We start from the raw sequence: 57,671 nt of genomic DNA, 5'->3' as shown, positions 1-57,671 counted from the left end.
ATGAAGAAGGATATCCGGATTTTGAAGCCTTTAAAGAAGCCGTAAGCGAGAGGACTGCAGCCTTCATAGTTGCGAATCCGGAAGACACGGGAGTTTACAACCCAAGAGTAAAAGAATTTACAGCGCTGGTTCATAAGGTCGGCGGACTTTGCGGCTATGACCAGGCTAATGCCAATGGTTTGTTGGGAGTCACCAGAGCGTCGGCGGCAGGCTTCGACATGTGCTTCTTCAACCTCCACAAGACCTTCTCCACGCCTCATGGCTGCGGCGGTCCTGCAGTGGGTGCCACCGGTGTTACCAAGAAGCTGGAGAAATATTTGCCCGGCCCCTTGATAGATTATGACGGAGAGAAATATTTCTTGAATTATGATATAACAAATAATCCTTACAGCATAGGAAAGGTAAGGATGTTCAACGGAGTAGCCCAGGTCATAATGAAGGCTTACGCATGGATAATGTCTTTGGGAGCTGAAGGATTATATGAGGTTGCAAAGATAGCAGTATTGAACAACAACTATATGTTCAAGAAGCTTATGGAAATCGAATGCGTAGATGCTCCTTATATCAAAGGCAAGCAGAGAATAGAGCAGGTAAGATATACTTTGGAGAAAATGACAAAGGATACAGGCATAACCTCCGGAGATATACAGAGGAGAATGATGGATTTCGGAATGCATTACTGGACCAGCCATCATCCATACTATGTTCCTGAGCCGGCAACTCTGGAGCCCACAGAGACCCCGTCCAAAGAGGATCTGGACGAATACATTGAGACACTGAAGCATGTCTTCAGGGAAGCCTATGAAAATCCTGAAATAATAAAGACAGCTCCCCACAGAAGCGTATGCCATCAGGTTGATGAATCAGGCATGGATGACCCTGCTAAATGGGCTATAACCTGGAGAGCTTATTTAAAGAAATATAAATAATTAGAACTCAGGATTCAGAACTCAGAGCTCAGAGCTCAGGAGATTAGGGTATTCCTTACGGGTCATAAGGGGACGGGAAACACGGAAAGACACGGAATATTGCACGGATTAACACGGAGAGGGCATTATATTAAAGCAGATATAGGCGGTATGTACTGAGAATATTTTGTTTGCTTTGTTAACGGTTCTTAGCGAAGAGCGAACATTGACATGCGAAGCACATATATGATTAGAGCAGCTGTCATTGTTATGAAAGACCGGCTTTCTTGTCATCCTGAGGGCTGCGCCCGAAGGATCTAATTTGAGATTCTTCGAGCTGTGCTCTCAGAATGACCAGATATGTTTTCGCTTATCGTGGTGCGGATAACGCGTAGTAATTCCGAGCGTGAGCGAAGAATCTAGATCCTTCGGTCGTTCCTCCATTAGAACGATATATAATGTCTTTAATTGCCGTATATATGGTTGCTATAAATTTTATATGTATTAGTACGATCAGCTTATTATTTTTCTTGTAATATCTGGGCAGAACAACATGATATACTTTCCGTGTAAATCCATGAATAATTCAGTGCCAATCCGTGTTCTCCGTCTCCCTTTAGCGAAATGCGAATTTAAACGGAGGGAGAAGATGAAAAAGCTAGGCTTGATAATAAATCCCATAGCAGGCATGGGAGGCAGTGTAGGGCTTAAAGGCACGGATGGAGTCTTGGATAAGGCACTGGAATTAGGAGCCGTGCCCCGATCTCCCCAAAGAGGCAAAAAGGCTCTGGAGGAACTCTTGCAGATAAAAGATGAGATAGAAATTCTCACATGCAGCGGCAGCATGGGTGAATCTGAGGCATTGGAGCTGGGATTTAACACCAGGCTGGTGTGCATAGAGAGCGGTAGCCGCACCTCGTCTGCAGATACATTGGCAGCAGCCAAAAGCATGCTGGATGAAGGTGCTGATTTGATTCTTTTTGCAGGAGGGGACGGTACAGCAAGAGATATATACAAGGCAGTGGGAGATAAGGCTGTGGTAGTAGGTATTCCAGCAGGCGTGAAGATTCACTCTCCTATATATGCACAAACTCCTGCTAAGGCCGGTGAACTGGCAAGATTGTATCTTACGGAAAAGATAACAAAGGTACAAGAAGCAGAGGTTCTTGATATAAATGAGGATGCATATAGGGCAGGAAAAGTCACCACAAGCCTCTATGGATATCTGAAAATACCCTTTGAAAAGAAGTATGTGCAAAACAGAAAAGCCGGTACTCCCATGAGCCAGCAGGCATCTCAGAATGCCATAGCATTAGATATAATTGATAATATGGAAGCCGGAGTATACTATATTATCGGACCTGGCACCACTACAAGACCTGTCATGGAGAATCTTAAACTGCCTTATACTCTTCTGGGAGTAGATGTGGTATTAAACAAAGGAGTATTTGCTCTGGATGTAGCAGAAAAACAGCTAGTGGATATAACGAGCAACAATAAGTGCAAGTTGATCATTACTCCTATTGGAGGTCAAGGCTATTTATTCGGCAGGGGCAATCAGCAACTGAGCTATAGAGTGCTAAAAGCAATAGGCAAAGAGAATATAATTGTTGCAGCTACTAAAGAAAAGCTTAGTGAGCTTAGGGGCAATCCTTTTCTGGTAGATACAGGAGACGAGAAAACTGATAATATGCTCAGCGGCTATATAGGAGTAATAACTGGCTATAGAGAAAAGACAATATATAAGGTAAAGGTTTAAAAGATCCCGGACTTGATTCCGGGATCTTTTACGTTTTTTGGGGGATTAGCTTTGTAAGAAGCAAGCAAATAACTGCATGGCTAAAGCATGAAGGAATATAAATGAGCAATAAAAAATATAAGGGAAGGTTTTTTGATAATTTTATGATAATATTTGATCCAAGGGAGTATGGAAAGGTAAGACATAAACTAATAGATGTGCTCTTCATTGCTGTTGCTGCAAGCTTATGTGGTTGCAACGACTGGATTGGCATGGAGATATGGACTCTTGAAAGAGAGAATTGGCTTAGAAAATATCTTGAACTTCCTAATGGTGTACCATCATGGTATACCATTGAAATAGTACTTGATGTGATAGATCCAAAGCAGTTCGAAAAGTGCTTTACTGCATGGATGAAGGAAATAGCAAACGTCCAAGAAGGTACGGTAGTTGCGATTGATGGTAAGACCATGTGCGGAGCCAAAGAAAAAGGTAACGCGAAAAGTAATATTCATATAGTAAGTGCATGGTGTAGTAGTGATAAACTTGTTTTAGGACAGGTAAAGACAGATGAAAAGAGTAATGAGATTACAGCAATACCAGAGTTATTGGATATGTTGTTTATCAAGGGCTGTATAGTAACGACCGATGCAATGGGATGCCAAAAAGATATTGCAAAGAAAATAGTAGATGATAAAAAAGCAGACTATGTGCTTGCACTTAAGGGTAATCATCCACTGTTATATCAAGAAGTTGAAGAATACTTCGCTGATGCAGAGGCAGAAAACTTTAAGAATAAGAAAATAGACGAATATAGAACCATAGAAAAGGGACATGGATGTATAGAAGAAAGAATATATTATTTCTCTAGGGATATCAACTGGATGGATGCAAAAGATGATTGGAGAAAGCTCAAGGGGATAGGTATGGTAATTCGCAGATGCGAAAGAGACGGAGTTAAGACAGAAGAAAGGGCGTATCATATAGCCAGTGTTAAAACAGCAGCAGATTACGCAAGGGGTGTGAGGCTTCACTGGGGTGTTGAAAGTATGCACTGGAGCTTAGATGTAACTTTTAGAGAAGACGAAAATAGAACAAGAAAAGGATGTGCGCCTCAAAATCTTGCATTACTGAAAAGGCTTGCTTTAAACATGGTAAAAAGGGATCATGATAAATATCCGAAAAGAAGCTTGCGTGGTAAAAGGTTCACATGTTCACTGAATACAGACTATCTTGATTATATACTATCAATAAATCTCAAATAAAGAGAAACAGATATTGCATGATGCTGGGCGTCACCTTTTGCAGGAACATCCGGTTGAATTGATATAAAGCCATATAAAGGAAAGGGGATAATCCAGGCAATTAATTTACCAACTCATAGCAAGTATAGGAGTATATTCCTAAATGAGTTGGCTTAGCAAAATTCGCAGCGGCAAAGAAACACTTTTTAAAAACTCTATTGTAAGAGTTTTGGAAGGAAATGTATTCATGCTTTTGCCGTGCAAATAACTGCCATCATTATTGACAATTCCTAAGGATGGATTTATTATAAAATAATATAGTGATAATTTTTTCTTATTACTATGTTATTTTATTAGCATTGAATGAAGTCTCGTTCAATTTAAGAAGTATGACATAAATATGTATAATAGGGAAGGAGTCTATTTATGAGTGTTAATCCAATTATTTCACCAAATGCACCGGCCGCAATAGGACCATACTCACATGCTACCGTAGCCGGAGGCTTTATTTTTGTTTCAGGGCAGCTGCCAATTAATCCATCAACAAATAGTATTTCTGATGATATAAAGGAGCAAACAAGACAATCCTTATCCAACTGCATAAAGATAATTAATGATTGCGGATCAGCTATAGAGGATGTAACAAAAGCAACTATTTATATTAAGGACATGAATCAATTTGCTGCAATAAATGAAGTGTATGCAGAATTCTTCTCTAGTCATAAGCCTGCAAGAGTATGCGTTGAAGTGGCAAGATTGCCTAAGGATGTTCTTGTGGAAATTGATATGATTGCGTATAAGGAAAATTAATTACTTCCATATCAAAATATAACATTAGAGAAACTGTAAAAAAACTCCTTTCTGGTTTTATTGCTGCCAGAAAGGAGTTAACTTTTTCATTTACCCACAGAATTATTTACATTACCACTGGCTGAATAATGAGCCAAAGCCTCCTGTATGTATAAAACATACTTCACCATTTACTCTTGATTTTCTTATCATATCAAACATACCTACAAGAGCCTTGCTATTATAAACATTCTCTATAAATATACCCTCCATCTTAGGAAAATCAAGTACAAGCTGTTCGCTTTCTATTGTATTTCTTCCCCAGCCTTTTCCGCTGTAATCATCTATAATGCTGCAGCTTTCTTCAAGCTTGTAATTAAAAGGTATTTGCGTTATTTCTTCAACTTCTTTAATTATATTTCTTATATGATTTGATAAAGTATCCTTATCATATTCAACACTAATAATGTTTATCTTGAATGGAAATCCCAGGATAGCATTTCCATATATTAAGCCGGCGGCAACACCGCCATTTCCTCCGGGCGCAAATATCTCATTTATTCGGAAACCTAGTTCTTTACACTGTTTGAATATCTCATATATGGCATTAACATATCCTAATGCACCATAGCCTGTAGAACCTCCATTCATAATTATATATGGGCGTTTTCCTTCTTTCTCAAGTTTAACGAATAACTCATCAACATATTTAGTTCTTTCGTTTTCACTAACCTCTCCTATATAATGTGCATCAACGTCGAGAATTTTGTTTAGTAGCAAATTCCCTTCAAACTTATCCGGTTTTTCCCCGCTATGAACTAAAATACAATTCAGCTTCAACTTGCTGCAGGCACAAGCTGCAAGTGTGCACAGATTTGACTGCAACGGGCCTGATGCTATAATAACATTTGAATCCTGCCTGACTGCATCTCCCAATATATACTCCAGGCTCCTGGTCTTGTTGCCTCCGGGTCCTAACCCGGTAATATCATCTCTTTTAATATATATAGGCTTATAATTTAAAAAGCCTTCTGCATTTGTCATTCTGTATAGTGGTGTAGGAAATATTCCAAGCTCCAATTTGTTTATACATTTATTCCATGAATGTAATTCTTCCATATTTTAACCTTCTCTGCCTTTCAAGTTTACATGATTAGTCCAAATACTATATATAATACAAGGGATATAGCTCCGCTAAGCAAAGCATAGGGAATTTGTGTTTTAAAATGGGAATATAAATCTGTTCCTGCTGACATAGAGGATAATATAGTAGTATCTGAAAGCGGTGAGCAATGGTCTCCGAATATGCCTCCTGAGACTACAGCACCAATTGAAATCAAAATATTCGAATTCATCGAAACTGCCATTGGTATGGCTATAGGCATCATTATTGCAAATGTTCCCCAGCTTGTGCCTGTGCTGAATCCCATAATTGAACCAATTATAAATACTATAGCAGGGCCAAATGCACCGCTTATCTTTCCTTCAACTAAGCTTGCCAGGTATTTGCCCGTACCCAGAGAAGATATGGCATTTCCTATTGTAAATGCCAATACTAGCAGCATAACAAGAGAAAGCATATTTCCTATTCCTTTAGTGACAAATGTGTTAAACTGCTTAGTTGTCATTATATTTTCCTTTTTATAGTACATAAACATAACAATCAATGTAATTATTATGGAATATAATATGGAGGTGGTGCCATCACCTTTTGAAATATTACCGCTTCCCGTTATAAGTAATCCAACGAAAGTAACTCCCACAAGTACTAATAAAGGTATAAGCATATAATTTTTGTTTGGCTTTATATTTTCTAATTTTTCGTCTTCTGACAAATCGTCTGACATTAAAGGAGTTACACCATCATCATAAAGCTTTCCTGTTTTAATGACCCTTTCTTCTGCTTTTTTCATGGGTCCCCAATCCTTTTCAGTTACTATATAGAAAAGGACAAACAAAATGGAGACTACTGAATATAACTGGAAGGGCAGACTCTTAATCAGGAGTTCCATAGGATCTCCTGATATAATACCCGATGCTATCTGCGTACCTATTAATCCCATCAGCATTGCACCCCACGAATTCAAGGGAATTATTGCATTGATTGGTGCAGAGGTTGAGTCGCATATATAGGCCAGTTTTTCTCTTGATACTTTGTATTTATCGGTGATTGGTCTGGTAACTACACCTGTAAACATAATACTCAACAATCCGTCAATAAATATAATTATACCGATAAGGTATCCAAGGAGCATGGCCTGTTTTTTATTCTTAATTTTCTTGTTTTGTTCAGTTAAATACTCAACGAAGCCGTCAACACCTCCTGATGCTGTTGCCAAAATTACAAAAGCACCCATTAGAGATGTGAATATAAAAATTTTTAGATTTCCTACGCTTGCAGCTACACTTAAGATTCCATCCACTGTACTGGTGACTGCATGAAAAACATTCCAATTGCATAGCAGTAAATTTCCGGTGAGAATTCCCAAAAGCAAAGCTAATGAAACCTTTTTATATAATACTGCAATTGTCATAGCAATTATTGGTGGTATTACACTTAAAAATCCAAACTCCATAAATTTTCCTCCTTTAATAGATTGATTAGATTTACTGATCAAATTCATTCAACTCTATAGTAATCATATCACCTCCAAATCATAATTTATCCGATAGCTTAGCGCCGCTAATTAATATAAGCGGCGCTAAGCTATCGGGTACACTCCACCTGAGCCTATAAGAATACCGTTAATAAAAATTGCCTTGCTCAGAAGCTTATATGTGCAAAATATATGCCAATCATTACATATGATAAAAGGATAATTGGTAAACAGGGTAAATGTTAAGCTTTTTATCCTGTTTACCAATTAATTGCTTGAGTACTTTCATAAATAGCTTACTTAGTATATCTAAGAAAGGGATGCAAAGGGTTAGAAATTAGCCCAAAATACCCCTTTGCAAATATACATGAAGCGATTTGCGCTAGAATAAGTGCCAGGCACGACGTTTAGACTGATATTGAATTAGGGACATCCTTCTGATATTATAGTATTAGCATAGTATCAGGAGGTTTTTTTAATAGGTAGGCCGTGGAGAGAAGAGTATAAGGGTGGTATTTATCATGTGATTGCGCGGGGTAACAACAAGAAATACATATTCAAGGAAAGCATTGATAAAGGGTATTTCATCAAGCAGCTAAAAGAGTCAATAGAGGGAATGAACTACCGAATATTCGGATATATCTTGATGGACAATCACTATCATATTCTGATACAGACAATGGATAAGAAACTGCAGGAGATAATGCATCAGATTAATAACAAATACAGCAAGTATTTCAATGCTAAGTATAAAAGAGTAGGACATGTATTCCAAGGCAGGTACAAGGCGATTCTTGTGCAGGATGAGAGATATTTGATATGGGTATTGAGATATATACATCAGAATCCGGTACAAGCGGGTATATGTCAGACAGTCAGCGAATACAAATGGAGCAGTGACATTTTTTACAGAAGGGGAATAAAAGGCTTTGTAAACGTGGTAAATTAGTAAAAGCAGGCTCAATGAAAAGAAGGCTGACACAATACAAGCTGGAATATGCAAGAGCGGCATTAGCATTGAAATATACATATAAGGAAATCGCACATAACATCAACATAACAGAAAGATCAATAAAAGACATGATCTATAAAAATGAGAGTAAAAGTGAATAACCATCTAAACGTCGTGCCTGGCACTTACTTTCCCGCATAGAACTGGAACATCTTCGAGGATTGCTATATGAACAAAAATAAATACGTCGACTATATGTAGTCAACGATAAGAATACCGTAGTTCCGGGGCTTCCAGCCCCGTGATCAAGAGATTCATAAAGGAGGTGAATTAAAATGATAACGCTTGTATTTTTACTATTACTAGGTTTAACATTTTTTCTTACATTGGTAATGAGGATATTAGGATATCTATATAAATTAGAGATTAGTATACCTGAAGTTATCAGATACAATGCTTCATATGTTTGGCTTGCTTTGATTGTAATAATAGGAGTACTGGGAGGCAAGTCATTTAATATTGCTTTACCAAGTACTGCTCTTGATATTGGATTAAAAGGGTGGTTCTATATTTTACTAGTATTCTCATTGTTTTGTATTTATTCAAGTTACGATATACCAAAAACATCAGAACAATTCATCAAATTTTCTATAATTTTTCCAATTGGGGAAGAAATTTTATTTAGGGGGATTATACAATCTTTAACTACAAATCTTCTAAAATTGCATAACCGATATATCATACTTCCTCTTTTTGGAAGCATTCCTATTGTGGCTTGTATATCTGCTATTTGTTTTGGAATTACACATTTTCAATATCACAATTTTAAAATTAACAAACTTTCATTGAAACAAGTACTATTTGCTTTTGTTTTTGGAATCTTTGCGGGGAATATTGTAGAGGTTACAGGATCAATTTTATATCCTGTACTTTTCCACATTGCCGGAAACACAGGTACTATACTATAGTATATGAAAAGTACATAAAGAAAAGTATAAGTAGTGTTAAATCCTAAGTTTGACGTACCATTTATTTTAAACTATTTCAATATTAGTATTTTGACCATATACCATGTTAGTAGGTGTTCAGTAAATTGAATTAAATTGGGTAAGAACACCAAAAATGTGGCAGCAACAAGTACAGCATTGCGCAATTAACGCTTAATAAAAAACATGCTTTTCAATTTTCTATTTTTAGTGCATAATAGTATCATACATACTTCAGATAAGGTGATATTACAATGCGAAATAAAACAGTTGATACTATTCCTGTTCTAACAGAGCAGATGTATATAATTTTAAATTCATTTTCCAGCAGCCGTTCCCTTCCTTCCAGTCTGGTAAAGCGTTCCAAGATTATATTATTGGCTTCCCAGGGGACTACCAATCTAGAAATTGCAGAAATTATCGACTTGCATTATACCAATGTAGCCACCTGGCGTAACCGTTTCCTTCACCGTCTCCCTGTTCTTCGAGAAATTGAAATCTCCACACCAGAAAATTTACAGGGAGAGATTATAAAAATTCTGACGGATGAAAAGCGTCCTGGTGCTTCACACAAGTTTACACCGGAACAAATCATGAAAATCATAGATCTTGCCTGTAAAAATCCCCGGGAGCTCGGATATGAAGTCAGCTAGTGGAGTCTGACACTTTTGGTAAAGGAAATCAAAAAACAGGGAATTGCTGACGAAATTTCAGAGAAATCCGTCAGTCGTTTTTTAAAAATGAGGTAAATTTATGCCCTCATAAAATCCGATACTAGCTGCATTCTTCGGATAAAGAAGAAAACCCGGAATTATTTGCCACAAAAGTTAATGAAATCTGTGAACTATATCTATCCTCACAAGCATTGGAACAAACAGGAACCCATGCTGTTTCTACGGATGAAATGACTGGAGTTCAGGCATTAGAGCGCAAGTATCCGGATAAACTGTCGTTGCCGGGGATGTGTGCAAAAGCAGAATTCGAATATATCCGCCATGGAACTACCAGTCTGATTGGATTCTTTGATGTTGCGAAAGGAACACTTTATGCGCCTTATCTAGATGAAACAAGGACAGAAGAAGATTTCTGCAATGCGGTTCGTTCCACGATTGAAACAGACCCGGAAGGGGAGTGGGTCTTTGTTTGTGATGGATTAACCACTCATAAATCAGAGTCACTGGTAAAACTTGTTGCAGAGGTCTGTGACCTAAAAACACCACTTGGTGTAAAGGGAAAGTGCGGTATTCTGCAGAACAAAAAAACCAGGGAAGAATTCCTTCATGACCCAGAACACAGGATACGGTTCGCGTATACTCCAAAACACAGTTCATGGATGAATCAGATTGAAATATGGTTTGGAATAACAAATCGTAAACTTTTAAAGCGAAGCAGTTACTCTTCAGTAGCTGAACTCAAAGAAAGCATCCTGCGATTCATTGAACAATATAACCTGACTGCTCACCCTTTTAAGTGGACATATAAAGGGATTCCTTTAGCCATTTAATTAAGTGTTAATTATGCAGAGCTTGTACTAGTAGTAAAACAATTCTTTAATTCTTTGACTTATAATATCTTCTTCAAGTGGTCTTTCGTAAGCATATTTTTTAGAAGGAAACCATTTGCAAGTATTTTTAATTTCAACTAGAAACTCAGCATACTTTAAGGAAGCAACAACAGGGTCGATAACAGGTATATTTAATTTCTGTTGTAATTCCTCATAATGACCTACCTCTAGAGTACAACCTAAAACAATAACGTCAGCAAGATCATTTGTAATTGCCTCTAGTGCTTTTTTCTCAATCAATTCTGAAATGACAGAATTGTTAGCCATATCATTAACTTTATAACCTAGAGACTGAATAGAAGTTATTTTACCCTCTATACCTTTTGTTTTTATTACCTCAATACATTTTGGAATATGTTTTTCTCTTCCAACTATTATACTGATGCTCTCTCCTAAAGTTTTAGCAATAATTAATGATGCTTCTGCAACTCCCACTACGATCATTTTAGTAAGCATTTCTTTTGCAACATCAAGACCAGGATCAAAGAAACACCCAATTATAGCTGCATCATAACCCTTTCCTTCTAGATCTAATAGTAGATGTATCAAATCTGGTATAATTAATGCTTCATAGTATCTATACTCGAGGTTATCAGGACCTCTTTTTAGACAAAAAAAATCTACATTATTACCTTGATCTACAAATCTCTCCAATTCATTTTTTATGAAGTAGTAGGCACCCTTCGGACCAACTGGATCAATATATGCTATCCTCACTAAACTAGCTCCTTTCTAATAAAAATTATAAGTAATTTGAAAAGCATTTTTATTATTAAAGTTGATTCTATCGCAAAAAATAGTTAACATAATCGAGTTATTTGTACATTGAAAACTTCACAAACCATTGAAAACGCTGGATTTTAGGTCGATTTTATGGTATACTGTAATTGAAAATACAGCCATACTTTACAAATGAAGGAGACCTACCAATGTTTAGAGAAAACCACAATCATAATCAGCAATCCTTGTTAGACAGTACCCAATGGATGAATCCCAGGATCCGTGAAAAGCTCAAAAAATCATGGGCTCCTATCTTTATGGTCAACTATGCATTGGGAATAAAAACCCTTGGTGATCTTAACCTTGCAGAGCCGACGCTGAACCACTTCCAGGAGCGTGTTTACCAATACTGCATAGAGAATCCGGAGAAGGAAGACTTGCTCTTCGGTCAATTTATTCGTCTCTTGGAGTCCTTTGCTGCCCATGCAGGCATCTCTCTGGAACAGCAGAGAACAGACACCACCCTTTTCATGAGTAATATAAAAAAGGCAGGAAGAATGTCTTTGACCTACGATGTGCTGGTAAAAGCAGTGAAAGCTATACCAGAAGCCAAACGGACGGAAGCCTTATCCCAGGTGCTGGAACACTACTTTCAAGACGGATACCCTTTATCGCTCAAAGGCTCAGAAAGCAGATAGCAAGCTCACACAATTGTTGAATCTTTGCCGTGAAGCCCTTGACCTGCTAAACGATCTACCGGAAATGCAGTCCTCAGAAGAGGTACGTATCACCAAGCGATTCATTGAAGAACAAGCTAAAGTAGATGCAGAGACCGGAAAACTTATTGCCAAGCCAAAGAAGGAGATTTCCTCTGGTTCACTCCAATCTGCCTATGATGAAGATGCCACCTATCGGATAAAGGGAGATGTCCGGCAAAGTGGGTATGTGTTGGAACTTAGTGAAACCTGATGCACCGACATGTATGTGGATGGAGGGTTCCATTCCCCCGATGTGCACACCACTGCTCAAGAAAATGGTATCCGAATACACCTTATCAATATGAGCGGAACCACACCTAGCAAAAAGCTATCAGCTACCGCCTTTGAGATAGATTCAGAAACCTATATCATCAGCAAATGTCCCATGGGTTATGTTCCTACGCGAGCCAGGGTAAGCAACAGCCAAACTTCTGCCCACTTTCCGCATCAAGCCTGTGCTGGCTACGAACTTCGGGACAAATGCTATAGCAAAACTCAAGGAAAGGACAATGTGGTCCGTATTCCTGTGAAAGCTGTCAAAGCAGGCATAGAGCGAATGAGCATGAAAGTGGAACAAAAAGAAAACACAAGCCTGTGTGCCAGCATCGAAGGCAGCAATTCCGCATTGAAAAGAACCGGATTACAAAAACTTACTGTACGTGGCAAAATTAAAAGCAGAATGGTTTGCGGTATCATGGTTACAGGACAAAATATTAAGAGGTTCATCAAATTCATGCAGGGAGGGTACAAGACAAAAATCACAAATTTATCGCTATACGGAACTCCTGCGCCCATTTTGAGATAAAGAAGTTGATAAACAGGGTAAAATAATCGCTACATGGCTTCAAATGAGTCATAATTGAAGAGATTCGTGAAATTTGCCTCTTTGGATTTCTTTAAAATGGTCTTTTGTGAAGTTGTCAAGGTTCAGTTTATTATAAATTTTATTTTATTGCGGTACAATCAATCTTTATAAATACATTTTATATAAAAGTTATCAATAAAATTTATAAAAATTATAATTATTAGATGAAAATATTGTATAAATTTAAAATGTATACTTAAACGGTAACTTGCAATTTAGACAAAAACAATAATTATGATATAGTTTAAGAGAAATTAATTTATGTATTGAGGGTGATTTTATGCAGGATGTAAGGTCAATTTTAGGGTTATCAATATTTGAGAATGCAACAATTATTGCAGGTAAAAATGGATTAAGTAGAAAAATAAATAGGGTAAGCTTTACCGATTGTCCTATTAGAACAGATGGAATGGGAGAGAGAGTAATATTACCTGGTGATTTTTTTATTGGTAGTTTATACATATTTAAAGACAATCTTGATGAGTTATCGAATAATATTAAATTCTACATTCGGTATGGTGCTGTGGGGATATGTGTTATTGATGAATACTTTACCATATTACCAAAGGATATCATTAAATATGCAGATGCAAATGATTTTGTTATTTTTATTGTAGACCGCGAAACACCTTATGCAGACATCATCAATCAAATCACTAAATTAATAATGGTAGACCAATATGATCAAATTATGGAGATGAAAATTGATAGTTTGATTCATGATAAACTAAATAATCTTGAAGCTATTAATGTATCAAAATCAATATTAGAATATAATTTTAAAAAGTATTATGTATTATATTCCTCCGATACATTTAAAAGTAATAATAAACGAGAGATATTTAGAACTATGATAAACAAAAATAGCAAAAAATTATTTATAAGGTATAAATTAGGATTTTTTCTTATTGTGGAAACATCTGATGATAAAAAATATGAGCAATTAAATGACATTATTGACAATATTAAAGGTTATCATAATGAAGTACATATTGGTATTAGTGGGATTTTCAATGAAATAGAATCATTAAAGGATGCTTTTAGACAATCAATCACATCATGGGATTTTTCAAATTCAACCAATACGCATATTGTTTATTATAATAAGCTTAGTCTATATAAGATACTATATTTAATAAAGGATACAGTAGAGTATAAATCAATATTTTCAGAACTTATAGGTCCTATTATTGAATATGATGAAAAATACAATACAAATATTTTGGATACTTTAATTACATATGTAGAATGTGATGGCGATTATAGAAAAACTTCAAAAGCACTATTTCAACATGAAAATACTGTTAGATATAGAATTCAAAAAGCTAAATCAATCTTAAGTTTAGAAGAGCGAAATTTAGAATTTTTAGAATGTATATGCCTTATTGAAAAGATGTACAAGCTTTCATCTGATAAATAGTTTCAAGAGTAGTGTAATAATAATAAAATTATAACTTCCTAATTATAAATTTTACAAATAATTAATTTCTTCTAAATGTTATGATAATTTCAGGATATCTTAATATAAGTTCCATAGAAAACGTTTAAGATTACAATTAGGAGGAAAAAGTATGACAAAATTATATGAATTTGAACTAGGTAAAGCTACAGATATACTAATGGGAGATATGTTTAAGTTAAAAGAAGGAGAAACTATCATAATTACTGCTGATACAGAATCAAATGAAAACGTTGTAAACGCAGCAGCTAGAAGTGCTTATAGCTGCGGTGCTAAACCCATGGTAATATGGACTGCGACACCTAATGGAGTTGGGAAAGCAGCGGATCCAATGTTACCTGTTGAAGCTTTAAGTGCAGCTTTATGTAATGCAGATGCTTGGGTAGAATTTAACAATCAATGGTTATTATATTCCACACCTTTTGAAAATGCAATGGCGAATAATAAGAAGCTTAGATATTTAAACCTTGTAGGAATGGATGAAGATTTACTTATTAGAATTATAGGAAAAACAGACATAGATAAGCTAAGAGTATTTATGTCTAGGGTTACTGAAATGACACATAAAGCAAAAAATGTAAAGGTAACAACACCTGCAGGAACTCAAATTGAATTTGAAAACGAGCCTTCTAGAAAAATTTATTGTGATGTAGGGGATGCTTCAGTACCAGGGATGGCTTTCCTTCCAGGACAAATTTGCTGGTTCCCTAAATTTGAAACTATTAATGGAACAATTGTATTTGATGGTTCCCTAACACCGCCATGTGGATTATTAAGTGAACCAGTTCATGTAGAAATAAAAGATGGTGTAGCAGTAGGGTTTAAAGGTGGTAGACAAGCTGAAGAATTTAAAAGTTGGATAGAAAACTTTGATGATCCTAACATGTTTAGACCTGTCCATATAAGTTATGGCTTTGGACCAAATGTGAAACTAACAGGAAATATTGTTGAGGATGAACGTGTATGGGGTTGTACTCAGTGGGGATTTGGCTATTTAAGTCCAATGGATGCACCACCAGAAGGAATACCTGCAAAATCACATTGTGATGGTATTTGTTTAAATTCAAGTGTTTGGTTAGATGGGAAACAAATCTTGAATGAAGGGAAAATTATTGATGAAGAGCTAATGGTATTAGCTCATGCACTTGGAAAATAGTAGATAAATTAGTTGATTGTTAACACGAGTAAAGTAGGATTGAATTAAATCTTCCTACTTTACTAACTCCTGTTTTATAAGATGTCAATATTGTACTGGGAGGTATTATATTTATGAGTAATTTTATAGATAACTTAACAGATTTTTTAGATAGAGGAGAAGATTACCCTAGAGAACCCGTTCCACAAGCTGCCAGAAAACCTTGGCAATCAATTGCAATGGTTTGGACAGGTATTTATATAAGTATGGCGGCAATACTTGATGGATTAGCTATTATAGGGGGACTTTCATTTAAAAATAGTTTAATTGCACTATTTACAGGGTTTGTAATTTTCATAGCTTTGACAGCGTTACAAGGGAGTATAGGGACAGAAACTGGATTATCAACATATATAGTTGCAAAGCAAAGTTTTGGTTTAAATGGGTCGCACGTTGTTTCAATTATTTCATTTATAGTTAATTTTGGATGGTATGCTATAAATGTAAGAGCATTATCGGAAAGCGTTGTCATAATATTAGGAAAAGGAAATGTTAACGTAATTAGTTTTATTTTAGGTGTAATAATGATGATAACTGCAACTGTTGGATATAAAGGCATAGAAATGCTAAGTACGCCAACTGTAATATATACGTTTTTATTTATGGTTGTAAGCACAGTTAGAGTTTTTTTACATGAGCATATTGTTCTTTCTGAAGTTATATCTAGAGCTCCTTTGGGTGAGAGTATGAATTTAGCTACTGGAATCTCAATTTTAGTAGGTGCTATGGCAGCAGGAGCAGTAAATGCACCAGATGTAATGCGTTTTTCGAGAAAAACTAGTGACAATTTTAAAGGCTTATATCTGATAGGAATGCCTCTGGCTATAATTCAACCAATAACGGCTATTTTTCTAGGGCTTTTTGTTGGCTCATCCGATTTTCCTACTGTTATGATGTCAATAGGAGGTTTTTGGGGACTATTAATGATTATATTGGGAGCATGGACAAGTAATGATAACGCATTATACTCCGCTTCTCTAGCTCTATCAGAAATATTCCCTAAAGTTAAAAGATGGAAATTGGCAATCGGGTTAGGAGTTGGAGCATCTGGATTAGCTTCTTTAATTAATTTAGGAATGTATACTAATATGATGCTTTTGATGGGATCCTTTTTAGTCCCAATACTAGGTATAACTATTTCTGACTTCTTTGTATTACCAAAGTTCAATCTTGAAAGAGGATTATCTTTAAAGCATAATGAAAAGGCTAATAATGCTGCTATCATAACTTGGATAGTAGGCGGAATCTTTGAAGCTGGATTAGATTTTGGATATATCCAAAGTCCGTTAGGATTACCAAGTGTTGTTGCAACTATGATTCTTTCATTAGTATTGTATTTAATCATTATGAAAATAAAATATAGAAGACAAATAACAGCAGTACAATAGTAAAAATAGAAGGATGATAATAATGGGAGATTTAAAAGAAAAAATAAATTGTTATAAAAATGATATTGTTAAAAATTTATGTGAATTTGTTAGAATTGAGAGTATAGAGTCTAATCTTGAAAAAGATATGCCATTTGGGAAAAATGTTAATGATGCATTAAATTATATGTTAAATTTATCAAACAAACTGGGATTTAGAAGTAAGAATCTTGACAATTATGTTGGATATTGTGAATATGGTATTGGTGAAGAATTGATAGGAATTCTTGGGCATATCGATGTAGTAGAAGCTTCAAATGGATGGAAATATCCACCATTTGAAGCACAAATGCACGACGGAAAGATATATGGAAGAGGAACCATTGATGATAAAGGTCCACTATTAGCTTGTATGTATGCATTATATCTATTAAAAGAATCAAATATAAATATTAACAAACGTGTTAGAATTATATTTGGTACCAATGAGGAAACAGGTTGGAAAGGAATAAAACACTATGTTAAAGAAGAAGAGATTCCTTCATATTCATTTACACCAGATGCCAATTTCCCAGTAATACATGGTGAGAAAGGAATCTTGGGTTTCCATTTAGAAAAAGAGTTCAATGAACAAAGTAAGTATATAAAGAATATTAAAGGTGGCATATCAGCAAATGTTGTTCCTAGTGATTGTAAAGCAATATTATATAATACGGAGACAACAATAAGAAATATAGAAGAAAAGATTCATAACTATAAAAATATAAGTTATAATATTGAGGATAATGAGATTGAATTAATAAGCACAGGTAAGTCTTCACATTCAAGTCAACCTGAACTTGGAGAAAATGCTATAAGTAATTTGTTAAGATTTTTAATGGAGATTACCGATTTTGATGACGAATTAGGCAATTTCATCAATTGCTATTCTGATACCATTGGATTTGATTATAATGGCAATTTAATTTTTGGAGATATGTCTGATGATATTTCAGGAAAACTTACTTTTAATTTAGGGAAAATTGAGTTTACAGATAATAAGATTAAATTGACATATGACATAAGATACCCAATATCTTATAATTATGATGACATTTATAAAAAGCTAAAAGAGAGTTCAATTAAGCTAGGATATAATTACTCCGAATTTGAACACTTTACTCCAATTTATATTGATAAAAATTCTAAATTGATAAAAACTTTAATGTCCGTATATTCTAGTCATACGGGTGATAATGTCTCAGAACCTCTAATTATTGGAGGAGGAACTTATGCAAAGGCTTTTGAGAATTGTGTTGCTTTTGGACCTGTATTTCCAAATGAAGAAGAATTAGCTCATGGACCTAATGAGTTTATATCTATTGACAGATTACTAGAACTAGTAGAAATATATACTAAGACAATAGAGGAATTAATTAAACTATGATAAAAGAAAGAATAGGTGCCAGGCACGACGTTTAAAAGTGAATAACCGTCTAAACGTCGTGCCTGGCACTTATCTCGCTTATCTCGGAAAGGGGTGCAAAGGGTTAATAATAACTTGAAAAGCCCCTTTGCAAAGATACGTGAAGTAGTTTATGCTTTGCATTAAGGCAAGTTTATTTGCATAGGAATTTTTAAATATGTATAATAACTGTAAATAAAAACATATTATTTTGATTTAAAAGCTCAGATTGTACTAAAAGCAATAAACTTTAAGGTTGAAAGAGGTTTTAATATGAATAAGAGAATTGCCATTGCAGCTCATGAACGGAAAAGCACACAGTATTACTGTGAACAATTAAAAGCCTTATTTAAGGATAATGTTGATATTGAGCTTTACTCCGTTGAAGATAGGAGCATTTCGAATATTAATGCCGATATAGTTTTAGTATCTACACATTCAATATATGAAGAGGTAAAAAGGCAGGTCAGCAATTGCGGTGATATTATAATTGCAGATATTACTTTAAAAAAACATGCACTGGAAAAAATCATGAGTATCCCGGAAAATACAAAGGTACTGTTGGTCAACATTAATGCTGAAATGGCAATAGACACTATTGCATTAATATATCAATATGGTGTTGCTCACATAGATTTTGTACCTTATTACCCTGGCAAAGAAATAGCACCGGATGTCAATATAGCGGTTACACCGGGAGAAGCGAAGCTTGTACCTAAGAATATCAGTGAAATAATTGATTTGGGGCATAGAGTTTTATCTGTAAAAACTATAGTTGATATTGCAATAAAACTGGGGTTGGATTACCTGCTTCAAACTTACGACTTTGTGAATTACTTTGAAAGTTTGGTTGAAAATAGCTATGGGATAGAAAGTCTTCTTGGAAAAACGAATGTACTTGAGAAACAATTAGATTTGATGCTGCAAATTTTAGATGAGGGAATAATCGGGTTGAACTCTAATGGAGTAATATGTTTTTTAAATGATGCTGCAGAAAAGATCATAGGGACAATAAAGGAAAATGCTATAGGGAAATATTACGAAGAAATTATTGGTGATTTATCATTTACAGAAGTAATGAAGACAAGAAAGCCTGTTAAAAGAAGAGTGATTAAGTATAAAGGAAATTATATTGTTTTATCTATTTATCCGATTATTAACATAGACAACATTAAAAGCTGTATAGTTCTGATAAAAGAATTTACAGATACTGAAAAGCAACAACATAATCTCAGAAAGCAAATACTTGCTAAAGGACATAAAGCAAAATATAATTTTTGCGATATTATTGGACAAAGCTCTGCAATAAATTATGCTAAAGAAACAGCCGAAAAAATGGCTCTTTCAGACTCTTCTATACTGATTTGCGGTGAAAGCGGAACAGGCAAGGAACTATTTGCCCAAGCCATCCATAACAGTTCTAAAAGAAAGGATTATCAATTTATTGCAGTAAATTGCGGAGCGATTCCGGAAAACTTGCTAGAAAGTGAACTGTTTGGATATAATGAAGGTGCATTTACCGGTGCAAAAAAAGGAGGAAAGTTAGGTTATTTTGAGTTAGCACATCAAGGTACTTTGTTTCTTGATGAAATAAGCGAACTGGCTTTAAGTCTTCAGTCAAGGCTTCTTAGAGTTCTACAGGAAAAAGAAGTGGTAAGAATAGGGGGAGATAATGTAATAAGTGTTGATGTCAGAATCATAGCTGCAACGAACAATGACCTGAAAGAACTTGTTAAGGAGAAAAAGTTCAGAAAGGATTTATATTACAGATTGAATGTTCTACCGCTTAATATACCCCCTTTGCGTCATAGAAAGGAAGATATCCCTATGCTTATCCAATTCCTTAAAAAGCAGATGAATGCGGATTTCCAACTGACGGATGAGGTGTTAAATAAAATATATAAATATGATTGGGAAGGAAATGTAAGAGAGTTAAGAAATTTTGTCGAACGGTTAATGTATATTGGTAAAAGACAAATAAATTCAACTGATATTAATTCATTCTTGCCGGAACATACTGTTATTACATTTTTGAACGATTCTGAAAAGCATTTATTACAAAGCTTCAGAAGAAGCATTTGGGGAAACGAATCCAAGTATTTATTTATAATGGAAGAATTAGAAAAAAGCTTTATGAACAAATACCGCCTTGGAAGAAGAAGTATATCGAAAATTGCTGCGGAGAAAAATATCTATTTGACTGAACAAGAAATAAGGAATATAATTTTGGATTTAAAGCTATATAGAGTAGTAGAAGTTTCCAGAGGAAGAGGAGGTACGGAAATAACAGATTTTGGACTAAAGGCTCTTAAAGCTATAAGAAATAATGAAGCAGATGATGATCATATTCAATAACACATCTTTTTATCATAAAGTTTTCCACAAACTATCTATGAAGTTGGCATGGATTTTGCATTTATATAAATAAAATATAACATTAATGCTAATTTTAATAATTAATGGAGGTTCTTAAATGAGTAAAATAATAATTACTGGGAACACGTTGACATTAGAAGAAGTTATAAGAGTATGCAGAAAGTATGAGCAGGTAGAATTATCAGATATGGCAAAGGATAAAATATTAAAATCAAGAAAAGTTGTAGATTATTTTGTGGGCAATGAAACAGTAGTATACGGTATAACTACAGGCTTCGGAAAGTTCAGCGATGTAACAATAACTAAGGAAGAATCAAGGCTTTTGCAAAGAAATCTGATAATTACACATGCAGTAGGAGCAGGAAAGCCATTTGAAACAGAAATAGTAAGGGGAATAATCCTATTAAGAATTAATAATCTAGCGAAAGGGTATTCAGGAGCAAAATTAGAAACTATACAAACAATGATAGATATGCTTAACAAAAAGGTTCATCCTGTAATACCGGAAAAGGGCTCATTAGGTGCAAGCGGTGATCTGGCTCCATTAGCACACATGGTTCTGCCTATGATAGGACTTGGAGAAGCGGAATACAACGGAGAAATATTGCCCGGCGGAGAAGCCATGAAAAGAGCAGGAATACCGGTAATTGAACTGACCTCAAAGGAAGGACTTGCATTGATAAACGGAACACAAGTCATGACTTCGGTAGGAGCCCTTGCACTGTACGACGCCATAAACCTTGCAAAGGCTTCAGACATAGCAGTGGCATTGAGCTTCGAAGCACACAATGGAGTAACTAATGCTCTTGATAATAGAGTGCATGATGTACGTCCCCATAAGGGACAATCAGACACTGCAAGGATATTGCTGCAGCTGCTGGAAGGAAGCAAAAATACAACAAAACAAGGAGAAATAAGAGTACAGGATGCTTACTCGCTAAGATGCTCACCACAAGTACACGGAGCGAGCAAAGATGCAATAAACTATGTAAAAAAAGAAGTAGAAATAGAAATGAATTCAGTAACAGACAATCCGATAATATTCCCGGAAACACTAGAAGGAATATCAGGAGGAAACTTTCACGGACAGCCAATGGCATTAAGCTTTGACTTTTTAGGAATAGCACTATCAGAGCTTGCAGATATATCCGAAAGACGTCTTGAAAGACTGGTAAATCCGGCTTTAAGCGGACTGCCCGCATTTTTAGTCAAACATGGGGGACTAAACTCAGGATTTATGATAGTACAATACTCTGCAGCATCCTTAGTATCGGAAAACAAAGTACTTGCACACCCTGCAAGTGTAGACAGCATACCGTCATCAGCAAACCAGGAAGACCATGTATCCATGGGGACCATAGCAGCAAGAAAAGCAAGAAGCATAATGGAAAATGCGAGAAGAGTAATAGCCATGGAAATAATGTGCGCATGTCAGGCAATAGACTTAAGAGGGAGCAAAGGTCTCGGTAAAGGAACATCACCTGTATATGACACCATAAGAAAATCAGTACCGATGCTGAAAGAAGACAGACCCTTATATGAGGATATAAACAAGTGTGAAAGCCTCATAATAAACGGTGGGATAATCAAAGCAGCAGAGAATTCAGTTGGGGAGATGTCTTTTTAGCAATATCAGTGGGTATTACAGCATATGAGGAAATCAGATATGCGTGGCAGTATAGAGAAGGCGAGAAATAGGAATTTGAATGAAAGATTATCAACTGTATACCTTCGATGAAAAATGGAACGGGAAATACCACAAAATTTCCCTGCCCTGGTGGGCAAACTGGGCGAATCTGTCCACATATTTCAAATATCCCCAGGAGGTCAGGACGCTCATTTATACTACCAATGCCATTGAGAATTTTAACCGTCAGCCCCAGCTGGAGATATTATTTGACGACAGGCTGCCTGATTAGCAGAAAACAACCGCCGCGTCAAGGGTAGAATAAACGGCTGCCAGGCTTTTACAAGGCACCTCAGTTGTTTTGCAGCACATCTTTTGCATAGTAGCTTACTTCCGGCTCACCCATATGATGTTCACATGAGGCGATGCATGTACATACTTTGCGTTTAGCACGCTAAGCACCACGGTAACTTCCACAGCACTTCCTCCATTCTATCTTCATAAACAAACGGAAACCTTAACTATTTATGCTGTTTTGTGACACATGCTTCAGCAATAAAACTATGCAGGCGCCGATGCTAATGGCAGCAGTCAGGGCACAGGTGCCCCATCCCCATTCCCAAAGCCCCCGAGTGCCAAACATAACGACGACAATGAACTGCGCTAGCGGCATTCCTATATCTCCAACCCCTCCTGCAAACCCTGTGACCAGAGGCAAATCGCTGTTATTATATAACTCCGGTAGGATAGCATAAAAGGTGCCAAGTCCCCATGATGAGGCGAAGCAAATCAGGAGCACACACAGATAAAAAATCGGGAACGATGACAAATCTACAAAAATAAAAAGGCAGGAAGCTAAAGCAATCAACAGGGAACCTAGCATCAGCACTGTCAAACGTGCTTTTGCTCTGTTCTGCGATCGCAGGGCAATCATATCCGAAATTTTGCCCGACACTAGACAGGAAATCAAGGTACCCATCAGGGCGGCAGATGAAATTTGGGCGGTTTCCCAATCGCCATACCCTATCCACATGCTAAAAAGCGGTATACCAACCGTTACTGCCTGCAATACATAGGTGGTGGAAAGAAAGGCTAGAATCAACAACCAAACCTGTGGAGACAGAAGCAACCGGAAGGAAGACCTTCGAGAGGCGCTTGGAGAGGAAGTGTGCCGAAAGTCATTTGTTTTTACAGTAATAAGCCAAACAGTGCCGGTAGCAGCCTGAATCGCAGCCAAAACATAATAAGAGGATTCCCAGCCAAGCTTGGGGCCTAAAAATCCCGCAATCATGCCGCCGGCTCCACCGCCGCAGTTAAATAGGCCGATAAAAACAGCCGATGCAAATCCTGCTTGCGATGGTTGGACTACTTGCATCGAAATCATAATCAAAATTGGGAAAATAACAGCACCCAATCCCTGCAGAATTTTAAGAAATATAAGTGCTGCTGGAGAAGAAACAGACGGCAAAAATAGCTGTGGAACGATGGCACAGACAAAGGCAAATGCAAAAATCAGATGCAACCTCACCCGTCTGTAAATCGATCCAGCACACATCATAGCTGCTACAATAGCGGCAGATTTTACGGTATCTGCGGTCAGGAGAAGAGCAACCGACAGACCGCTTTTCAAAGACAAATCCGCCGCAGTGGCGGAAAATTGCGAGGAGGCAGACGATATACTGCAACCGGCCAATGCACTGATTAAAACAATATACCATCCCGCAAAACGGAACGGTTTTTTTACACCTTGCGTCTCATTCAATTATCATCCCTACCTTGTCTTAACTTTATCTCATTAACAATGAAGCTACGGTACAAAATAGCAATATTCATGCCAACATCTAAATACAAGTGTCAGCCGATTACTATATATAAATATTGCATATATATATTTGAATTTTAACTAATTTTTATATATACTGTTTTTAATAACAGGAGTGGTTGTTACCAGGGCAAGGAGTATGAGCAATGAAAAGGCAAACGAACCCAAAATACAATAATTTTGATATGACACTGGAAGAGTGCCGCTTGGTGCTGGATAACATTGACGGACTCATTATTACAAATGAAGCCGGAAAAATTAAATATATGTCTCCATCGATTCTAGATCGGATGGACAAACGGATGGGTCTAGACAAGAAAAGTCAAATTGCAGGTCAGCCGGTTTTGCAGCTTCACCCCACCTGTCAAATTCCCGCATTTCTAGACAGCGGCCAACGGGAAACCAATACTTACTACTTTACAGCCGGAGTAGCTACTGTATCCCGTATCAAGCGGGTAAACGGTGAAAAACGAGGAATCGGCGCATTAGAATACGATTTCTTTGTCGATGATTACCAGATCCGCAACTTTTTGCTGGAAATCATAAAACTGGCCGATGGCGGACAAATTGACCTGACCGAAAGCATTGAGGAAATCAAAAAACGGTTGTCCAAACCGGAAATCATCAAGTATAAGATGTCGGGTATTATTGGAAAATCACCTGCTATGAAAACCATTAAGGAAAAAATCTTCGCAATATCCAATTACAATTCCACCGTGCTGATTACAGGGGAAACAGGCAGCGGTAAGGAGTTGATTGCCCATGCGATCCATGATATCAGCCGGCGGGCACTGATGGATATGGTAGAGGTCAACTGTGCCGCAATACCTGAAAGTTTGTTCGAATCAGAAATGTTTGGCTATACCGACGGCGCATTCACCGGTGCTAAAAAAGGAGGTAAGGCTGGAAAGTTTGAGATGGCTCACAAAAGCACTTTATTTCTGGATGAGGTAGACCAGCTTCCTTATCATATACAGCCCAAGCTGCTGCGGGTACTGCAGGAAAAATCCATAGACAAAATTGGTTCCCGCATCGTGCCGGTAGATGTGCGGGTGATTGCGGCCACCAATAAAAACCTGAAGGAGCTGGTGAATCAGGGCAAGTTCAGGGAAGACCTGTATTACCGGCTGAATGTGGTTAATTTTGACATTCCACCCTTGCGGGAACGGAAAGAGGATATTCCCGAGATGGTACAGCATTTTATCGCCCGATTCAACAAATCCCTGAACTTGAATGTGGAGGGGGTTTCCGATGAGGCAATGCAGCTTTTCTACCGATACCGCTGGCCGGGAAATGTACGGGAGTTAAGTAACATCATCGAACGTGCCATGACGGTATGTAAGTCCGATATTCTCTCCCAACGGGATTTCCGGGAGCTGGCCGATATATTACAACGAGATGCTTCCTATGAAGATTACGACGGTAGCACGCTGGAACAAATCTGTATGCGTGCGGAAAAGGAAGCAATAGAAAAAGTCCTGGCCTTCTGCAATGGTAACAAGACCAAAGCCGCCCAATTCCTGCAGATTTCAAGACCGGCGCTCTATTATAAGATAGAAAAATACGCAATTGATTCATGTCAGAATATTTAACAGTGTTAAATATTCTGACATATGCTGCTATGCCAATGCATAGGTTTAGCTTAGACAAATACTACAATTAAGTTGTAAAAAAAACTGACATCTAGAGTATCGCTACATATAAAAATAAAGGCATAAAGCAATAGATGATTACCCTACGCCCATGCATTTGTTAATTAAATGCCAACTCGACCTTCTACAGATGTTTATTCATAAGAAACATCTGTAAAAGGCCGGGTTGGCATAAAATTTGCTCTGTGATAGAAAGTGAATATCTGCGCAAAAGACCACTGCTGTGCAACCAGTCGGAGGATCTGCGCAGACAGGCCACATGTTTCATCATATCATTTCAGTTATAGTGAGGAGGAATTAACATGGAAGAACAAACAACGCAAAAAAATGCATCGGGTGGGCATATGACATCGACCAAGGAACTCAAACGGGTACTGGATCGAAAGGACTTGCTATCCATTGCCATTGGGCAAACCATTGGCTCCGGTGTTTTTGCGCTGGTGGGTGTGGGAATTGGAATGACCGGACGGTCGGTCAGTGTGGCAATGCTGATTGCGGCGGTATTCACAATCATGATGGATATTCCCATGATGCTTGTCAGCGGAACAGTGCGGTTGCGCGGCGGCTTCTATACACAGCTGGCTTTTTTACAGCACAAAAAGGCAGCGGGCTTTTATGTCATTGTTCATATCATTTCATGGACAGCATTGGCCATGTATGCCATCAGCGTTTCTCAATATCTGCTTGACCTCATTGGAAGAAGTACCATCAATCCGGGATTGGTCAGTATGATAGGTAAGTTAATCGCCTTTGCCGTTCTGACTATTTTCTACGTAACAAACCTGTTTGGCATACAGGGAGCGGCAAAACTCCAAAATGCCATGATGGTTTGCATGACACTGGGGCTGACCGCATTTATCGTATTTGGCCTTCCTCAGGTAAGTCCCAATTATTTTACTGAGGACTTTTTAACCAGTGGATTAACAGGTCTGTTTGCTGCCGGCGCACTGCTTACCTGGGCGGTAGGCGGAGCCAATGTAATTGTTCACCTGGGGGCAGAGGCGAAAAACCCCACCAAGGACATCCCGGTTATTATAATTCTTGCAACGGTAATTATAGCTGTTTTCTATTCTCTGATTGCAGTTGTGGCATCCGGAGTATTGCCGGTGGCGGAAGTGGCCGGTCAGCCCTTGTCCCTGGTAGCGGCCAAAATATTCCCCCGCCCCATTTACGTTTTCTTTATTGTTGGCGGAGCAATTTTTGCCTTGACAACCACCTTGAACGCATCCTTAGGCTGGGTCACAAAGCCCATTCTGCAGGCGGCCGTGGATGGATGGTTTCCGCCTTTTGTGGCCAAAATCGGCAAGCGGTATAAAGCACCGGTTACCATCCTTACCATACTGTATCTGGAATGCCTGCTGCCCATCTTTTTTGGCGTGAATGTGGATGCTATTGCAAACCTGGCCATTATCCTGACCAACGTTTGCTTTGCCATGATCTGCTTCTCGGTTGCCAATGTGAAAAAGGTTGTGCCGGATCTGTGGGAAAAATCCCGGTTTCATGTATCTGATCGCCTGCTGAAGGGCCTTAGTATTATAGGTGGCACCGTCTGCCTGCTGCAAATTGGATTGCTGGTAATGGTAGGCGACATGAACTGGTATATGATTCTCAGCAACCTGGGAGCATTGGTGTTTGCCTTGGCCTACACCTTCTGGCGTGACCGAAACGGAAATGTCAATATGGAAATTAGTTACGAAGAGGCATAAAATTAAAACCATATGAAAGGAAGATGCAACATGACCGCTATATTAAAGTATCCGGCTTTGTTCCAACCTATTACAATCGGAAATAGAATTGCCAAGAACAGAATTTGGTCTGCACCTCAAGGAATGAGCGATCTGACTCCGGATGGCTACTTTACCCCGCAGAACATTGCTTTTTACCAAACCAAGGCCAAGGGCGGCCTGGCAGTGATTAGCCTGGGTGAAGCGATTATTGATCGGGTTCGGGCCAAGGCTCATGGCCGTATGCTGGCTCTTGATGATATCGAAGTGATTTCATCCCTGATCAATTGCAGCGATGCCATTCACCAGTACGATGGATTGGCATCTATCGAGCTGGTTCACGCCGGTTGTCGGGCTCGCCCGGAGTACTGCCAGAAAGGGCCGGTGGGCCCTAGCGCCCATATGGGAATTTACGGGGAAATGGTCGCCGAAATGGATGAAGACATGATTGAGGAAGCGGTAGAAAGCTTTGGCAAAGCGGCCTACATGGCAAAATTCTGTGGTATTGATATCTGCTGCATCCACGCCTGCCATGGTTGGATTTTTTCCCAGTTCATGGCTCCTGCCACCAACCAAAGAAAGGATAAATACGGCGGCAGCGTAGAGAACCGCTCTCGTTTTGCACGCATGGTAATTGAGCGGATACGTAAATACTGCGGTCCCAATTATCCCATTGAATGGCGTATGAGCGGCTCCGACCTGTATGAAGGCGGCGTTACTATAGAGGAATCGATTGAATACGCCAAAATTCTGGATGGCATGGTGGACATTTTCCATGTATCTGCCGGATCGTTTAATGTTCCGGATACTTCTACCCGCATGTTCCCATCCATGTACTTAAAAGACGGCGTTAACGTGACTTTTGCGGAGCAGATAAAGCGAAACGTCCACAAAACTGCTGTTGCTACTGTTGGCGCACTGGGTAATGATCCTGCTTATATGGAGGAGTTGGTAGCCAGCGGCAAGGTAGATATTATAAATATTGCCAGAGGTACTATCACTGATTTTGACCTTGTCAACAAAATCCGTCGGGGCGAAGAGGACGAAGTCATTAATTGCTTGCGGTGCAACATGTGCCTGAGCATGGATTTTGTACCTCATGTGCCTTTTGCCATGCGGGTTCACCGCTGTACGGTGAATCCTGAGGCAGGCCGCTATTACTGCTGCCCAGCGGGGACATGAAGTCATTCTCTGTGAAAAAAGCGGGCGTTTAGGGGGGATGCTAAATTCCGCCGACGATATTTCTTTCAAAAAGTTGATGAAGCAGTACAAAAACGCGCTGATTACTCAAGTAGGAAAAGCAGGTATCAAGGTGCTGCTGAATACAACTGTCACTCCGGAGCTGGTGGAGCAGATTGCTCCCGACACCTTGATTGCTGCTATCGGTGGCGAAGCACTGATTCCGGATATTCCCGGCATCAACGGTGACAGTGTGTACGTGGCTGCCCGGGATTTTGGCAAAGGTAAGGAAATCGGCCAAAAAGTAGTGGTAGTGGGCGGCGGCTTGGTGGGATGCGAAGAGAGCATCCATTACCGCGAGCAGGGCAAGGACGTGACAATACTGGAAATGGGCGACACTCTGGCGCGTGATGCATGGTTCTTGCATCTGCGGGCTACTCTGATGGAAATGGAGAAACTGGATGTCAAATCCTGCCTTAACACAAGGTGCACCAAGATTACCGATAAAGGCGTATTTGCAGTAGATGCTGATGGCAAAGAAGTATTCTTTGAAGCTGATACGGTGGTTATCGCAGCCGGGCTGCGGCCTCGAAGCGATGAAGCGGAAGCCCTGCGCTTTACGGCCCGTGAGTTTGTACGAGTAGGTGATTGCAAGGAGTGTAAAAGAATTTATGAAGCAACACGCACCGGCTACGATGCTGCAGTGACGATATAAAGCATTCTCCCATAAGTTTTTTACGTTCGATAAGCCCTATAACAAAGAAATACTCCCCATTACTGATTTCAAGCCAGTGACGAGGAGTATTTTTTTGCCTATTATTCCCGTATCTCCGTCCCGTTCTTAAAGGTAAACCACACATCGACTGGGCTGTAAACTGTTACAAAGTCAACCAGGCTGTGCCAGAGAAGCGGGTCAAAAGATGATGAATATCATTAATAGGGCAATTATCAGTTCAAATGTACCCCCTGAAAGAAGGCCAAGCTTTCGAGAAACTACAAAATATGAAGAATGTAAGCGATACACGGACTAATTGAATAAAATATTCAAAAAATAGACTTTTATCAATATGATAGATTTAGTTCTTTTATATATAATAAAATTGAGACTTGAAGATAATAAAGATATATAAATTTTCAGCCTATAAATATTTGGAGGTGCGGGATGAGAAAAATTCTGGTTACAGGTGCATTGGGGCAGATAGGTTCTGAACTGACAATGTATCTGAGAAAAATTTACGGCTCTGAAAATGTAATAGCTTCAGACTTAAGGAAAGTTGAAGGCTCAAAGGTTTTAGAGGCAGGACCCTTTGAAAGCATCAATGTCCTTGACTCTCAACAGATCGCCGGTGCAGTGACAAAACATAATGTAAATTCCATAGTGCATTTAGCTGCTTTGCTGTCAGCTACAGGTGAGGCTAATCCAGCCATGGCATGGAATGTAAACATGGGCGGGCTTTTCAATGTTTTGGAAATAGCCAGAGAAAAAGGCTGTTCGGTATTCACACCCAGCTCCATAGCTGCTTTTGGCCCCGATACGCCAAAGGTAAAGACTCCTCAAGACACTCTTCAGAGGCCTACTACCATGTATGGCGTTACAAAGGTGGCAGGGGAGCTTCTATGCGATTATTACCATAAAAAATTCGGCGTAGATACCAGAGGCGTGAGATTCCCGGGTTTGATATCCTATGAAACACTGCCGGGCGGAGGCACTACCGACTATGCAGTCCATATTTATTATGATGCATTGCAGAAAGGAAAGTATGCCTCATTTATCGCAGAAGGTACATTAATGGATATGATGTATATGCCCGATGCTTTGCACGCCATAGCTTCTCTTATAGAGGCCGACCCTTCGAAGCTGAAGCATAGGAATGCCTTTAACATAGCATCTATGAGCTTTGCTCCGGAACATATAGCTGCGGAGATCAAGAAGCATATACCCGAATTTGAAATGAGCTATGATGTGGACCCGATCAGACAAGCTATTGCGGATTCCTGGCCTGATTCACTGGATGACAGCGCCGCCAGGGAAGAATGGGGCTGGAAGCCTGAATATGATTTGGACTCAATGACAGTAGATATGCTGGCTAAGCTCAGAGAAAAGCTGAATTTGAAATAGTATGCCGAATTGACTGCTCCACCTGAAAAGTGTAAAATTAGGTGGAGTAAGTTTATTTAAGAGAGGGATGTAATTATGCTAAAGACCAATATAGACAAGCTTGTTATGCAATCAGTGCAGGGTAAGGTGCATCATCCTGTATCAACATTTCCATATAGGATCAGTTCCGTCGGAGAACCAATGGTTTTACCTGCTACAGGCGGTATTACATATAATGTAAAGGTTGGAGATCCGGCTATGGGCTGGGCAGGAGATCATGTAGAGCCCGGAGTATCAATAAAAAATGAAAACGATTCTGAAAATGGAGCTTTAAACTTATTTTCCTGTATAGGAAATAAAGCAAAGATAGTAAGCGGTGATGCAAAGGGTGCAACAGGATATGTTACAGGTATGCACGGCGGAGTGGAACATGTTTTGGTGTACTTTGAAGAAGAAGCTCTGGAGAAGATGACCGTAGATGATAAGATACTGGTAAAGGCCTGGGGGCAGGGGCTTGAACTTTTGGATTATCCGCAGGTAAAGATGATGAACATAGATCCTGAGCTTTTCGGCAAATTAGGCATAGAAGAGAAAGACGGCAAGCTGATAGTACCGGTGGCTGCAGAAGCTCCGGCATATCTTATGGGCTCGGGTACCGGCTCAGTATCAGCCTACAGGGGAGATTACGATATAATGACAAGCGATGCCGATACGATAAAGGAATATGATCTTGACAAGCTCAGGTTCGGAGACATCGTGCTTTTACGGGATCATGACAACAGCTTCGGCAGGACATATTTAAAGGGAGCTGTTACAATAGGTGTTGTAATCCACAGCGATTGCATAAAATCAGGCCATGGCCCGGGGATAACAGCCATAATGACCTGCAGAGAACCCATCATTGAGGGAGTAATATCAGACAAAGCCAATATAGCTGATTATTTGGGCTTATATTTGGGCTTATAGAAAAACGAAACCATTTCCTGTCATTCTGAAGGAGCAAAGCGCCTGAAGAATCTTAAATAAGATCCTTCAGGCAAAGCCTTCAGGATGACAATGGAGCTGGACTTTCACAGTAATAGCAGCTGTGTAGAATATTTAGCGCCTTACCCGAAAGCTTATATAAACAACTGCATATCTGCTCCCAGCGCATCCTCAAGATACTGCTGGGCAGTCATGACCTCTACCTCAGGTATCAGCTCCTTCTTGTCGATGCCCATAATCTCCATCGAAAGCTTGCAGCTGTAAAACTTGACTCCATTTTTGCGGGCACCGTTTAAAAAATCTATAAGCTTCGGTGCTTCTCCATCTTCCATCATCTCCAGCATCATAGCCTTGCCGATGCCGCTGAAATTCATCTTTGACAGGGGCAATTCTTCAGGCCCCTTTGGAGTCATTACAGAGAAAAGCTTCTCATAAAAGCTTTTGCCGTCCATATTCATCTTATCATCGCTTCTCAAGAGGCAAAGGCCCCAAAAAGCAAAAAACATTGTTACATCTACGTCCATGTCTCTTGCGGTATTGGCCAATATCAATGCGGCTAAAGCTTTGTCATACTCTCCGCTGAACATAAGGATATTAAGTTTCTTAGGCAATATAATACCTCCCTATAGCTTTTTCATTAGTTTATTCTAACCTATGATTACAAAGGATATTCTTTAATATACCTATCTTTGTTGCTTACAATCTTTTTTAACATCAGAGCCAGCACATCGATCTCATCAAAAGTGTTATACATGCCGAAGCTGATCCTTACGAAACCGGGGTGGTTCTTTAAAATGCCTCTTTTTCTTTCTTCTATTTCCATAAGGCTGACATTCAGCAATTTCTGCACATAGGGCTGAGCACAGAAGCATCCGCTTCTCACCCCGATGCCTGCCTCATCAGAAAGGATGCGGGCCGTTTGACTATGATGCAAGCCTTTTATATTAAAAGGTATGATGGATACTTTATCGAAGTTTTTCTCAGCGGCGTAATAAAGCTCAATATCAGGAATGTTAGAAAGACTATTGGCTGCATATTCGGTCAGCCTTTTTTCATATTCGTCTATATAACCCATACCGATCGAGCTCAATATATTTATAGACTCCACCAAGGCCGCAACTCCCATTACATTGGGAGTGCCTGCTTCTTCTTTGTCCGGCAGCTTTGCCCATTTAACATAATTATGAGTGACAAGATCTACGGTTCCTCCGCCCTTATAATCCGGAGGACATTTTTCAAATGTTGCTCTAGGACCTATGAGAACTCCTATACCAAAGGGGGCATACATCTTATGAGCTGAGAAAACCAAATAATCAATATGCTCAGGAGAACAATGGGGCTTCATATCTATGAAGCTGTGGGGAACCAGCTGAGCACCGTCTACAAGGATTCTTGCACCATATTTATGAGTCAGCCGGGCGATATGATGAATCGGATTTTTAAACCCTGTTACATTAGATGCTCCGGTAATTGTTACCAGGCGGATGCTCTTTCTATAGAATGACAGCTTTTTCTCCAGATCATCCAAATCCAATCTTCCCGCTTTGTTTATATTTATATAATCCACACGAAATTTATTCCTCCATGGCAGATCATTGGAATGGTGCTCCATGCTGGTTGATAATATGACACCTCCGCCGTATATATCCTTATACATATTGGATAGTTTGTTTATGGCCTCGGTAGTGTTTTTAACATAGATGACACAATCCTTATCAGGGGAGCCTCCAACAAAGTTGAGAACTGATTCTCTTGAGCTGTCATATATCTCAGAGGAAGCTTTTGATTTATAGCCTGTGCCTCTATGTATTGAGGAGTACCATTGTGAAAAATCAATTATTCTGTTCACCACAGAAATGAAGGGAGGGGTGGTGGCTGCATTATCGAAATTGATATAAGGAGTCATGACACCATTTTTTATCGGCACCTGCGCATTTACGCCGGCAACCAGTTTCCTGAATGGACTTCCTTGATTCTCAAACATCTAAATCACCCTCAAGCAATATATATACATAATCATTTTATTCAGGCTCCGTGCTTTGGTTACAAATATTAAGAAGACGTTAGCGATCAGATATGATTAATAGCTATTGCTATTAACAGGGAGAAATAATGAGAAAAATAGGTATAAATTTGAATAACACGTAAATATTATCATATATCAGAGCTAAAAATAGCTCTAAGCTATTGAAATATATAAAAAGTATTGTATAATATAATTAAAGGTCAAAGAAAGTCAAAGTCAAACTAAAAACAAAATTAATATAGATCACGGAGGTGTTGTATATGTTTTTAGTTCCATATGGCAGAAGAAATAAAGGTCTGGCTAACAGGCCAAATGATGTTTTCAACATAGACAGCTTGTTTGACAATTTCTTCAATGACTCCTTTATGCCTGCATTTTTCGCAGGGGATACTCAAATGAGAGTAGATGTGAAGGAGAATGAGAAGGAATACATTGTAGAGGCTGATTTGCCAGGGATCAAAAAGGAAGAGATCAATGTAGAGCTTAATAATGACAGGCTGACCATATCTGTGGAAAGAAATGAAGAAATCAATGAAGAAAAAGAAAATTACATCAGAAGAGAAAGAAGAAGCGGCAGCTTCTGCAGAAGCTTTTATGTTGAAAATGTATTGGAAGATCAAATCTCTGCAAAATTCGAAAATGGAGTTTTGTCAATGGTACTCCCCAAGAAGGAGCCCGGCATGAATAAGAAAAACAAAATAGAAATAAGATAGTTATAGGGCAGCTTATTGAATTATACCCAAAACGATAACAAAAAAAAGAGGTCACATGAATTTGTGACTTCTTTTCTTTGCAGGTAAAAAAGCATAATCCCGACCGTAATTGCCGGTATTGTGCCCATGTCATTCTTTTGATGCTTGGCTTAATAAAATTTTACCATCTTGATAAACAATATCTGAAATATAATTCGCTTTCTTAATATCAAAGTTTACAAAATCTTTAAGGTCGGATATGACTGCGGTATAAAGTGACGGCTCGCCGTCGCTGTTCACTGCAATCATCATATCTTCGTTCAAATGCATATATTCAAATTTGATGATCTGCTTGTCGGTCGGGTCAAAATACGCTGCATGGGATCTGTGAATGCCGGACCCCCATGAATAGGTAAAATACAATTCCTGCTTCCCATCACCATCCAGATCGGCAAGGGCCATGCTGGTTACACCCAGTCCGCCGAACCATTCTCCGAGAGGATGAATATTGCCCTCGTATAACAAAAAGGAAGCAGAAGAGGCATTATATTTGAAAACCTGATAATCGGATTTTTGTTTGATATTTTCCGGCGTGATGTTATAGCATGTGTCGGCATCATACCCTGACTGGAAATTTCCCTGCAGCAATAAGAACTCTCCAACGCCATTCTGGTACCCGCTGATAGAAGCTTTTAGAGGGGTTTCTCCGTAATTGCCTGCAATTTTATAAATACTCCAGATGTAATCGCTCTTTTTCTGATCGGAGGCATCTCCTCTACGCAGACGCACCAGCCAGAATTCTTCATCCATCTGGTAAATCCGATATCCGGAAGAGCCGGAATCATCTGTCAACTGATAACACTCCTTATAAGAAGAAATATCGGGAATGTTGAATCCCTCAATAAGAAAATTAGTTTTGAATTCCTGCTCATCCACCTGGGTCTTTTTATAGGCAATTGCAAATTTCCGCTGACTGCCGGCTTCATCTATAACAGTGAGAGAATTTTCATCAAGCGTATAATATTCCTTATAATCGTTGGAAGCAATAAAGGAACTAAGCGGATTCATATAGATCTGCCTTTCAAAAGCATAATTTCCATATGGAAGCTGTTCTTCCTTTATGCCTTCCCTTTGCATTTGACCTTTTACGCTGCTTTCCTTCGTCTCTCTGAGCTGCTTCGGGTTTGCCGCACAGGCAGCAACGGATGTAATACATATAATAACGGCAAAAATGACTACCCGCCTTGGCGGCTTTTTAAACTGCAGAACGTTTTTTATACGCTCCCTGACACCGGCTTCTCCAAACGCAAGGGGGCTTGCTGCCGGAAATCGCCGGTTTGCAGCGAATGAAAGCAGCGACATGCTGTATTCGTGAATAATATTAACGTTGGACTCTGACAGCACCTTTTCATCGCAGCTCATCTCCATATCTTTAGTCATCAACGCATAAGCAAGCCAGACAAGGGGATTGAACCAATGCACGGCCAGTACGCACAGACTCAGCAACTTGATCCAGTGGTCTTTCCTCCTTAGATGAACTTCTTCATGCTGGATAATGTACCCGCGCTCTTGTTGGCCCAAACCGAAAGGGATATAAATTAAGGGCTTGAAGAATCCGAGAATGAAGGGCGAACGGGTTTTGTCGGATTCACAGACATTGCCTTTCAGGCAGACAGCAGTTGCCATACGGTGCTTCAGACGGATATAGGTAACAATGTTGTAGACAAGGAGTGCGGCGATTCCTATGCACCAAAGAATCGTGCCGAGCAGTATCCATATCTGCATAGGATTGACGCTGGCATATGGAGTAGCCGCCGGCAGACTTTCACTGATAACGGAATTCATAGATGGAATGCCTACCGTCACCCTCGGAGCATTCATGTATCCTATGTCCGCAGGAACATATGTGAGTGCCGCTGCGCCGCCGCTCTGGGCCATGGTCATATCAAAGGGCTCCGTTTGAAAAATGCTGAATATGGAGGAAAAGGATACTGGACAAATCAGGCGAAAAAGCACGACAGACCACAGCAGGTAAGAATATTTTTTCGGAGCTCCTTTCAGAAGCAATCGGATGAAAAGCAGCGCAAAGATGACATAACCTGCCGTAATACTCATGTTCAATATCTTTAAAAACAACGCTTCCAAATTTATTCCTCCCTGTGTGCGTCGATCAGACGCTTGAGTTCGTCGGCTTCTTTTTCCGAGATGATTTTGCCGCCGAGGAATGAGGTGAGAAATTGCGGCAATGAGCCTTCAAAAGCCCTTTCGACAAAGTTTTCGCTTTCAAAAGCCTGCACCTGTTCTTTGGAAACGATAGAGCTCACTATAGTATTTTCATTTTTCAGGAGTCCTTTCTCACACATTTTTCGCAGCACGGTATAAGTGGTAGGCTTTTTCCATCCAAGTTTTTCGGCGCACAGCGTTACAAGATCCCCCGAGGCTACCGGCTCATTTTCCCATACCACCAGCATAAATCGGTAGTCGCTTTCACAAAGCTTCAAGTTCTCCATTTATATATCTCCCATCTTGGTTTATAGTTATAAACCTTATCATGAGTTTATAACTATAAACCAGAATTGTCAAGAGAATAAAAGGCTGCAGTATATTTTTATCGCTAAAATCAAGCCATCAAATAATAAAACATAAAAAACTTTTTTATGATAAAATAATAAGTAAAAGATGTAAAAATAAGTGGCAGGTGATTACAAATGAGCAGAAATTATTACAGCAACATTTGTACCCTTATCGATCGTTTATCCGAAGGAATCTTGATCCTTGATTCTGAAAGCAGAATAATTGCCAATAATAAATTCATGGAAATATTTGATATAAAGAAAGAAGAAGTTCCCAATATTCTTCAGAAATTAGACGGATATTGCCTTGATGAAATATTAAGCAGCAGCGGCAATGTCGATAGAAACATATATGTCAAGGATAGAAAAATAAAAGTCGAGAAGCTGGTAATGAAAGCATCTGAGCAATATGAATACTCCATGTTGATTTTCAAAGACAGGGAAGACATAGAAGATTCAATCTCCCAAATCAATGAACTTAAGCATAGTTTGGATGTAATGAAGGATATCCTGGATAATGCATATCAAGGTATGGTATTGGTCGATGAAGATGGCCGCATACTTAAATGGAATTATGAAAAGCTGCTGGGAATAAAAGAACGTGATGCATTGGGAAAGCCTGTAGAAAAAGTTATTGAAAACACAAGGCTTCATATAGTTGTAAAGACCGGGAAAAAAGAACTCTGCGATATCCAGAGAATACAAGGCCACAATATGATAGCCAGCAGGATTCCCGTGATAAAGGATGGAAAGACCATCGGCGCTTTAGGCACCGTACTGTTCAGGGATATAGAAGAAGTCAAGACCCTGGCAAAAAAGCTGGAGGTGCTTGAGAATACCGTTGGAAAATATAAAGGGGAAATAAGCAAAATGTACCGGGCCCGGTATTCTTTTGATGATATAATAACACAAAACGAGAAAATGCTTAAGCTGAAGGAGATTGCAAGAAAAGCCGCTGAGTTGAACTCTACTATAATGATTCGGGGCGAGAGCGGGACAGGCAAAGAATATTTTGCACATGCCATACACAATGCAAGCCTGCGGAAATACGAACCTTTCATAAGAATAAATTGCGCAGCAATACCTCATGAGTTATTGGAATCAGAGCTTTTTGGCTATGAAGGCGGCGCCTTTACGGGGGCAAAAAAAGAGGGCAAGCTGGGCAAATTTGAGCTTGCCAATGGCGGCACTATCCTTTTAGATGAAATTTCTTCAATGCCATACAGCATGCAGTCAAAGCTTTTGAGGGTATTGGAGGAGAGAGAATTTGAAAGGATAGGAGGCAATACCAGGATAAAGGCCGATGTAAGAATAATAGCTTCCACCAATGAAAATCTGGAGGGAGCAGTAAGAGAAGGACGATTCAGACAGGACTTATTTTATAGATTGAATGTAGTCGAAATAGATATTCCTCCTTTAAGGAATAGATTGGATGATATACGCATATTGTCCGAATATATTTTAAATGAACTGGTGCAAAAGATGGGTTTTCCTTATAAAACGATTACGGATAAGGCGAATCTGGTATTAAGGCTATATGACTGGCCCGGAAATGTGCGTGAATTAAGAAATGTGCTGGAGAGGGCCGCAAATATTTCTTTCGGCAATACTATCAATCCTGAACACTTGCCTGATTATATAACTAACAGATTCCGTGGGGATGATTATAACGAAAAGGCATGCCTTTTAAAGGCTAAGGTAGCGGAAACGGAGATAAATGCAATAATGGAAGCGCTGAGGCTGACGAATGGAAATAGAACTGATGCGGCTAAGTATCTGGGGATACATAGGACAGCTTTGTATAAAAAGATGGATAATTACGGCATTAACGTTAAAAGCATTCCCAATACGGATAGACTTTGAATGTTAGTGTAGCGAATTATATACAATAAGTATTTGTGTAGAAATTTTGCTACACCATCTTAAAGTGATGCCCCTCTAACATGTATGGTAAAAATAGAGTTCGAACAATAGGAAAAGTGTAGAAATATTTCTACACTTTTTTATTCTTCATTTATCTCTGCTCTTTATGCTATAGGCAAACCGTTGGGAACACAAGCTTTTGAGAACCGTGTTATAAGCTGATAATTGGTATGCTATTTGCATTATTTAATCTACGAAATTATTGATTTCAAATATTGGAGGGGCAAAACAAGAAATAACACTATAAAATAAAAGGAGGAAAATCGATGAGAGAGGTTGTTATCGTCAGTGCTGTGAGGACGCCTATAGGAACATTTGGCGGGAGTCTTAAGGAGGTTTCCCCTATCATTCTTGGCGCGGTTGCTGCAAAAGAAGCTATGTCCAGGGCAAATGTAAAGCCTGAAATGATTGATGAGGTAATATTCGGCAATGTGCTTCAGGCCGGGCTAGGCCAGAATGTGGCAAGACAGGTAGCTATTGAGGCAGGTATCCCCGTAGAAGTGCCATCCATGACTATAAATAAGGTCTGCGGCTCGGGTTTAAAGACAGTGAGCTTAGCTGCTCAAGCAATAATGCTGGGAGAAGCAGAGGTAGTGCTTGCCGGCGGCACCGAAAATATGAGCATGGCGCCATACCTGATGCCTAAGGCAAGATGGGGGCATAGAATGGGTGACGGCACGATTGTGGACTATATGGTCCATGACGGCTTGACGGATATTTTCAATAATTATCATATGGGAATTACTGCAGAGAATATTGCAGAGCAATGGAATATCACAAGAGAAGAACAAGATAAATTTGCATTGGAGAGCCAGTTAAGGGCAGAAAAAGCCATAAAGAGCGGAAGATTTAAGGATGAAATAGTGCCGGTAGCAATTCCCCAGCGAAAGGGTGATCCGGTAGTAGTGGATACGGATGAGCATCCGCGCTTTGGCTCCACTATTGAAGGCTTATCAAAGCTTAAACCAGCATTCAAAAAGGATGGAACAGTCACTGCGGGCAATGCATCAGGAATAAACGACGGTGCTGCAGCAGTGGTGCTGATGTCAAAGGAAAAGGCAGATGAATTAGGCGTAAAACCACTGGTCTCTATAGTATCTTTTGCCTCAGCCGGAGTAGATCCTAAGATCATGGGATATGGCCCCGTACCTGCATCAAAGAAGGCTTTGGCTAAAGCTAAGATGACTATTAAAGATATCGACCTGGTCGAAGCTAATGAAGCTTTTGCAGCTCAATCCCTGTCAGTTGTAAAGGATTTGGGATTAGACCCTGAGAAAACAAATGTGAATGGCGGCGCCATAGCTTTAGGCCATCCCATAGGATGCTCAGGAACCAGAATACTTGTTACATTGATCCATGAGATGATAAAGAGGGATGCAAAAACCGGCCTTGCAACCTTATGCATTGGAGGCGGCCAGGGGACATCAATAATAGTTAAGAGATAAATAGCAATATGAGGAGGTATATATAATGAATAAGTTGATTTCTATAGATGATGCTGTAAATATGATCCATGATGGCATGACAATAATGGTCGGCGGTTTTTTAGGATGCAAAAATCCTTTTAGAATTGTTGATGCGATAGTTGAAAAAGGGGTTAAAGATATAACGCTGATTGCAAATGATACTGCTTTTCCCGATATTGGCATAGGAAAGCTTATTGTAAATAAACAGGTCAAAAAATTGATAGCATCCCATATAGGGACCAATAAGGAAACCGGGAATCAAATGAATGCAGGTGAACTGGAGGTCGAATTGGTACCCCAGGGGACTTTAGCAGAGCGGATCAGGGCAGCCGGCGCAGGCCTGGGCGGGATATTAACGCCGACAGGGCTCGGAACAGTAGTAGCAGAGGGAAAGACAATAATTGAAGTTGATGGGAAAGAATATTTGCTGGAAAAACCTCTTAAGGCTGATGTGGCGCTTATAGTTGGAGCAAAGGTAGATAAAAAGGGCAATATAAGATATAGAAAAGCTACAAGAAATTTCAATCCATTGATGGCTGCAGCCGCTGATTTGGTAATTGTTGAAGCAGATGAGATAGTTGAAGTCGGCGAGATCGATCCGGATGATGTTATGACTCCGGGATTATTTGTAGATTATGTAGTAGGGGGTAATAAGTGATGGATAAAAACATGGAAAAGGAATTTATTGCAAGAAGAGTAGCGAAAGAATTAAAAGACGGCGATGTAGTAAACCTTGGAATTGGGCTTCCCACCCTTGTTGCCAATTTTATTCCCGAAGGCATTGAAATAACACTTCAGTCGGAAAATGGATTTGTCGGAATGGGGCCTGCACCTAAAGAAGGAGAGGAAGATCCGGATCTGGTAAATGCGGGAGCACAATATGCAACTATAAATCCCGGAGGAACATTTTTTGACAGCGCGGATTCCTTCCTCATAATAAGAGGCGGACATGTAGACGTTACGGTACTGGGAGCTCTTGAGGTAGACGAAAAGGGCAATCTTGCAAACTGGATGGTGCCCGGCAAAATGGTTCCGGGAATGGGCGGAGCCATGGATCTCGTTACGGGGGCAAAGAAAGTAATCGTTGCCATGAATCATACGGCAAAGGGAAGCCATAAGATACTTAAAGGATGTAAATTGCCTCTGACAGCGGTGAAATGTGTTGATCTGATCATAACAGAGATGGGAGTAATGGAGGTTACAGACAAAGGGCTTGTTCTAAAAGAGATAAACCCTGAATTTACTGTTGAAGAAGTTCAGAATGCAACTGAGGCAAAATTAATTATTTCTGAGGATTTAAAAAAGATGGAAATATAGGTCCAGACGAGAAAATGCCCCGGCATAGCCGGGGTATTTTTTAATGTTTCAGGCGGTAGTATTGCTCGCGGTAGCGAGCGGCTGGTTGCAGGCGCAGTTCTTTTTTTAGCATGCGGGCATATTGCTCATAGTACCTAAGATAGGCGTCGCGGTTACCCAACCTCAAAGTTAAATCCAATAGTAGAGTGTGGGCTTCCTCACACAGCTCATTGCGCAGCAGCAGCGATTCAATAATGTGCTCTGCCTCCTGCAAGCAGCCTTTAGAGATATAGTAGCTGCCGAGCCCTAAGGAGATGCGTTCGTATTCGGTTTCAATTTCATTAGCGACCTCTCCTGTCCACTCGAAGCTCTCCTTCTCTAGATATGGTCCCCGGCAAAGGCCGAGCATGTGTGCCGCTTCCGCTGCGTTTTCTCCGGTTATGATGGCGTTTTCCTGTCCAAAGCGCATAAAGTCCGTAAAATCGCAGACACCCGGTGCAATGTTGAGTCTGTTGTCCTCAGTCAAGCGAATCAGTTTGCGTTCAGAGTCTAAGGTATACAGCAGGCTTTTGAGCCGGTAAATAGTCATGTATAGGTTGTGTACTGTGCTTTTGTCACTCTGGCCGCCAAACAGAGCGTCTAGCAGCTCCTGCTTTGAAGCAGGCGAGCCGTTCCGTCCGATCAGATAAAGAAACAGCTCTCTTACTCTGCGAGTACCCCATTTGACCTCATTTTCACAGATAAGTTCAAAAACGCCGAAGCAGCGGAGCGTAGGTGAATACTGTATCGTTCTTCCAGGATGCAGCAATGCGTAATGTTTACGCAGGTGAGCAACACAGTCGTCCAGTCTTGCACGCCTAACAGGCTTCAATAAAAAGTCCAGCGGATGCGTCTTGAAAGCATCCAATGCGTATTGGGCATGAGCCGTGACGAATATCACAATGACGCCGGAGCACTGCTCCTGTATACGCAGTGCCAGTTCAAGGCCATCGATCTTTGGCATATCGATGTCCAGAAATACCGCATCCGGTGAGTGCTTCGCGATGGAAGCGAGAGCTTTTACCGGGTCGGTGTCCATGCCCATAAGCTTTAAATCAGGGTATTGTTCCAGCATCCAAGCCAATTCATCCAGGCAAGGCTGCTCATCGTCAATAAGCCAAGTCTTCATACTTGATCGTCTCCTTATAAGGGATTTCAAAATAGACCTCGCATCCGCCGCCCTCAGGAGCAAGGTAAACAAGAGAAGTGCGGTAAAGTCTGGACAGACGGCGATTGATGTTCTCGATGCCAACGCCTCGGCGTGACGGTATGGATTTTATGGAGAAGCCAATACCATCATCGCGGACACCAACGCATACTTTGGCATTTTTCATTCTTCTGGCATAGATCGTGACCGTGCCGCCGTTATCCTTTTCGCGCAACCCGTGAACAAAGGCATTCTCTACCAACGGTTGTAAGACCAGTGATGGGAGAAGAAAATCCTCTGCTTCGATACAGTATTCCACCCGGAATTTTTCGCCGAAGCGGGCCTGCTCCAGTGCAATATAGGCGTGCACTAGCTCCAGCTCCTGCGAAAAGCAGACCTGCTCGTCCTGATCGTAATCATAAAAGCCTCGAAGATAGCTGCTGAAATCCACCAGTAGCTCCCGTGCGCGGTCCGGTTCGGTGCGGGAGATGGAGATGATGGAGGTTAGGGAATTATGAATAAAATGTGGCCGTATCTGCTCCTTCAAATGTGCTATTTCCAGCTCCTGTGCCCGGCGGTAGCGCAGCGCCACGACGGCTACTTGTGCAAAAACAAAAGCCATATATTCAAAGTGCAAATTTGTCAATAGATAATAGCCTGTTGATATATCTTCGAAAAACAGCTCGTAGAAGACCAAAAGAAGAATAAGGCAAAGCGCTCCAAGCAGCAGGGGTGCGCCCTCTCGCCCCTGCCACGCTGCACGTGTATAATGAATTGTGATTATTGCAATTACCAATAACAGATTATAATTAATCATCATATAGGCAGATGTAACGATATCAAAGGGAAACAGCAAAATGAACAGTGACAAGCCGATAGAGTAGGCAAGCAAAGTAATTACCTGCCACTTGGGCACAAGATTTATATAAGCACAATATACGAAATACAGCAGCAAAAACTGTGTCCAAGGCGATGTCATGAATTCTAGGCGGCCCACGCTCCCAATGGCCGTTCTGGGGAGAAGCGCTATGAGCGCCGCATCGCCGATTGTCAAAAACCTCAGTAAAACCAAGATGCTGATACTCGAAAGGATGAGCATATCCTTTTCCTTGTGCTGTGCTGCAAAGAAGATAAGGAAAAAAAGGCATGTTATAATAAGACTAGTCATAGCAGACGCTCCCACAATGGAAATCCGCCTGTCGAATGCTGAGACCTTTTCGTAAGTCCCGAATATGATAGGCTCCCACATTCCCCCTATCGCATAGATATTGTTGCTGACCTGCAAAACAAGATCAAAATTGTTATTGTTGGGAATAATCTCTCCAAGCTGGGGGCGATAGGCATAGGCTGGAGCAAATTCCGTATCCCCGAAGCTGCCATTTTGTGCTACGAGAGCACCGTTTATATATAATCTATAGGCAGTAGCCATGCTCTGGATGCGCAGTCCGTGTCTTATGCCTGCTTTCGCTCCTGTCACATGGATGCGGTAAGTTGCCCTACCCTTTCCCGGCAGGCTGCTGCCGTTAATCTCGTAGTGATTCCATTTATCTGGTGCATTAACGAACATAGGAACTTGGCTGCCTTCCTTGATTTCTTGATGGGTCAGCAGATCGTCCCAATAAAACTCCCATTCACCGGCAATTTCAAACACCTTGTCCATATTCCATTCCCCAAGATCTAATACTCCATATTTTACGGAGGGTGTTTGTGCTTCCGTAAAGCGGAAATAGCAAATAAGCCCTTCTATGACGAGCAGAGCGAACATAACTGGCAAGACCGTTCGCGCGAGTCTTTTCCAAGCAACGTCTGCAGATATAATCTTCAAGGGATAACTAAAAATTTGACCTAATCCTCCATGAATTATTTGATGCTTTAGATTTTTCACGACCTTCAAACTGATTACCACCCGCCTGTAAAGCTCTATTCAGCCGCAGTATCTTTTGCTCTGGTATATTCCGTATTGATCTCTTTTGAACTTTTTTAACATTATACTTCTTGATTAAAAAATTTTCAAGATTAAGAAATCTGTGAATATGACCATAGCTGCTTTGCTGCTTAGCGAAAGAAACCGGAGATATTGACATATAAATACAAAGGCAGGCAGCAAAATCTGCTGACTGCCTCTTCTAATAACCATGCTTCATTTTGTGTTCCTATGTACATGAGAAAAGGTTAGGGTATATTTTTAATGAAGTGCTTTCTTTGCCAATTCATCAGCCATTTCATTATACTTATCACCGGAATGGGCTGCAACCTTTTCAAAAGAGATATTGATAACACTTCTATATCTGTTCATATATTCAATATATTTTTTTGCACAATAGGAATTAGCCTTCCATTGGCCTGTGAACCATTTTGCTATTCCTTCATAATCATGCCTTATTATTATCTTATCGAAGCCTTTGCCATATGCCCATTTTATTACGAACATGACGCCCATAAGCTCTCCTGCTACATTTCTGCTTCCCACTGCCTCCGGTTCATCGTTGCTGCCGCTTTCACAAATAATATCTCCTTGAGGCGTTATTATGACACAGCCGAAGGAGTATCTTTTTAAGTTGTCATCATAGCTCCCGTCTGCATATGCAATTACCGAGCCCGATTCTGCAGCGAGCTGCATATGTATCTCTGAAATATCTATACCCTTTGCAAAGGCATCGGCTTCCTCAAAGGTAGGAAAGGACTTGTATTTTACACCCTGGACTCCTTCAATGCTGCTTTTGCATTCTTCCCAGGTTTCAAACACCCCTGTGATCTCTTCGCTTCTCACTCCATAATACTTCTTCTTTGCCATAGGCTACCTCCAATAATAATGTCAGTCAAATGCTACTATACGCCGCTGCATTTGTCAATCGGAAACGGGTAAAAATATATTTCAGTTTTTTTAATCGTCATGTATTTTTATGTCGTAATTAGTAAAAAGTTGAGAAGTATTATTGGCTCTGGTATACTATTCTTAACCAATATCTACTAATATATTCAATAAATTTCTAAAGGGCAAATAATGTGGGGTGCGATAATTGCTTAACTTTGTCATATGTGATGATATGGAGGCCAAAAGCATAAGGACTGTAATTGAACCCATGATAAAAGAGCTAAATTTAGGCAGGATTGTTCTTTCAGAAACAAAACCCGATAGAATATTGAATTATATCAAGCATAATGATACCACCTCAGTTTATCTCATAGATATAGAATTAGACACATCTGTAAATGGAATTGACATAGCCAGACTCATAAGGGATAGGGATGCCTCCTCCTATATAGTATTTATCACAGCTCACCAGGAATTTGCTTTTTTGACATATAAATATAAGCTGCGTGTAATGGATTATTTAGTGAAGCCTCTGAAGCCGGAGGATATAAGACAATGTCTGGAGTCAATTTGTGAACTTGAGAAAAAGAGGAAGGCTATTGAGGATGACAATCATCAAAAGAATAATACCTTAAGCATAAAATCCGGCTGCAGGCAGTATAGGGTAAATGTAGAAGATATAATATATTTGGAGGTCATCAAGAACAAAATAATTATCCATACAGAAACAGGAAAGATAAGCTTTATTTGCACTTTGAAGGATGTCCGGGACAAGCTGTCCCGTATGGGGAATGATATCATAATGGACTGCCATAAATCTTATATGGTAAACATCAACAAAGTGCAGGGCATAGATAATATGGATATCATAATGTCTAATGGAGACCGCTGCCCTCTCTCCAGAAACCATAGAAAGGAGATTATCGATGCTTTTGGAAGTTAACTTCCTTATGTGTTTTATAATGGCTGTTTTGTCTTATATATCAATAGTACGTTTATCAGGTATAAGATTTAATAGAATTAAAGCAGCTTTTTATATCATCTGTACTGCTTTTCTAACAGCCATGATAAAGAGCTATGGGTATAATGATAATGTAATCTTGCCATTAAAAATGATAGCGATGGTAGTTGTTATCGTATTGACCACTTATTTTATACTGATTAAGGACATACTGAAATCTGCTTATTATACAATCATAATATATACGGTTGCTTTGATAAACGATTCGCTTCTTGCTTTTATCCTTATTAAGATGCTAGGTTATGAAATGAAAATACTTCAAACAAATATTATATATGTATTGTTAACAAATCTTGTAATATCTTACTTATCTTATGTCCAAATAATATTCATAAAAGCCCTATTATATAAGAAAAAAATAGTTAATGAAACAAATAAAAATGCAGCCTATATAGCTTTTGCGTTAATGACCTTCATAGTAACTGCCTTTAATATATTGGTTTACAACAAATATATCGAGTTAATAGGTAAGAGATTGATGCTCATGAACATATTCATAACCTCAGCTTATTTTATACTTACTATGGCAGTATATGGGATTTATAGCAATTTAGTGGTGAATGAGCAGGAAAATAAACAGCTAAAGGTATATATAAATATGGCAGATGAACTTATAGATGAGTATAGAAGGGTCAGGCATAATACATATAATATTATTCAAGCTGCATCAGCCTTTATCGAGGAAAATGATATGGAAGGATTAAAGGAGCACTTCAGCAGTGTAATTGAAAGGCAAAGGGGTATTGAGAAAAGCAACATAGCATCTTTATATAAGATAGCCCACCCTGGGGTAAAGAGCCTTTTATCCTCCAAACTAGGCAGGATAGAGGCACTGTCGCTGAATCTGAATCTAGAAATAACAACAGATTTGAGAGGAGTTAAAGTAAATATATCGGATTTATGTGAGATACTGGGAGTATTCTTAGATAACTCCATAGAGGCGGCAGGATTAACGAAGGAGAAATATATAGAGCTTTGCATGTTTGAAGATGACCAATATTATATAACCATCATCAAGAATTCCTATGACCCCAATCATGGCAAAAAAGGCAGCGGAATAGGATTAAGGACAGTAAACAGCATATTAAGGAAGTATGGTTTGATGCTTAATAACACTATAATAGAGGAAAAGTATTATATCCAGGAGCTGATAATTAAAAAATTCAACTGATACTTTTTCGACAAAATGCATCTTGTACTTAAAAAGCTACCTCTTGTCCTATGCATATGGACTTTTTATTTTATTCTGTTATATTTAAATCAGGTGATGAGTATGATAATTGATGCTTTAGCTAAAAAAATAGAGGATTTTATTGTAGCTCACATGGAAGAAATGGACAGCATAAAAATAGAAACCATCAGATATGGGATAAAAGTTTTTTTGATAAACGCATATAAAATTCCTATAATATTTATTGTTGCCTATATGCTGGGGATTCTCAAGTATGCTATCATAGCCTATATATGCTTCGGTTCTTTGAGAACTTTTGCCGGAGGTATTCATGCAGAACGAGGAATAGCTTGTATAATATCATCTATGATAATAATATATAGTCCGGCTTATCTTTCCCCTTATCTGGATAGAAATTATAATATTGCCCTGTTTATAATCACATTTATTATTATTGCATTATATTCTCCATCGGATACAAGGAAAAAACCGATCAAATCATATAAGCTCAAAGCAGATTTAAAAGCAGATTCAATTCTAATAGTTGTAATAATTTTTGCAGCATCCTGTCTTTTGCCAGAAGATATATCCGGCGTTATGGTGGTGAGCATGTTTTTTGAGTCACTGTTGGTATTACCAATAACATATAAAATATTTGGAAAGGAGCGGAGCTCATATGCGTAAAATGTTAGCGTTGTTGCTTGCAGTGCTTGCTATTATGGCAGCACAAACGAGTGTTGCATTAGCATGCGTTTGGGGATTATTGGAGGAGGTAGAGACGCCGGAAATTTTGGTAAAGTAAGGCTCGGACAAGGCAGATAGGGCACATCAAGCATGATCTTTTGTTTTAATTTTATTATTCAATTAAATTAGTTGTGGGTGTTAACGATGGTATAGAAAAGTACACAATTATTGTAAATCAAAGATATACAAGGTTGTGTACTTTTTATCTCTTACAACTGTAAATTTTTGCCTCTTTCAGTTATACTTTAATTAAGTCATATAATGATGATGGTGCAAAGCCAATTTATAAGTTTGGGAGAGGGTTAAAGTGAAACAGATAATTCTTTTTATACTGTTAATAAGCTTAATATTCACTGCAGCCTGCGGGACAAATCCAGCTAAAGGCACCGACAAGGAGCAGGAGCAATTCGCCTATGAAGCCAAAGAAATATATTCCGTCAATGGAGGAAAAGGAATATCGTCCATTGCTATGAGAAACAATGGAGACTTAGCAGTATACAATTACTATGAAAAGAAGATATACGTATTTGACAAGAAGGGCAGTAAAACCGGAGAAGCCGAAGTGGGGGAAAACTGGGACGGGGTATTGGCCTTTGGCAAGGACAACAAGCTTTATGCACTGCTGCAATACCGTGAAAAAAATGAAAATAACGAGAATATATTGCTAAAAAGAAAGCTGCAGGTATATGACACTCAGGGTAATGCTATTGAAAGCCAAAGCGGAATAGTAGAAATAAAAGGCGAAAGCAAATACCTTACGGGAGAAACCATAGACAAGATTGAGATAGATAGCAAAGGAAATATATATTGCTTAAAGGTAAGCGAAGAAGTAGAAGTATTGGATACAAAGCTCAAAAATGTCACCACTCGTCAAGGGAAAAAGTTTCTGGACATAGACATAGATGAAGAAGACAGCATAATAGGGTTATGCTATGACAGCGGTTCGGAAGTCTACATAGAGAAAATATCGAGCAAAGATCATAGATCCATATGGAAGAAGGAGCATGACAGCAATGAAGCTGCCAAATCAATACACTACAATGCGGCGGGCAAAACTCTATATGGGTTGAATGAAAAAGGCATATTCAAATATGACGACAAGGGGAATATAAAAGGATATATAGCAGACATCACTCAATTATCAGGTCTGGAAAACATGTACAGATTCATCGTAGATGAAGAAGAAAAAATATATGCCTTTGGAAAGGATGGCAGTCAGAGCAAGCTGCTGGCATATGCTAAGACTGAAAAGAAAGAACAGGAAGAAATAGACAAAAAGGAGATACTATTATACTCCTATTATCCAAGGGATGATTATATCCATCAAAATATGATAAATGTGATAAGAAAATTTGAAGAAAAACATCCAGAAATAAAAATCAAATTTGAAGCTCATGACAACTTGCAGCAAATCAACACGGAACTTTTGACAGGGAAGGGCCCTGATATACTATGCGGAATATACCCTGCCATGGGATATATCACAAAAGGTGTATTTCTTGATTTAAACCAAATGATAAACGCAGACAACGAATTCAATAAAGAAGACTATAATGAAGCGGTTATAGAAGGCTCTAAATATGAGGACAGCTTATATATAATGCCAATAATATATACAAAGCAATTCTATATAGGCAATAAGAAGCTACTGGATGACAAAAAGATAGCGATAGATATGGAATGGACTTGGAGAGACTTCTATGAAATTATGGAAAAAGTGAAGCAAAAAGGCATATATGCTGCTCCCACATACCCGGAAGAATTTATATTATCAGAGATGATTAAGGATGGTATGGACTACTATATCGATTGGGGAAATAAGGAAGCCAGGTTTGACTCCAAGGAATTCATAGAAACCTTGAAGCTTCTTATGGCCATAAGAAGCGGAAACTTTGAACACCCTGAAGCTAAGCCATTCCCTAAAAACGGAAGGAACTTAGAGCTTATCCAGAACAACACGTTGTTCTATCCTGACTTTCGTTCAGGAAGCTATGAATTCACGTATGTTCTTAGTCCATATTCAGATATTCTACTTCTTCCAAGGCCTAAACCTGAATACGGTGGCAGCAAATCATTTTTAGCATATAATGCGGGAATAAACAGCAATTCAAAATATAAGGACGAGGCCTGGAAATATATAAAGTATCTTTTAAGCGAGGATATTCAATTCTACATAGGCGAAAATGATATTCCGGTGAATAAGAGAGCGAACGAAAGAGTGCTGGAAATCCAATTGGAGCCAATGAAGAAAAGTGGTTTTGATGCAGATGCCAACCTGCAGGCGTTTAAGGACATAAATGGTAGCCTGAATAAAAATGAAGCATTGAGAGTGCCTGATGAATTGTTCAATACCATCTGGGAGGAAATCAAGACATATCTTTCCGAAGATAAGGGCCTGGAAGAAACGGTTAAGACTATACAAAACAAGGTAGAACTGTATCTCAATGAGTAAGAAAAGGGAAGCCTTTTATTGGGCTTCCTTATTTTGTGATTAAATTTATGACTTCTTCTATAGAATTGAGCTCAAATATATTTTCTGCCAGCAAATCCAAAACAGGAAGAGCAATATTTCGTATCTTTTCTTCTAAAGAAGTAGGCAGTACGCCGAATTTTTTGCTGAGAAGTCTTATCAATAATTCTGCTTTGCCCTCTGCTTTGCCTTCAGCTCTACCTTCAGCTTTACCTTCAGCCTTACCCTCCGCTCTGCCTTTTTCCATGCCCTTCATTTCGGCAAACTTAAGGCTTGATATGGCGTCAAGTCTGGCTTTCTCACGGGCTGCATATTTTTCTCTCAATTCTTCATCTGCACTTATTTTTTTCAGCATTTCCATAGCTATACTCAGCTCCTCCTTTCTCTCAACCAGTTTTTCTATTTCTTCTTTTCCCGCTTTTTTTATAAAACTCAGCCATAATTCTATGGCTTCCATTTCTTCCGGATCCTTTTGAGGATGGAATTTTTGAAGTTCTATATAGTGTATTTCCAGATCATCCAGTAATGGAAACTTTTCTTCCTTTTCTAGTATCTTATACTCTGTGTGGTATCTGTTTGTTTCTTTTATTATTTCGAAATCCATTATGTTTATTACTATGCTCTTCTTTAGATTTGTATAGTTTTCAGATTCCTTTATGGTTTCGGAATACATCTTGCTCCAGTAATATAAGCTTCTTTTCCTAAAATCGTCTACATTGTTTATCTGCATTTCTATGTTTATTCTTTCTTCCCTTTGATTCTTTACCTTTATGTCAAATATGGAGCCTTTATCCTCTTTGTATTCTTTTATGTTGAAGGGGTTTAAGTGGACTATTTCAGTTATCCTTTCATTACCTTCAAGAGATAGTACAGAATTTAGAAAATCTATGAGTATTATCTTGCTATCTTTTTCTTCCCTGCCAAATAAGGCTTTAAATACTATGTCGCTCAAAGGGCTTAAAAGCTCATGCTTATTATTGGCCAATTTCATCCCCCTTTCTTTTGTTAATTATATTATATCAATAATTCCAAAAGGTGTAAATGAAATCAGCAGTAAAACAAAACGATGGGTCATGCATTTCTATACTTCAAAGTGAAAGAGGCAGCAAACATTATAGTCTTATATAGTATAGTCTTATATAGTGGTGTAAAATTTTAATAATAATTCTTCTTTTGCCCCTCAAGATGAATTATTCAATACCATCTGGGAAGAAGTAAAAATATATCTTTCCGGCGGCAAGAGCGCAGAGGAAACTGCTAAGGTTATACAAAACAAGGTAGAGTTGTATCTCAATGAGTAGAAAACTTGAACATCCATTATAAAATGGAGAGATAGATAATATTTTTGCCGAAAAAATATCGACAGAAAGGTTATTTTATACTTCAAAAATGCATCTTATCCTTAAAAAGCTACCTCTTATCATATAGCTATGGACTTTATGTTTCTATATGTATATATTTGAATTTAAGCTATGGATTCATAAGTATTAAATGTAACATGCTATTAAATTTATTCATAACAAGCCTGAAATATTATATAGTCATGGAGTTTTTGTTCATTGCATATTAGATTAATATTTTAGGATGTGAATTATGTGAAAGAAAATATTGCTATTTTTAAAAGACTCCTAAAAGCTCTGTATCCGTTTAGAAAAAGAATACTTTTTATTATATTTATAATGTTACTTTCTTCCGGAATAAGCTTTGTGAGGCCCTTATTAAATAAATACTTGATTGATGAAGGCTTAATAAAAAATAACTTTCATAATGTTCTTAGGTATTCTATTGTAAGCCTTTTGCTGGTTATAGCAGACCAATTGTTATCGCTAGCACAATCAAAAAAATTAACTTATATAAATAATCTATATACTTATAAATGGACCAGTCTTTCTATGCGAAAGCTAATGAAGCTCAAGTTATCATATCTTAATGAAAACAATTTTACCGAAATAATTAACAATGCAAAAATGGATATTGCGAGTATCTCTCAAATTACAGATGAATCCTTTGCTCACAGATTGCTAAGCCTGCTAAAAATAATGGGCGGTCTAATAGGGCTGACTATCATCAGCTACAAGCTTTCCGTAATGATAATAATGATCATACCTGTCAAATATTTATTAACAGCTTATTTCACAAGACTGAGAAAAAAACTGCATAAAAGATATATGGAATATGCAAGAGATTACTCAAAATGGTATGGAGATAAAATGTCGGGGATAAAAGAGATAAAGCTGTCGGGCATAGAAAATATTATTATGAGACAATTTGCGATATTGCAAAGAAGTATTATAAAAACAAGCGTTAGATCTCAGATAATAGACGGAACAAAAGTGGCATGTGATCTGATCTTATTGCAGCTAATGGCTTCAATGATATATATTATAGGCTCAAAGATGATTGTAAAAGATGCATTTACTATAGGGGGCTTGTTTGCCTTTGCAACGTACAGTACCAATGTGATTATGCCTATTTCATCATTAATTAATATCAGATATGATATGGCAAAAATTCTATTATCGGCAAAGAGACTATTTGATTTCTTAGATATGGAATGCGAAGATGCTCGAAAAGATTCAATAAGAATAAAAAAGGATGAAATAAAAGGCAAAATTGTATTCAAAAATGTTAGCCATTCCTATAGAAAAGATAATGAAGTATTAAAAAATGTGAGTTTTGAAATAAACCCTGGAGAAAAAGTAGGAATAGTGGGATTGAATGGTTCAGGAAAGACTTCTGTTTTTAACATACTTTTGAGGCTATATGATTTTCAAAATGGAAATGTTTATATAGATGATATGGATATTAGAAGAATTAATATAAATGATTTAAGAAAAACAATATCTGTGGTGAACCAAGATTTGTATATTTTTAATGCAACGATAGAGGAAAACATTTCCATGTTTAATAATCACTCTGAAGACCGAATAAAAAAGGCTATGGATCTCAGTTTCGCAAATGAATTAATTGATAATTTACCTGAAGGTTCTAATACAAGGCTTGGAGACAAAGGCAGTAAGCTTTCCGGCGGCGAAAGGCAAAGGATAGCCCTAGCGAGGGCCTTTGCAAAAGAATGTAAAATAATATTACTTGATGAAGCTACATCCAGCTTTGATTTAAAGCACGAAGAAAGACTGATTGAAAATTTACTGAGCAACTTTAGTAATCACACTATATTATTCATAACACACAGACCCTATGTTTTACATAAATTGGATAAGATCATAGTAATGGATAAAGGAAAGGTGGTGGATGTAGGAAAGCATGATGAACTCATTAGGGGATGCAGTTTATATGCTGATATATTGAGAGAGGTAGAATATAAATAAATATCTATTATGATTATCCATCCATAAAAGTCAGACATTAGTAAAACAGGATAAATATTAATAATTACGCTTTTCAAAATAATGACATTCAGATATTCAATCAATTATCAAGATAAAACAAATAACAATTAAATTTTATTGAACATTAAATTGTTGCAAACAGAAAAGTTATAGAAAGGGGGTGTGTCAGATGAAGAAGCTGCGAAAAAGAGAAATGGTGGTTGAGGATACCGTTGAGGCATTTGCATGCAGTTGTGGATGCCATTGTGGAGGTTGCACTTGTAACGGAGATATAGATGTATATTACGATGCTAATGTAGATGATCTTAGATATGATGTAAGTTATGAAAATAAACAAGAAAGTTTAATGGATGTTGAATAGATGATATTTAAATCTTATGTTTTTTAACTAGAATTAAGTTATGTTATTTCTTTATCTTGAGGGTTGAATATAGTGGATAAGCTATAGATTTATTCTATAGCTTATCCGACTTGAGTCAGAAGAAACAACTTGTATACGAAGTTTTATATTGTAGTTATTAATCATAAAACAATTGACTAAATAACTACAATATAAAACATTAGATAAGTATATTAATTTTGAAGGTGATGCTACATGAATATTAAAACTAAGGAAAACTATATATTTACTCTTCTAATGCTCATCTCTGTACTACTCATGTCCGGATGCAAAAGCCAAAATGCTTCCGTTGACAAGGCAGTAGAAGCAAATGCCTATACATACAAGGAAGTAATATATAATCAATTGCTGAGTATCGAGAGTGTTTCCTCAGCATGTATAAATAGTGCGGGTGAAATAATTTTCTATGATGATAATGGAGGAATTGTACATGCAGATAATACGGGCAGAATCATAAAAGAAATAAAGAAGAGTTTGAATGGAGAAATATGCTTTGCAATAGATACAAATGATAATGTTTATGCTCTGCAAAATTATTTGAAGAAAGACGACAAGGGACAAGTGCATGCATTAGTTACAGAGCTAATAGCCTATGACAGCGCCGGAAATGAATTGAAGGATAGATATGCAATTAATGAGAAAAAAGGTAGTTGGGAAGATATAAAAGACGAAGTTGCTAGAAAAATACAAGTGAACAGCAAAGGAAGTATATATGTACTTAAATACGATAGTACCGTTGAGGTATTTGATTTCAAACTGCAAAGCATCAATACCCTTGGTATAGACGAATATAGAGATATAGGGATAGATGAAAATGATAATCTAATAGCTGTCCCCAAAAAAGAAGCGGGAGAAAATCAACTGCTTAAAATGGATACTGTTAGCCTTAAAACAATATGGGAAGGGGAGTATAGCCACTCGGGAGCTCCCGATTATATACATTATAATGCGAAAACCAAGTTCTTATATGGCATTAGTAATGGTATTATCATGAAATACGATATGACAAACAACAAAGCAACTGAACTGCTAAACATCAATGAGTTTACAAAAACTGACGGCATATACGGCATTTTTGTAGACAGTGGTGAGAATGTATATACACTGGCAAATGATGAAGGGAAAAATGAATTGGCAAGCTATATCAAGGAAGAAGAAAAGAAAGAATCATCAGAGCAAATTGAAATAACCATAAGTGCCTATTGGCCGGATAATAATTATTCCAACAGTGCTTTATTAAACATTGCCAGAAAGTTCGAAAGAGATCACCCTGATGTAAAGATAAACTTTCAAGTGTATGATCATTTAATAAATATAGAAACAGGCCATAAAAATTATATTGAAAAATTGAATTCTGAGCTTTTAGCAAGTAAGGGTCCCGATATTTTATTGGGCTATTACCCTGCTTTAGAATATGCGAATAAAGGAATTCTGGTCAATTTGCATAAAATTATGGAGAAGGATAGCAGCTTTAATATTGATGATTATTGCGAGACAATTATTAATGCTTCAATGTATAAGGATGGCCTGTATATAATGCCCCTGTCATATGCTTGCCGCTTTATAATAGGGAATAAGGAGCTTATGAACGAGAAAAACATCGATATAACCCAATGGACTTGGAAAGACTTTAGCGATTTATTAGATAAAGCCGATGATAATGAGAAAGATGAGAAAATCTATGCATTTCCTCAATCCTATTTTTATGATCGCATTTTATTTAAAAATATTATACTTCAAGATATAGACTATTATATTGACTGGGATAAAAGAGAGGCAAGGACTAATACAAAAGATTTTACAGAGCTCTTGGATATGTTTAAGCAAATTATGGATAAAAATTGTTATCATCCTCAGCTAAAGGCCTCTTATGGGGGAAAGGATAGAGATGCATTTATGGAAAGCATACTATTTATTCCAGAATATACAGGTTGCTATTGGAATTTTAATACTATGGGTCAAAAATTTGATTCCATCAGGATATTACCTTTGCCAAAAGGGGAAAAGACGAATACAAGGCTGTTTATGAGCTATAATGCTTCTATATTGGAGGGTTCAAAACATAAAGATTTAGCATGGAAATTTATCAAATATATTCTTAATGAAGATAATCAGTTTTTCCTCAGTGAATATCAATTTGTTATGAATAAAAAAGCTGAAGAAGAAAGAATCAAGCTATTTTTTGAGCAGCAAGAAGATGACGATATAAAAAGAGTTACTGAGTCTGAGATGAATAATATAATTGCAATAAAAAACAGCTTAAACAAAAATGATGCTTTTGTACCGGCTGACGAATTCTTTAATATGATTTGGGTTGAGGTGGAACCTTTCTTGAAAAATTATAAAAGTGTAGAAGAGATAGCTGAGGTCATACAAAACAAGGTGCAATTATATCTGAATGAGTAACTATAGGGGAGGTTATGAAAATGGACATTAAGAATTCCTTTATACATACTTTTGATACTAGACAAAATTGTTATATATATGATG

General features: G+C 38.4%; 49 protein-coding genes and 1 pseudogene (1 of these 50 running past the window's edge). 38 read left to right on the top strand and 12 right to left on the bottom strand.

The genetic code is table 11. The annotated features are described in order from the left end of the window. The 4 genes from gcvPB to LJD61_RS17350 form a co-directional block, all read left to right on the top strand. Positions 1 to 929: the 3' portion of an aminomethyl-transferring glycine dehydrogenase subunit GcvPB gene (gene gcvPB / locus LJD61_RS17365; protein ID WP_255228822.1), read on the top strand. The gene continues 637 nt to the left of window position 1, outside the view; only the last 929 of its 1,566 coding nucleotides appear in the window; its start codon lies beyond the left edge, outside the window; the stop codon is at positions 927 to 929. 628 nt (positions 930 to 1,557) lie between these two features. Beyond that, the gene (locus LJD61_RS17360) at positions 1,558 to 2,667 is read left to right on the top strand and encodes an ATP-NAD kinase family protein (protein ID WP_255228821.1); all 1,110 of its coding nucleotides are present in this window, start codon (positions 1,558 to 1,560) and stop codon (positions 2,665 to 2,667) included. Between the two features lie 101 nt (positions 2,668 to 2,768). Further along, entirely contained in the window at positions 2,769 to 3,911 is a 1,143-nt protein-coding gene (locus LJD61_RS17355) for an ISAs1 family transposase (protein ID WP_255228820.1), read from the top strand. A 405-nt stretch (positions 3,912 to 4,316) separates the two neighbouring features. Continuing rightward, positions 4,317 to 4,700 (top strand): RidA family protein, encoded by a 384-nt coding sequence (locus tag LJD61_RS17350; protein ID WP_255228819.1) that lies wholly within the window; start codon positions 4,317 to 4,319, stop codon positions 4,698 to 4,700. A gap of 111 nt (positions 4,701 to 4,811) precedes the next feature. Here LJD61_RS17350 and LJD61_RS17345 read toward each other — a convergent pair whose 3' ends face one another. Together LJD61_RS17345 and LJD61_RS17340 are read right to left on the bottom strand one after the other, a co-directional pair. Then, positions 4,812 to 5,798 carry a 1-aminocyclopropane-1-carboxylate deaminase/D-cysteine desulfhydrase gene (locus LJD61_RS17345; RefSeq protein WP_255228818.1) on the bottom strand — a complete coding sequence of 329 codons (987 nt, stop codon included), beginning with the start codon at positions 5,796 to 5,798 and terminating at the stop codon, positions 4,812 to 4,814. A 26-nt stretch (positions 5,799 to 5,824) separates the two neighbouring features. Beyond that, entirely contained in the window at positions 5,825 to 7,255 is a 1,431-nt protein-coding gene (locus LJD61_RS17340; protein ID WP_255228817.1) for a Na+/H+ antiporter NhaC family protein, read from the bottom strand. A gap of 544 nt (positions 7,256 to 7,799) precedes the next feature. Between LJD61_RS17340 and LJD61_RS17335 the strand changes: the two genes are divergently transcribed. The 5 genes from LJD61_RS17335 to LJD61_RS17315 all read left to right on the top strand — a co-directional run bounded on the left by LJD61_RS17335 (position 7,800) and on the right by LJD61_RS17315 (position 10,718). Continuing rightward, the gene (locus LJD61_RS17335; RefSeq protein WP_255228816.1) at positions 7,800 to 8,225 is read left to right on the top strand and encodes a transposase; all 426 of its coding nucleotides are present in this window, start codon (positions 7,800 to 7,802) and stop codon (positions 8,223 to 8,225) included. Positions 8,226 to 8,239: 14 nt separating this feature from the next. Next, positions 8,240 to 8,389 (top strand): hypothetical protein, encoded by a 150-nt coding sequence (locus LJD61_RS17330; RefSeq protein WP_255228815.1) that lies wholly within the window; start codon positions 8,240 to 8,242, stop codon positions 8,387 to 8,389. A gap of 174 nt (positions 8,390 to 8,563) precedes the next feature. After that, entirely contained in the window at positions 8,564 to 9,196 is a 633-nt protein-coding gene (locus LJD61_RS17325) for a CPBP family intramembrane glutamic endopeptidase (protein WP_255228814.1), read from the top strand. 272 nt (positions 9,197 to 9,468) lie between these two features. After that, positions 9,469 to 9,867 (top strand): helix-turn-helix domain-containing protein, encoded by a 399-nt coding sequence (locus LJD61_RS17320; protein ID WP_255228813.1) that lies wholly within the window; start codon positions 9,469 to 9,471, stop codon positions 9,865 to 9,867. A 212-nt stretch (positions 9,868 to 10,079) separates the two neighbouring features. Further along, complete coding sequence (locus LJD61_RS17315) at positions 10,080 to 10,718, top strand: transposase (protein WP_255228812.1); 639 nt, start codon at positions 10,080 to 10,082, stop codon at positions 10,716 to 10,718. Positions 10,719 to 10,745: 27 nt separating this feature from the next. Here the strand turns inward: LJD61_RS17315 and LJD61_RS17310 are convergent, their stop codons facing one another. Further along, a complete protein-coding gene (locus LJD61_RS17310) occupies positions 10,746 to 11,495 on the bottom strand; it encodes an aspartate/glutamate racemase family protein (RefSeq protein ID WP_255228811.1) in 750 nt (249 codons plus the stop codon). Between the two features lie 212 nt (positions 11,496 to 11,707). On the opposite strand from LJD61_RS17310, the gene LJD61_RS17305 reads away from it, so the two are divergent. The 10 genes and pseudogenes from LJD61_RS17305 to LJD61_RS17260 all read left to right on the top strand — a co-directional run. Continuing rightward, positions 11,708 to 12,196: a hypothetical protein gene (locus tag LJD61_RS17305; RefSeq protein WP_255228810.1), complete on the top strand. Its 489-nt coding sequence runs from the start codon at positions 11,708 to 11,710 to the stop codon at positions 12,194 to 12,196. A 13-nt stretch (positions 12,197 to 12,209) separates the two neighbouring features. Then, a complete protein-coding gene (locus LJD61_RS17300) occupies positions 12,210 to 12,467 on the top strand; it encodes a hypothetical protein (RefSeq protein ID WP_255228809.1) in 258 nt (85 codons plus the stop codon). A gap of 9 nt (positions 12,468 to 12,476) precedes the next feature. Continuing rightward, positions 12,477 to 13,061 carry a transposase gene (locus LJD61_RS17295; RefSeq protein ID WP_255228808.1) on the top strand — a complete coding sequence of 195 codons (585 nt, stop codon included), beginning with the start codon at positions 12,477 to 12,479 and terminating at the stop codon, positions 13,059 to 13,061. Between the two features lie 340 nt (positions 13,062 to 13,401). Further along, complete coding sequence (locus LJD61_RS17290) at positions 13,402 to 14,541, top strand: PucR family transcriptional regulator (RefSeq protein WP_255228807.1); 1,140 nt, start codon at positions 13,402 to 13,404, stop codon at positions 14,539 to 14,541. A 151-nt stretch (positions 14,542 to 14,692) separates the two neighbouring features. Continuing rightward, positions 14,693 to 15,736, top strand: a complete 1,044-nt coding sequence (locus tag LJD61_RS17285) for a M29 family metallopeptidase (protein ID WP_255228806.1) — start codon at positions 14,693 to 14,695, stop codon at positions 15,734 to 15,736. A gap of 113 nt (positions 15,737 to 15,849) precedes the next feature. Next, positions 15,850 to 17,163, top strand: coding sequence for a purine-cytosine permease family protein (locus tag LJD61_RS17280; protein WP_255228805.1), 1,314 nt, complete (start codon positions 15,850 to 15,852; stop codon positions 17,161 to 17,163). 22 nt (positions 17,164 to 17,185) lie between these two features. Then, positions 17,186 to 18,568 carry a dipeptidase PepV gene (pepV, locus tag LJD61_RS17275; protein WP_255228804.1) on the top strand — a complete coding sequence of 461 codons (1,383 nt, stop codon included), beginning with the start codon at positions 17,186 to 17,188 and terminating at the stop codon, positions 18,566 to 18,568. A 291-nt stretch (positions 18,569 to 18,859) separates the two neighbouring features. Then, on the top strand, positions 18,860 to 20,941 hold the full coding sequence (locus tag LJD61_RS17270) for a sigma-54 interaction domain-containing protein (protein WP_255228803.1): 2,082 nt from the start codon (positions 18,860 to 18,862) through the stop codon (positions 20,939 to 20,941). Positions 20,942 to 21,059: 118 nt separating this feature from the next. Continuing rightward, positions 21,060 to 22,589, top strand: coding sequence for a histidine ammonia-lyase (gene hutH / locus LJD61_RS17265; protein ID WP_255228802.1), 1,530 nt, complete (start codon positions 21,060 to 21,062; stop codon positions 22,587 to 22,589). A gap of 88 nt (positions 22,590 to 22,677) precedes the next feature. After that, positions 22,678 to 22,839, top strand: a pseudogene (locus tag LJD61_RS17260) (transposase); the annotation flags it as partial. Between the two features lie 267 nt (positions 22,840 to 23,106). Here the strand turns inward: LJD61_RS17260 and LJD61_RS17255 are convergent. Further along, positions 23,107 to 24,351 carry an MFS transporter gene (locus LJD61_RS17255; RefSeq protein ID WP_255228801.1) on the bottom strand — a complete coding sequence of 415 codons (1,245 nt, stop codon included), beginning with the start codon at positions 24,349 to 24,351 and terminating at the stop codon, positions 23,107 to 23,109. 206 nt (positions 24,352 to 24,557) lie between these two features. On the opposite strand from LJD61_RS17255, the gene LJD61_RS17250 reads away from it, so the two are divergent. From LJD61_RS17250 to LJD61_RS17225, 6 genes are all read left to right on the top strand, one after another. Next, complete coding sequence (locus tag LJD61_RS17250; protein WP_255228800.1) at positions 24,558 to 26,003, top strand: sigma-54 interaction domain-containing protein; 1,446 nt, start codon at positions 24,558 to 24,560, stop codon at positions 26,001 to 26,003. Between the two features lie 362 nt (positions 26,004 to 26,365). Then, a complete protein-coding gene (locus tag LJD61_RS17245) occupies positions 26,366 to 27,769 on the top strand; it encodes an APC family permease (protein WP_255228799.1) in 1,404 nt (467 codons plus the stop codon). 30 nt (positions 27,770 to 27,799) lie between these two features. Then, complete coding sequence (locus LJD61_RS17240) at positions 27,800 to 28,969, top strand: NADH:flavin oxidoreductase (RefSeq protein ID WP_255228798.1); 1,170 nt, start codon at positions 27,800 to 27,802, stop codon at positions 28,967 to 28,969. Then, positions 28,926 to 29,681 (top strand): FAD-dependent oxidoreductase, encoded by a 756-nt coding sequence (locus tag LJD61_RS17235; RefSeq protein ID WP_333783148.1) that lies wholly within the window; start codon positions 28,926 to 28,928, stop codon positions 29,679 to 29,681. The genes LJD61_RS17240 and LJD61_RS17235 overlap by 44 nt, the downstream gene beginning before the upstream one ends. 447 nt (positions 29,682 to 30,128) lie before the next feature. Further along, complete coding sequence (locus tag LJD61_RS17230) at positions 30,129 to 31,085, top strand: L-threonine 3-dehydrogenase (protein WP_255228797.1); 957 nt, start codon at positions 30,129 to 30,131, stop codon at positions 31,083 to 31,085. 75 nt (positions 31,086 to 31,160) lie between these two features. After that, complete coding sequence (locus LJD61_RS17225; protein WP_255228796.1) at positions 31,161 to 32,030, top strand: DUF4438 domain-containing protein; 870 nt, start codon at positions 31,161 to 31,163, stop codon at positions 32,028 to 32,030. Positions 32,031 to 32,182: 152 nt separating this feature from the next. Here the strand turns inward: LJD61_RS17225 and LJD61_RS17220 are convergent, their stop codons facing one another. Both LJD61_RS17220 and LJD61_RS17215 read right to left on the bottom strand, forming a co-directional pair. Further along, complete coding sequence (locus LJD61_RS17220) at positions 32,183 to 32,659, bottom strand: DsrE/DsrF/DrsH-like family protein (protein ID WP_255228795.1); 477 nt, start codon at positions 32,657 to 32,659, stop codon at positions 32,183 to 32,185. Positions 32,660 to 32,706: 47 nt separating this feature from the next. Then, on the bottom strand, positions 32,707 to 34,032 hold the full coding sequence (locus LJD61_RS17215) for an aminotransferase class V-fold PLP-dependent enzyme (protein ID WP_255228794.1): 1,326 nt from the start codon (positions 34,030 to 34,032) through the stop codon (positions 32,707 to 32,709). Positions 34,033 to 34,334: 302 nt separating this feature from the next. Here LJD61_RS17215 and LJD61_RS17210 point away from each other — a divergent pair, with 302 nt between their 5' ends. Then, the gene (locus LJD61_RS17210) at positions 34,335 to 34,787 is read left to right on the top strand and encodes an Hsp20/alpha crystallin family protein (RefSeq protein WP_255228793.1); all 453 of its coding nucleotides are present in this window, start codon (positions 34,335 to 34,337) and stop codon (positions 34,785 to 34,787) included. A 129-nt stretch (positions 34,788 to 34,916) separates the two neighbouring features. Here LJD61_RS17210 and LJD61_RS17205 read toward each other — a convergent pair whose 3' ends face one another. Both LJD61_RS17205 and LJD61_RS17200 read right to left on the bottom strand, forming a co-directional pair. Continuing rightward, positions 34,917 to 36,911: a M56 family metallopeptidase gene (locus LJD61_RS17205; RefSeq protein ID WP_255228792.1), complete on the bottom strand. Its 1,995-nt coding sequence runs from the start codon at positions 36,909 to 36,911 to the stop codon at positions 34,917 to 34,919. Between the two features lie 2 nt (positions 36,912 to 36,913). Next, on the bottom strand, positions 36,914 to 37,276 hold the full coding sequence (locus LJD61_RS17200; RefSeq protein WP_255228791.1) for a BlaI/MecI/CopY family transcriptional regulator: 363 nt from the start codon (positions 37,274 to 37,276) through the stop codon (positions 36,914 to 36,916). A 198-nt stretch (positions 37,277 to 37,474) separates the two neighbouring features. Here LJD61_RS17200 and LJD61_RS17195 point away from each other — a divergent pair, with 198 nt between their 5' ends. The 4 genes from LJD61_RS17195 (at position 37,475) to LJD61_RS17180 (ending at position 42,045) form a co-directional block, all read left to right on the top strand. Then, positions 37,475 to 39,202 (top strand): sigma-54 interaction domain-containing protein, encoded by a 1,728-nt coding sequence (locus LJD61_RS17195; protein ID WP_255228790.1) that lies wholly within the window; start codon positions 37,475 to 37,477, stop codon positions 39,200 to 39,202. A gap of 326 nt (positions 39,203 to 39,528) precedes the next feature. Then, positions 39,529 to 40,707 carry an acetyl-CoA C-acetyltransferase gene (locus tag LJD61_RS17190; RefSeq protein ID WP_255228789.1) on the top strand — a complete coding sequence of 393 codons (1,179 nt, stop codon included), beginning with the start codon at positions 39,529 to 39,531 and terminating at the stop codon, positions 40,705 to 40,707. Between the two features lie 25 nt (positions 40,708 to 40,732). Beyond that, a complete protein-coding gene (gene atoD / locus LJD61_RS17185) occupies positions 40,733 to 41,386 on the top strand; it encodes an acetate CoA-transferase subunit alpha (RefSeq protein WP_255228788.1) in 654 nt (217 codons plus the stop codon). After that, positions 41,386 to 42,045, top strand: a complete 660-nt coding sequence (locus tag LJD61_RS17180) for a CoA transferase subunit B (protein WP_255228787.1) — start codon at positions 41,386 to 41,388, stop codon at positions 42,043 to 42,045. The genes atoD and LJD61_RS17180 overlap by 1 nt, the downstream gene beginning before the upstream one ends. Positions 42,046 to 42,085: 40 nt before the next feature. On the opposite strand, the gene LJD61_RS17175 is transcribed toward LJD61_RS17180, so the two are convergent. The 3 genes from LJD61_RS17175 to LJD61_RS17165 form a co-directional block, all read right to left on the bottom strand. Continuing rightward, a complete protein-coding gene (locus tag LJD61_RS17175) occupies positions 42,086 to 43,192 on the bottom strand; it encodes a response regulator (protein ID WP_255228786.1) in 1,107 nt (368 codons plus the stop codon). Next, complete coding sequence (locus LJD61_RS17170) at positions 43,173 to 45,095, bottom strand: sensor histidine kinase (protein ID WP_255228843.1); 1,923 nt, start codon at positions 45,093 to 45,095, stop codon at positions 43,173 to 43,175. The genes LJD61_RS17175 and LJD61_RS17170 overlap by 20 nt, the downstream gene beginning before the upstream one ends. Before the next feature lie 300 nt (positions 45,096 to 45,395). Continuing rightward, complete coding sequence (locus LJD61_RS17165; RefSeq protein ID WP_255228784.1) at positions 45,396 to 46,004, bottom strand: ribonuclease H1 domain-containing protein; 609 nt, start codon at positions 46,002 to 46,004, stop codon at positions 45,396 to 45,398. 226 nt (positions 46,005 to 46,230) lie between these two features. On the opposite strand from LJD61_RS17165, the gene LJD61_RS17160 reads away from it, so the two are divergent. From LJD61_RS17160 to LJD61_RS20605, 5 genes are all read left to right on the top strand, one after another. Next, a complete protein-coding gene (locus LJD61_RS17160) occupies positions 46,231 to 46,968 on the top strand; it encodes a LytR/AlgR family response regulator transcription factor (protein ID WP_255228783.1) in 738 nt (245 codons plus the stop codon). Next, positions 46,952 to 48,217, top strand: a complete 1,266-nt coding sequence (locus LJD61_RS17155) for a GHKL domain-containing protein (RefSeq protein ID WP_255228782.1) — start codon at positions 46,952 to 46,954, stop codon at positions 48,215 to 48,217. Before LJD61_RS17160 ends, LJD61_RS17155 begins: the two co-directional genes overlap by 17 nt. Before the next feature lie 102 nt (positions 48,218 to 48,319). Beyond that, positions 48,320 to 48,901 carry an accessory gene regulator ArgB-like protein gene (locus tag LJD61_RS17150; protein ID WP_255228781.1) on the top strand — a complete coding sequence of 194 codons (582 nt, stop codon included), beginning with the start codon at positions 48,320 to 48,322 and terminating at the stop codon, positions 48,899 to 48,901. Next, positions 48,894 to 49,019, top strand: a complete 126-nt coding sequence (locus LJD61_RS17145; RefSeq protein WP_255228780.1) for an AgrD family cyclic lactone autoinducer peptide — start codon at positions 48,894 to 48,896, stop codon at positions 49,017 to 49,019. Before LJD61_RS17150 ends, LJD61_RS17145 begins: the two co-directional genes overlap by 8 nt. A gap of 249 nt (positions 49,020 to 49,268) precedes the next feature. Continuing rightward, complete coding sequence (locus tag LJD61_RS20605; RefSeq protein WP_255228779.1) at positions 49,269 to 51,413, top strand: extracellular solute-binding protein; 2,145 nt, start codon at positions 49,269 to 49,271, stop codon at positions 51,411 to 51,413. Positions 51,414 to 51,441: 28 nt separating this feature from the next. Here LJD61_RS20605 and LJD61_RS17135 read toward each other — a convergent pair whose 3' ends face one another. Beyond that, complete coding sequence (locus LJD61_RS17135) at positions 51,442 to 52,416, bottom strand: Rpn family recombination-promoting nuclease/putative transposase (RefSeq protein WP_255228778.1); 975 nt, start codon at positions 52,414 to 52,416, stop codon at positions 51,442 to 51,444. A gap of 610 nt (positions 52,417 to 53,026) precedes the next feature. Between LJD61_RS17135 and LJD61_RS17130 the strand changes: the two genes are divergently transcribed. The 3 genes from LJD61_RS17130 (at position 53,027) to LJD61_RS17120 (ending at position 57,587) form a co-directional block, all read left to right on the top strand. After that, positions 53,027 to 54,760: an ABC transporter ATP-binding protein gene (locus LJD61_RS17130; RefSeq protein WP_255228777.1), complete on the top strand. Its 1,734-nt coding sequence runs from the start codon at positions 53,027 to 53,029 to the stop codon at positions 54,758 to 54,760. A 190-nt stretch (positions 54,761 to 54,950) separates the two neighbouring features. Then, positions 54,951 to 55,142: a CLI_3235 family bacteriocin precursor gene (locus LJD61_RS17125; protein WP_255228776.1), complete on the top strand. Its 192-nt coding sequence runs from the start codon at positions 54,951 to 54,953 to the stop codon at positions 55,140 to 55,142. 234 nt (positions 55,143 to 55,376) lie between these two features. Then, complete coding sequence (locus tag LJD61_RS17120) at positions 55,377 to 57,587, top strand: ABC transporter substrate-binding protein (RefSeq protein WP_255228775.1); 2,211 nt, start codon at positions 55,377 to 55,379, stop codon at positions 57,585 to 57,587. Positions 57,588 to 57,671 lie beyond the last annotated feature (84 nt).

Source organism: Lutispora saccharofermentans, from assembly GCF_024363565.1.
GTDB lineage: Bacteria > Bacillota > Clostridia > Lutisporales > Lutisporaceae > Lutispora > Lutispora saccharofermentans.
Note: the sequence above shows the minus strand (reverse complement) of the source record. Positions and strands in the feature narration are given on the sequence as shown.

Bases quoted from the DNA above. Each gene is read 5' to 3' on its own strand.
- LJD61_RS17360 (WP_255228821.1), top strand. From the start codon at position 1,558: ATGAAAAAGCTAGGCTTGATAATAAATCCCATAGCAGGCATGGGAGGC.
- LJD61_RS17355 (WP_255228820.1), top strand. From the start codon at position 2,769: ATGAGCAATAAAAAATATAAGGGAAGGTTTTTTGATAATTTTATGATA.
- LJD61_RS17350 (WP_255228819.1), top strand. From the start codon at position 4,317: ATGAGTGTTAATCCAATTATTTCACCAAATGCACCGGCCGCAATAGGA.
- LJD61_RS17345 (WP_255228818.1), bottom strand. From the start codon at position 5,798: ATGGAAGAATTACATTCATGGAATAAATGTATAAACAAATTGGAGCTT.
- LJD61_RS17340 (WP_255228817.1), bottom strand. From the start codon at position 7,255: ATGGAGTTTGGATTTTTAAGTGTAATACCACCAATAATTGCTATGACA.
- LJD61_RS17330 (WP_255228815.1), top strand. From the start codon at position 8,240: ATGAAAAGAAGGCTGACACAATACAAGCTGGAATATGCAAGAGCGGCA.
- LJD61_RS17325 (WP_255228814.1), top strand. From the start codon at position 8,564: ATGATAACGCTTGTATTTTTACTATTACTAGGTTTAACATTTTTTCTT.
- LJD61_RS17320 (WP_255228813.1), top strand. From the start codon at position 9,469: ATGCGAAATAAAACAGTTGATACTATTCCTGTTCTAACAGAGCAGATG.
- LJD61_RS17305 (WP_255228810.1), top strand. From the start codon at position 11,708: ATGTTTAGAGAAAACCACAATCATAATCAGCAATCCTTGTTAGACAGT.
- LJD61_RS17295 (WP_255228808.1), top strand. From the start codon at position 12,477: ATGTATGTGGATGGAGGGTTCCATTCCCCCGATGTGCACACCACTGCT.
- LJD61_RS17290 (WP_255228807.1), top strand. From the start codon at position 13,402: ATGCAGGATGTAAGGTCAATTTTAGGGTTATCAATATTTGAGAATGCA.
- LJD61_RS17285 (WP_255228806.1), top strand. From the start codon at position 14,693: ATGACAAAATTATATGAATTTGAACTAGGTAAAGCTACAGATATACTA.
- LJD61_RS17280 (WP_255228805.1), top strand. From the start codon at position 15,850: ATGAGTAATTTTATAGATAACTTAACAGATTTTTTAGATAGAGGAGAA.
- pepV (WP_255228804.1), top strand. From the start codon at position 17,186: ATGGGAGATTTAAAAGAAAAAATAAATTGTTATAAAAATGATATTGTT.
- LJD61_RS17270 (WP_255228803.1), top strand. From the start codon at position 18,860: ATGAATAAGAGAATTGCCATTGCAGCTCATGAACGGAAAAGCACACAG.
- hutH (WP_255228802.1), top strand. From the start codon at position 21,060: ATGAGTAAAATAATAATTACTGGGAACACGTTGACATTAGAAGAAGTT.
- LJD61_RS17250 (WP_255228800.1), top strand. From the start codon at position 24,558: ATGAAAAGGCAAACGAACCCAAAATACAATAATTTTGATATGACACTG.
- LJD61_RS17245 (WP_255228799.1), top strand. From the start codon at position 26,366: ATGGAAGAACAAACAACGCAAAAAAATGCATCGGGTGGGCATATGACA.
- LJD61_RS17240 (WP_255228798.1), top strand. From the start codon at position 27,800: ATGACCGCTATATTAAAGTATCCGGCTTTGTTCCAACCTATTACAATC.
- LJD61_RS17230 (WP_255228797.1), top strand. From the start codon at position 30,129: ATGAGAAAAATTCTGGTTACAGGTGCATTGGGGCAGATAGGTTCTGAA.
- LJD61_RS17225 (WP_255228796.1), top strand. From the start codon at position 31,161: ATGCTAAAGACCAATATAGACAAGCTTGTTATGCAATCAGTGCAGGGT.
- LJD61_RS17215 (WP_255228794.1), bottom strand. From the start codon at position 34,032: ATGTTTGAGAATCAAGGAAGTCCATTCAGGAAACTGGTTGCCGGCGTA.
- LJD61_RS17210 (WP_255228793.1), top strand. From the start codon at position 34,335: ATGTTTTTAGTTCCATATGGCAGAAGAAATAAAGGTCTGGCTAACAGG.
- LJD61_RS17200 (WP_255228791.1), bottom strand. From the start codon at position 37,276: ATGGAGAACTTGAAGCTTTGTGAAAGCGACTACCGATTTATGCTGGTG.
- LJD61_RS17195 (WP_255228790.1), top strand. From the start codon at position 37,475: ATGAGCAGAAATTATTACAGCAACATTTGTACCCTTATCGATCGTTTA.
- LJD61_RS17190 (WP_255228789.1), top strand. From the start codon at position 39,529: ATGAGAGAGGTTGTTATCGTCAGTGCTGTGAGGACGCCTATAGGAACA.
- atoD (WP_255228788.1), top strand. From the start codon at position 40,733: ATGAATAAGTTGATTTCTATAGATGATGCTGTAAATATGATCCATGAT.
- LJD61_RS17180 (WP_255228787.1), top strand. From the start codon at position 41,386: ATGGATAAAAACATGGAAAAGGAATTTATTGCAAGAAGAGTAGCGAAA.
- LJD61_RS17175 (WP_255228786.1), bottom strand. From the start codon at position 43,192: ATGAAGACTTGGCTTATTGACGATGAGCAGCCTTGCCTGGATGAATTG.
- LJD61_RS17165 (WP_255228784.1), bottom strand. From the start codon at position 46,004: ATGGCAAAGAAGAAGTATTATGGAGTGAGAAGCGAAGAGATCACAGGG.
- LJD61_RS17155 (WP_255228782.1), top strand. From the start codon at position 46,952: ATGCTTTTGGAAGTTAACTTCCTTATGTGTTTTATAATGGCTGTTTTG.
- LJD61_RS17150 (WP_255228781.1), top strand. From the start codon at position 48,320: ATGATAATTGATGCTTTAGCTAAAAAAATAGAGGATTTTATTGTAGCT.
- LJD61_RS17145 (WP_255228780.1), top strand. From the start codon at position 48,894: ATGCGTAAAATGTTAGCGTTGTTGCTTGCAGTGCTTGCTATTATGGCA.
- LJD61_RS17125 (WP_255228776.1), top strand. From the start codon at position 54,951: ATGAAGAAGCTGCGAAAAAGAGAAATGGTGGTTGAGGATACCGTTGAG.
- LJD61_RS17120 (WP_255228775.1), top strand. From the start codon at position 55,377: ATGAATATTAAAACTAAGGAAAACTATATATTTACTCTTCTAATGCTC.